This is a genomic window from Reyranella sp. (assembly GCF_004297405.1).
GTDB lineage: Bacteria > Pseudomonadota > Alphaproteobacteria > Reyranellales > Reyranellaceae > Reyranella.
In genome coordinates this window covers 1-57,671 of the sequence record NZ_SCVC01000002.1, presented here as the reverse complement: position 1 = coordinate 57,671, position 57,671 = coordinate 1, and the positions used below count along the sequence as shown (strand labels likewise).

The following is a 57,671-nucleotide window of genomic DNA, read 5'->3' as shown; positions in this document are numbered from 1 at the left end:
CATCCGCGTACTGGCAGGCGACCGCGTCACTGTCGAAATGACGCCCTATGACCTGACCAAGGGCCGTATCACTTTCCGTTTCAAGTAGGCGTTGCGCGCCTCGCCGCTTCCTGCGCTCGTCCTGGCCTCCGCCTCGCCGCGCCGGCTCGACCTGCTGCGACAGGTTGGACGAGAGCCTGCCGAGATAGATCCCGCCGACATCGACGAGAGCCCGCTGGCCCGCGAGCTGCCGCGCGCCTATGCGCTGCGCATGGCGACGGCCAAGCTCGCCGCCGTGATGCCGCGCCATCCCGGCGCGATCGTGCTGGCGGCGGATAGCGCGGTCGTGTGCGGTCGGCGCATCCTGCCCAAGACCGAGACGATCGATGAGGCGCGGACCTGCCTCGGCCTGCTCTCCGGCCGGCGCCATCGCGTTCTCGGCGGACTTGCTGTCGCTGGTCCTGATGCCAAGGTGAAGTCGCGGCTGGTCGAGACGATCGTGCGCTTCAAACGGCTCGAGACGGCCGAGATCGACGCCTATCTCGAAAGCGGCGAATGGCGGGGCAAGGCCGGTGGCTATGCCATCCAGGGCCGTGCGGCGGCCTTCGTGGCCTTCCTCTCCGGCTCCTACAGTAACGTGGTCGGCTTGCCCCTGTTCGAGACCGAACAGCTCCTGAAGGCCGCAGCGTCATGAGCCGCATCGACCGTCTGATCTGCCACGTTCTTCCCAACGCCTATCTGATGGCGCTGGTCACCCATGGCCGGCTGGCCGAACTGCAGATCGTCCGCCGCGACAAGCCTTCACGGGTCGAGAGCGTCTTTCTCGGCCGGCTCGAGCGGGTGATGCCCGAGCTCGACGCCGCCTTTGTCGATATCGGCATCGGTCGCTCCGGCTTCTTGCGGGCGGAGGATCGTGCCGGCATCGATGGCTGGCCGCCGCCCGGCGCGCCGGTGCTGGCGCAGGTGCGCAACGATGGCGAAGGTGACAAAGGCCCGCGGCTTTCGATGAACATCGCCGTCACCGGCCGCTATCTCGTCTATCACCCGGTCGGGGCAGGCGTGAACTTCTCGCGGCGCATCGAGGGCGAGTCGGAACGCGAGCGGTTGCGGGGCCATGTCGAAGGCCTGCTGGATGGCGGCATCGTGCTGCGCACCGCCGCCGGGGGCGCCGCTTCCGACCTGCTGAAAGCCGATGCGACGCAGCTCACCGAGCGGTGGGAAAAGATTCGCCGCCTGGCCTTGGACATCGAGCCGCCGGCCGACCTCTCGGCGCGCATGCCGGGCGAGCACGATCCCATTGCCCGTCTGCTGCGCGACTTCGGCTCGACGCTCGAGGAGGTGATCCTCGATGATCGCGCCATGGCGCGTAAGCTGCAGGACGAGATGGACCGGCTGGGCGAGAAGATCCGCGTGCGCTGGCACAACGGGCCGATGCCGGCTTTCGAGATCGACGATGTCGCGGGGCAGATCGACACGGCGCTCGCCGGCCGCATTGTGCTGGAGAGCGGCGTCGAGGTGTTGTTCGAACCGGGCGAGACGTTGTGCGCCATCGACGTCGACAGCGCTGCTGCTGCCAGCCGTCAGGGCCGCGCGCCGCGCCGGCCCGTCGAGATCAACCTGGAAGCGGCACCGGCGATCGCCCAGCAGCTTCGCCTGCGCAATATCGCGGGGGCGGTGGTCGTCGATTTCGTCAACATGCGCAGCGCCTATGATCGCGACAAGGTGCAGGCCTGCCTGGCCGAGGCCCTGGCCGAAGATTCGGTGCCGACCCAGATCTACGGCTTCACGCGCCTCGGCCACTTCGAGTTGACCCGCGCCCGGCGCGGACCGACGCTGGCGGCTCAGCTCGAGGCGCTGGAGAAGAGTGATGACTGATCGTTCGAGCCCGCCGCTGCGCGCGGTGCGCATCGCCGCCAAATGTCCGATCTGCTCGAAGCCTGCAGAAGGGCAGTATCAACCCTTCTGCTCCAAACGCTGCGCCGACATCGACCTCGGCCGCTGGCTGAAGGAAGGCTATCGCGTGGAAACGGAGGAGGGGCCGGGCGAGGAGGAGCCGGGGCGCGGAACATCCCAAGACGGGGCCGACCGACCGTCTGGACAGCGAGGCTAGCGCGTCCTATAAGCGCCGCCGCCCCTGAAACGGCGCGCCCAGGTAGCTCAGTTGGTAGAGCATGCGACTGAAAATCGCAGTGTCGGTGGTTCGATTCCGCCCCTGGGCACCATTGCCTTAAGTTCAAGCGGGCCAACGTTTTGGGACCCTCCCGTCAGCGACTTCTTGGCCCGCGAAATCGCGTTTTTTCCAAGATTGATCGCAGGTTTTTCCAAAATTTCGTTCTGTTCCTGTTCATGGGGGCCGAACAGGTCACTTTTGGGCCAGTGTGCGTCAGCCCAGGTCGGTCGCGTTGAGGTGCTCGATGCAACAGGTGCGCCGGAGGTGAAGCTTGAGGGCACCATCCCCGGTGGCAAGATCGTTGATACGGCCGTTCAAGGCGCGCTCACCATGCCGCTGACTGGCGCGACTTCCATGCCGGCGCTTATTGCTGGCGCTATGGGCGGCGCGGCTTCAGAGGCTGCAGGTCAGGCGACGGAAGGCTTACGAAATCCCGGCGCGTGTCGCTGGTGGTGTTGCGGGCGGCGCTGCCGGCATCGGCGGACCATGCTGGACGGAAAGACGGCGAAGGCCGCGAAAGCAACGGTGACGCCGTTCACCGAGTCCGGCCGTGATCGTCTTGTCGGCGAGACACTACGCAACCGCGCGGCCGATCCTGACACCACCATCAAGAGCATCGATGACTACACGATCGCGAGCGAGACGTTCCCGACGCAAACGCCGGACTTCCGCCTGCCGACCGGCAAGGCGTCCTGAGATCCCGGCCTGATGGCCGTGCAGGAAGTAGCGGAGGCCAAGGTTCCCGGCATGCGGGCGACCTACAACGACAACAACGCAGCGCTGACTGAATCGTTGGACCGGCTGGATGCCGGGATGGACCCCAAGGCTTTCGTGGCCGAGTTGGGTAAGCAGGATGCCGGCGCGGCCATGCGCACTCAGGCGGCGTTGATGGGCTTCCTCCGGGAGCTGACGCAGCGACGGCCGGCGAGGCCGTACAGGACACGCTTCGCAGGCGATACGAGGGCCTGGAGGCCGCGCGCTCGCGGGCCACACGGCCTCTCTATGACGAGGCGCGGTCGTTCCCAGATGACATCAGAATCATCCCGCTTTGGCAGCATGTGAATGAGGTCATCTCGACGACCAAGGGCGACGTGCAGGCAGCGGCGACCAAGGCTCGTGGTTTGTTGGTGAATGCCAAAGGAACCCGATTGGTCGGTCCCCGGTATGATGAACGCGAGGGATGCGCTGAATGACACGATCGGCTCCGCTCCGCAGGGCTCGCGACAGCAATCGGTGCTGATGGGTATCCGTGACCGTATCGACGACTCACTGTCAGCGGTTCCCGCAGAACGGCAGGCACGGCAGACCTACGCCGAGATGAACCGGCCGCTGGATGCGTTTAAGTCAGATATGGGCGCGCCGTTCGTCGAAGGCGTGGTGGAGAAGGACCGCTTTGGCGGCAAATTCATGCTGCCGACGAGCGGGTGCCCAGCCAGTTCTTCCGTTCAGGCGATGCAGGCGTGGCCACGATGAAGGAATTCCTGGCAGCCAACGACCCAACCAGAGTGCCATTGATGCCATGCGTAGCTTCGTCTCGGGCAAGGCGCGCGACGCCAAGGACATCAAGTCGTTTCTGCAGCAGAACCGCCCGGCCATCGAGGCGCTGGACCCCGCGCTCGCGTGCCAGATCGAGGCGGCGGCGACAACCAAGGGCAAGAGCGCTGGGTTCAAGGCGTCTCCCGCCGGCCGCTTTGTCGAGGGCGATCTGGGCGCGGCGGTGCGCAGCACGCTTGGGGCACCAGATAGTGCGAAGCGACTTCAGGCGCTCAGGATGAGCGTCGGCAGCAATCCCGAGGCCGTGAAGGACCTGCAAAAGGCGATCATCGACGATTTCCGCGCCAGCGCTCTTTCCAAGAGCGCCCAGGAGGCATCGGAAAATGCGCGCTTCAACACCGATAGCGCGGCCCGCTGGCTGGAGAGTAACCGCGGCGCCGCCGCCAATGTACTGACGCCGGATCAGGTGTCCGGCCTCGACGCTATCGTGAAAGCCTTCAAGGATCAGGCGCAGAGCATTCCGGGCCGCACGGGTTCGCCGACATTCGACCGGCTCGCCACTGAAAGCATCCTTGGCGCGCTGCTGTCGCCTCGCTTCACAGATGCGCCGCTCTTGCATCCGGTCAAGCGGGCGTTGGGGCTGGTCTACAGCGGGGCGGACAATGCGGTGAGCGACCGGCTATTCGAGGTCCTGCAGGACCTGCAATTGACCGCCGCCCTGATGAAGAAGGCGACGGACGAAGATTGCGGAGCCGCTGTTACGCCGCCTCGTGCGCAGCGCCGTGCCGGGAGTTACTTCAGCCGAGAGGGGGTCACAGTGACGCCACAACCGACCTTCCAGCGCGCATACAACCAGGTCCCGAGCCAACCGGAGAAGAACGCCGCGGCCACATACACCATGGCCGGCGCGGACGATCTGTTCTCGAAAATCAGGAATGTGACGGCGATGCCCAGCAGAGCCGAGACGGTTTGGACGAGCAGCCCCATAGGCGGATCATATCATGGCTGACATCACCCAATCCAACTGGGCGGAAGCCGACGACGACAACAACCAGCCGGCCTCGGACGGGGCGCCCGAGGGCATGCCGCTGGCCGGTCTTAACAATACACTCCGCATGGTCATGGGCGCGATCAAGCGCTGGTTCGGCTGGTCAATTCCCAAGATCACTACCGGGACCGGCACGGCCTATATCCTTAGCTATCCGGTGCCCGCCGCCGCCTTGATCGATGGGGAAGCCCGGCTGGTGCAGTTCCACACGGCCAATGGCGCTCCTGCGACGCTGAACGGAAACAGCCGCGGCGCTAAGCCTCTGCATTACTATGCCAACGGTGCATGGGGGGCGATCCCGGCGAACCTGCTCACCGCCGGCATGGTTGGCCACGTGTCCTACAATCAGGCCGACGGCGCCTATCGCATCATCAGTACATCGCGGTCCTGGTTGGATATTCTGACGACTCGCGGCGACCTCCTGACGCGCGATGCCAGTGGCTATGTTCGGCTGCCGTTGGGCGCGGCCGGCAAAGCCCTGGTGTCGAACGGCACAGACATCGTCTGGGGTGGCTTCGATACTGGCGACGTGAAGATTGCCTATCGATCGACAGAGCCCGCCGGCTCGCTGTTCATGAACGGCAAGACCATCGGCAACGCCAGCTCGGGCGCCACGGTGCGCGCAAATGCGGACACCGAGGAGCGGTTTACGCACCTCTGGAACGAAGATGCGACCAACACGCTGCTTGTGATCCAGACCGGCGCTGGAGCACCGACAACGCGCGGTCTCAATGCGGTGGCCGACTTCGCGGCCAACAAGCGCATGCCTCTGCCCGATCCCGAGGGCTGCACGTTCGCCGTTGCCGACAACATGGGCGGCGGTGCAACGGCCCGTCTGGGTTCGGGCGCGACTGGCGGATTCGGCGGAACGGTCACGCTCGGCAAGATCGGTGGCGAGAAGAGCCATCAGCTCACGGTTGCCGAAATGCCGGCGCATCGCCACTCACAGGTTCCTGGCGCCAATGGGCTCGGTTCTTCGGGTGACCCGGCGGCCTCGGCCGGCGGTAGTCTCATCCTCGGCGCCCCCACTGATTGGACGGGCGGCGACGGCACTCACAACAACGTCCAGCCGACCTTCGTCATCCACGCGTCCATCAAACTGTAAGTGAACCAATGACTGACATCTGCAACGTCAATGCGGTAACGCCCGAGTTCATCTCGCAGCTCAACGAGAACTTTTCGGCCATTGATGCCGAACTCGATGCGCTACTGAATCCCGTTCGGGATGTGGCGCACGGCGGGACGGGCGTTACTGGCTTTGGCATCGTGTCCACGAAAACCGTCAGTGGGACACTGATCGCTGCCCAGAGCTACCAGACTTTCACAAACGAGGGTGCTTCAGGGGCGGTGACACTCACGCTTCCCACGCCAATTGCTGGCCTCGAGTTTGGATTCGTCGTTGTGGTCGCTCAGTCTTTGGTCATCGACGTCGGCGGCTCGGTCGTCATTGCCTTGGGTGAAATCACCTCCAGCGCAGGCGGCAACGTATCCTCCAGTTCTCCCTATTCGGCACTCACATTGAAGGCCGTTTCTTCAACGCTTTGGGTTTCCGCTTCTCAGATTGGTTCATGGGCTCCAGCATGAAAATGATCTACATCGCCTCGCGCTTTCTCATCGCCTTTGGTCTGGCAATTCCCGTCGCGCATGCACAGACCGCATCAAGCTACTACACGGCTCCGTCGATTGCGGCGCTGAAGGGGCTGACCACTCGCCCTGCGGTGGTCGAGGTCGTGGGGGCGAATCCCGGAACCTTCAACTGGTCGACGTCGCCCTGTGGCGCGGCCGATGATATTTTTCAGGTAACGCCGACCTCCGGTCCGACCGGCTGCTACACCCGCATGGGGACGCCTTATGCGTTGGGCAAGAGCGGGACGGCAAATGGCGTGGCCGTCACCAATGGATCGGGCGTTCCGTCAATCTCTACGACGCTGCCGGCCATCACTGCCAACGCACCCCTTGTAACAGCGACCGGCACGACGACCCCGCGCAGCCTCGCGGATCGATTCAGCGAGATAATATCGCCGCTCGATTTCGGGTGTGTTGGTGATGGGACTACTGACGACTCGGCCTGCATGCAGGCAACGCTCAATGCGGCAGCAAATAAGAAAATTGCGCTAGGGCCGCGCCTCTACCGGATCTCAATGCCTCTCGCGACTTCCAACACCGTGACGATCGTCGGAAGCCAGGGGCCGGCGGGTATCTACTCTAGCTCTTGCGCAACCGGGCTCAAGGCCGGCGCAACGAACATGACGCTGCTGACGTTGACCGGCTGGAACAGTTCGGTGTCAAATGTTTGCTTCCAGATGGGTTCGGCCTTTAACGCCAACACTTCGGGTGCCGCGATGAAGTTTGGTGTCGGCGGTCAGTTCATAGCTGCCAACAACCAGATCAACTACCCGTTCGTGGGCATTGACGTGACGGGCAACGGCCCCAACCAAAATGTCGAAACGCTGCTGCAGGCCAACACTGTCTTCGCGCCCTCGGACGGCGGAAGCGCCTTTAGGATAGGAAACGACAGTACAAACGGGAACACCGTCAACACGCGCCTGTTCGATAACGCGTACGTGGGGGGAGGGACGAACACTGCTACAGGTGTGTTGTTCCTAGACGCCGGTGGTCCGTTCATGGCGACCAACGCGCCGTTCATAATGGGGACAGGTGTCAAGGTATTCCCCGGCTCTGGGCAGGTGGTCGGCTATCTTCTGGCCAGAGATATCATCGGCGACACCTCGTACGAGAATGAACTCCTGATTGATTCAAATGGCGGGGTAGTTAGGCAGCTTGATTTCGTCGGCGCATGGATGAGCGGTAACGGCGGTAGCTCGAACAAGACTGTACGTATCCTGAATAGCGCGAGCAGCAGCGGAGGGGTCGTCGAAAACATCGGCTTCACTGGTTCGCGATTCATCATCGGCTATGCCGCGGCTACCGTAAGTGTTGAGGGAGGTAGATACATTTCCTTCAATAGCAATCTGTTCTGCACCCCGTACAATGCCGGCGACACTCTCCTGACTCTCGGCGGCACGGCTCAATATATCACTGTAAACGGTAACCGCTTCACTAACTGTGAGAGCGGGCGGCATTTCACCGACATTAGGGTGAACGGCGCAAACATCGTCGATATCACGGCGAATATGTTCTCGGGTGCGGTTCCCATCCAGAGGAACTCTGGTGGAAGCACCATGATCCTTGCCAACAACATGGGGCTCGACAACTTAGCCCCGACTGTTGCCTCGGCCTCATCTATCACGCTTCCGTTCAACTCGGCGGTCATCATCACTGGGACCACGACAATTACCTCTATCGCGAACACTTGGAGCGAGCGAGTGGTCACAGTAACTGCCCTTACCTCTGGCGGCTTTTCGATCACTAATGGCGCGAACTCTACCTGCACTGCTGTGACCCTGTCGCAGTATCAATCGGCTATCCTTAAGTGGAATGCCGTTTTGACCTGCTGGCTCGTGATCGGGAAGACATAGGGTGCGCCCGTGAGCGAGGAGACGAAGAACAGTCTGGGCGTACAGGCTTACCGCTGGTGGATGGCCGTTGGCGTGGCCGCGACAGCTACGCTTGCCGGGCTGATCCTGAAGACCGTCAAGGAGACGGCCACGGACGTGACTGCGCTCAAGTCGGGCTTCGCCGCACTGACCACGACCCAGATCCACTAGGGCGCCTGGATGGATGCGACCGACCGCCGGAACGACCAGCAGGACGAGAAGATCGGTGACCTACAGCGGCTGCTCTATCGCATGACGCCGAGTGCCCCCAGCGCCAGCGAGGAACAAGAGCGCCAGCAGTGGCAGAGACGGTAGGAGCAGATGGAACCGCGAATTCTCCACTACGACGTGATGCGTTCGATGCAGTCGCTGGACGGCCGGGCCGGTATCAAATCCGATGACCGGGCGCTGGTGATGCTCATGGCGATTGCCGGTCAGGAGAGTGTTTGGGCGCATCGGCGCCAGATAGGCGGCCTGGCGCGCAGCTACTGGCAGTTTGAACGGGGCGGCGGCGTGACTGGCGTGCTGGGCCATCCTGCCACCAAGGACGCCATCGCGGCCATCTGCAAGCAACTCGATATCTCGTGCGACACAGCGACGGTCTACGAGGCCATGGCCTGGAACGACACGCTGGCGGCCTGCATGGCGCGTTTGCTGCTCTATAGCGATCCGCGAGCCCTTTCGGCGGTCGGCGATCAAAGGGGCGCCTGGGACTAGTACATTCGCAATTGGCGCCGCGGCAAACCGCATCCCCAGACTTGGCCGGCGCGTTACGCCACGGCCATGGAGATGGTCGGCCCAAAAACGGCAGCAAAGGCGGTGGCGTGATGCCCATTCCTCTCGTCGCTGCCGGTCTGGCTGGCGTCCTTGTCGAATCGCTGCCCTCAATCGCCTCGTGGATCTTTGGCAATAAAACCGGGAAGGCCGTCGAGGTCGTCACGGGAGCCGCCAAACAGGTGTTCGGGGCTGACGATCCGGCCGCCCTGGAGAAAGCGCTCGCGGCCGACCCAGCCAAGGCACTGGAATTCAAGCGCATCGTGATCGAGGCGGAGGGGCGCGAGCGTCAGCAGGCTATTGAAGAGCTGACGGTCAGGCTGCACGACGTGCAGAGCGCGCGCAGTCAGACCATCGAACTCGCAAGGGCCAATTCGCCGATCGCTTGGGGCTCCCCAGTGGTGTCCGTGTCGGCAATCCTGGTGTTCGCGGGCTTCGTGGCAATGCTGTTCTTCCGGGTGGTGCCAGAAGGGATGAAGGAAGCATTGTGTTGCTCGGCGGCTCTGCGGCGACTGGGTACGGTATGGTGCTGTCGTACTGGCTTGGCAGTTCTGCTGGGTCAGCAGCGAAGGACAATGCTTGCGGCAGATTGCCGGTAAGTGATGGCAAACCAAGTATTACCGCTGAATACATGTTCGCGATGCATGTGCGACCTTCTGGGACGAGCCTCACGTTAGGTGGAAGCTCAGTCGCGCCGTAGCACGTCCTGGCAGAATTCCAAAATGATACGAGCGACCGAATCCCAAGCATCGGAGCTGATGTTGAATTCGTGTTCAGCGTGCAGCAAGTGAACCCGCAGCGATGGCGAAAGGGCATAATCGCCAAAGATGTTTCGGCCGCCGTATTCGTCTTGGAGCCCTTGACAGATCAGCGTCGGCACGCGCAACTCGGCCAAGTGCAGGTAGCGTTCGGGCTGCGGCCCTTGCGCCGGATTGCGGAATGGATAGCCGAGACATACGATTGCGCTCACAGGATGCCGACTGGCATATAGCGTCGCGAGCCGGGCGCCCGACGATCGTCCCATCAAGATGAAGCTCCCGGCGTGCTCCTGCGCCGCCAGGTAAGCTTCGAGGTGCTCGGTGCGCCGCGAGAAGTCGTCCATGCGAAACGACTCGTGCGTCGGGTGATAAATTTCCTTCTGACCTATCCACTTTGAGAAAGAAGGGGAGAGGCGCCTTTGCAGTTCTCGATCGACATGGGCATCAGTCGGATAGCCGTCGCCAGACAGAAAGTAGATTGGACCGAACATGCACACCGCTTGGTAAGGTTACCGACATCCGGTCGCGCCATGCGCGTGAACAGCACCGTGGCGATCGAGAATTTGAACGCCTGCGCCTACTGCCTATCGAAGAGCGACACTGATGGATTGAGAAATTTCAACAGGCGTCGCCCTTGCCGGGCTAACAATGCATCTCGTTCGGCAAGAAGCGCGTCACGTTGAGCCGCGAGCGCATCCAACTCTTTGGCAAGGGCCTGATGCTCCGAAGCGACGGTGTCGTGCCGACCTAGCAAGGCGTCGCGTTCAACCGCCAGGACTTCACACTGGAATGCACGCGCGTCCCGCTCTTCGGCAATCGCCTGGCGTTCCGCGGCAACAGTATCTTTCTGACTTGCCAAGGTGTCGCGCGCAGCGATCAGAAGATCTCGTTGAGCGATAAGCGCGTCCCGCTCTTCAGCAAGAGTCTGTCGTTCCGCGGCCACTGCTTCGTGCTGCCCCGCCAAGGTATCACGTTCGGCAAGCAGCGCGTCACGTTGTGTGATAAGCGCATCCCGCTCTTCAGCAAGAGTCTGTCGTTCCGTGGCCACTGCTTCGTGCTGCCTCGCCAAGGTATCACGTTCGGCAAGCAGCGCGTCACGTTGTGCGATAAGCGCATCCCGCTCTTCGGCAAGAGTCTGTCGTTCCGCGGCCACTGCTTCGTGCTGCCCCGCCAAAGACTGGTGTTGAGCCTGCAGGGCGTCACTCTGAGCCACACGTGCGTCTCGTTCTTCAGCAAGAGCCTGGCGTTCTGAGGCGACGGCCTCGTGTTTACCTGCCAGGATGTCGTGCTCAACCACCAAGGCATCCCGCTGAGTTACAAGTGCGTCCTGCTGAGCTACAAGCGCGTCGCGCTCTTCGACAAGTTTCTGGTGTTCTGCGGAGAGGGTTTCGTATTCTCGCTCTTTGATGCGGCGACGCTGCACACGCTGCGCGTATCTATCCTTGAAGAGTGCCGTGAGATATCGGCCCTTCAGACCATACATCGACGCTATCTCATTGGCAGCGTAGTCGTAAAACTCTTCGACCGGATGAAAGAGCCACTCGCCCCACGGAGCGTCTTTCGAGGTAAACATCATCTCTTCGTCGAACTTCACGACCTTCAATCCAGGAACCTCATCCCTGATGGTATCGAATAGATCGGTCACGAAGCTATTGATCCTGGAAATGCTGGGCTCATGAATTTCGCTGAAGCCGTCGGCGCTAATAGTCAGTGAGCATGCACGACGTTGAAGAAACAGAACGTCGGCTCGCTTGACAAAGTCCAGGGAGAGCATCTGCTTCAGGCCGGCGATATAGATCTCTGTGTATCGAGGGCTAAGCGGACTCAGCCGAGACCATTCCGCGATCGGGAACTCGGGCGGCCATTCGATTTTCCCCTGGGTAACCATCCCCGATGCGAAGTCTGGGATGATACAGCCGTCCTTCTCGTAATAGTCCAACGGAAGGTCACTGGTAGGATCGATCATTATGATATCTGGCGCAAACTGGGCACTTATTTGAAGTGCCTGCTTCGTCAGTTCGTAATTCAATCGCTCGCTGACTTCGAATGAATCGGACTTGTACAGGCTGCGCCCGATGGCCGGTTGCGCGACCAAGCCCGGCACCGTGACGCGCCAAAGATGCTTATGCTCAGCAAGATTACCGAAGGCTTTGCAGATGTCATGAGTGAGACATCCGCCGAGGCTCAAGATTCGTGGTTTTCTGTGATCCGCCAGCCGCCGGCCGGGCAGTAGCCTCCCCGCACGGGAAATGGCAGACAATGCGATCTCGTTGCTCAAGAGAACTTGGTGTTGCAATTCACTAGACATCGTCTCGCACGTATTGGGCAGAGTGCAGTCAAACTGTATTGTTGCGTTTTCCCAACAGCAACTGTGAATTGTTCCATTTTAGATGTTCGCTCGCAGTGCGATCCTGGTGCCCGAGCGAGCAATACTAGAGTTCAGGCCGATGTGCCGGCGGCCCGAGCTCCTCACCGACGGGGTGAAGCCTTCCGGCGCGTCGAAAACGATCTCGCTCCGGCGCTTGCAAGTATCGCATCGGAAGGGGCAGGCTCGTACTTGCGATCGAGATCCTTGGCTGCCCATCGTCGCAGCGAGATAGAGCACTGACGGGTGACTAGCGACGATCTCCTTGTTCTTGAGAAGATCCCAGCCGGTACGCGGGCTGGAGGGCGTCACTCATGGCGGCAACCTAGGCAATCAGCAGCGCGGAGACTTCGCTAGATATCGCCTAATGACTATCCCGATTTGACCAACCGTCCGCCGCTGTCAGTGCTGTCTATGCCACAGGTTGCGCGCTTGTATTGTGTGTTGTGTCTTCACCCGCGGGACTTCGTGCTCCGGCGATCTTGCGTGTGTCCCTCAAGAAAGCTGTAGCAGGGCCCTTACCCAGATGGAGGATGGGCCCTGCTTTAGCTATTTCAATATAAGACCTACATGCACTCGAGCTGGACCTTCATCACGGTCTCAACACCCTTCATGACCTTCGGTGTCATCGTCGACGGGTCGGCTTGGGTGCCCTTAGCGAGCGCGGCGTTCGTCTTGTTCATCGCCTCAATTGCATTGGCGCGGTCTCCCCCGGAAACCTTGTCTGACATGCACTTGCAGATCTTTGCCGAGTCCGGGCCAGGCGTTCCGGCCTGGCATTCCTTAATGAAGTCATCCGCAGATGCGGTGAAGGACAAGCTCATCGCACAAGCAAGCGCAGCGAGGCCCGGAAGGCCCCTTGAAAACAAAGTCATTGATGCCCCAAAACTGCCCCGAATTGGTTCGGGGCGCGGCTGTCATAGAGCCATTATCTGGTCAGCGCCTTGTTTTTCTTCCTGCCAAGCCGCGTGTCGGCGCACCGTCGTGACGCGGTTAGTGCGAAGGGCTTCTGAGGCGGTGGCTTCTAACATTCAGCCCTGCCTCATCCCGAATCGACCGACCACCTGCTTGCAGTGCTGGCAACGCTAGGCCTTGGCTGCGCTGTTCGCGCGGAGCACCTAGGCTTCATCAGGCTTGCGTCGTAATTTGCCATCCACAGGCTGAATCGAGGTCTTTTTTCCAACTGCCGATGGGCTAAGCCCTTGTGAGCATGCGAGTAGAGAGCTTATGAAAATCGCAGTGTCGATGGTTCGATCCGGCCCCCGGGCACCATTCTCCTCGAACGTCTAGCGGCGGCGCCATTTCTGCCGGGGGGGCAGGCCAGCGGTTATGTCGACGTGAGCGGCTCCGCTGCCGTTGGCCAATCGTTTTCCACTGAAGCGCAGCGCGAGCGATAAACCGCCTTCGGTCTGCAAGACGAGGTCGGTGCGCCCGAAGGCGAGGTCGAGCGCCTCGGGGGGCATCTGCAATTCGCCGGAGCCTACGACTTCCTTGGTGTGAGAGACAAAGCCATCGATGTCATAGTCGACATGGCCGAAGCTCTGGCCGTCACTGCCGACCAGAGTGCCTTCGCCGCGCAGGGCTCCGAGATACTGCATTTCACTGTGCCTCAAGCAAGCGGTGGACGTCGCGAAAGCGCACCAGCCTGCCTGTGGCTTCGTCCCACAGGGTGAGCGACGGCGCACGCAGGCCCGCCATCAGGCTCAACGGACGCAACGGGTGAAGTGCCCGCACCGCGTCGTGGGCGGCTTGCAGTCGATAGCTCGGCACGCGCGGATTGAGATGGTGCACATGGTGAAATCCGATGTTGCCGGTCAGCCAGTGCAGGACACGCGGCAAGCCGAACCAGGACGAACCCTGCAGTGCGGCATCGACGAAGCTCCAGTTGTTCTTGGCCGTCCAGCGCGCCGTTTCGAAGCGGTGCTGCACCGAGAACAGCCAAACGCCTAGGATCGAGGCCACGATCATGATCGGCAAATGCACGACCAGCACCCGCTGCCAACCGAACGACACGGCGAGCGCGGTGAAGAGCAGGATCAGCGCAACGTTGGTGAAATGCACCGACCAGCGTTCACGCACCCAGGCGCGCGGCGTGTCGAACGGCACGCGGTAAAGCAGCACGAAGACCAGCGGCGGCAGCAGTACGTTGGCGATCAGGGGGTGACGCGGCACGCGGTAGAGCAGGCGCTGCCAGCGCGTCAGCGCGCGGTACTCGCGAACGGTCATGCACGCGGAGTAGATGTCGCTGCCACCGCCCTTGCCGCGGTCGAGATTGTTCCAATCGGCGTGATGCAGGCGATGCTGGCGCTGCCAGTTGGCGAACGGAGTCATCGTTATCAGGCTGCACAGCCTGCCGACCAGCGCGTTGGCCCGGTTCGACGAGAAGAACGAGCCGTGGCCGCAATCGTGCTGGACGATGAAGATGCGAATGAGCAGGGCACCTGCCGGCACGGCAAGTGCGAGAGTGAGCAGGTAGGAGATCGGGAAGACGAGATACATTGCCGCACAAGCAGCGACGAACGGACCGAATGACGTCACGAGTTGTAACGCCCCAGATCTGGTGGCTGGTTGTGCAAAGGCCGCCACCGCCTGTCGCACCTCGGTGCCCAGACGGGTCGATACCCGTTCGGCGGTCATAGAAGAGGGGCGTCCTTTTAAGAGAGGGGTGTCCTATGGATATGGTCCCCCAGGTGGCGTTCGACAATGGCCCTTGCAATCGGGGGGGGAAGCGCCCATATGAGCCGGGTCGATAGAAGGACAACATTATTGGCGATGCTCCAGACGAACGTCTGCGCCCCGCCGGCGACTTGCTCCCGAAACAAATGCGAATTCGACGGTCTGCCTCACTTTGGCGGGCCAGCATGACTATGCAGTGAAAGGGTTTTCCCATGTCTACGGGAACCGTGAAGTGGTTTAACGCAACCAAGGGCTTTGGCTTCATCCAGCCCGACGACGGCGGCAAGGATGCCTTCGTCCATATCAGCGCCGTCGAGCGCGCCGGCATCGGCAACCTGGCCGAAGGCCAGAAGGTCGAATTCGAGCTCGTCTCCGACCGCCGCAGCGGCAAGGTGTCGGCCGACAATCTCAAGCTGGTCGACTAATCGACTCCGCCGCCGGTAACGGCTGGCATTTCTTCGAACGTCAGGCCACGGATGTACTGGTAGGCGTAGAAGAAGGAGGGAGGCCCCGTGGCGAGAGCTGGCGGGGCCTTTGCTTTTTTAGGGATCGACGCCCAACAGGCCCGCGAGTCTGTCGGCCGTGTCGGACCAGGCGGGAAGGGGCGTTGCGGCTAGCCCCCCTATGATCCTTGCTCGCGCTCGCTCGAGGGCATCGCCATCGTTGGCCAGGGTGCGGATGGCGGCCGCAAGCGCGTCTGTATCGCCGCTTTCGACATAGTCAACGAGGTCCAGCCCGGCTTCCGGGATGCCGCCTACTCTTGCGGCAATGCAGGGTGTGCGGTGGGCCAGGCTTTCCTGAACGGCCAGACCCCATCCTTCGTCGAAGCTCGGCACGACGGTGAATCGAGCGCTTCGGTACAAGGCTGCGAGGTCGCCATCGGGAGCATCCTTGATCCATTTGACGCGGCTGGCGAGCCAAGGATCGTCCTTGAGGCGCTGGCGGATGGTTTCCGAACGCCAGCCGTCACGGCCAACCAGCACGCAAGGCAGCGCGCTTACGGCTTCCTCGGACCGCAGGCGACCGAGTGCATCGAACAATCCATCGAGATTCTTGCGTGGTTCGACGGTGCCGACATGCATCAGGAAGCGCTGTCGCTCCAACCCGTGTTTGGCAAGCACGCTATCGTCGTCCTGGATCGGCAATGGCTCCGGCCATCCCATCGGCATGGTGTCGATCGGACGACCGGACAGCCCTTGCTGGTCGAGGTAGCCAGCCAACTGGCCGCCGACATAGGTCGATGTCACTAGCCAATGATCGACGGCAGGCGCCAGGCTGCCGAACTGATCGAGGAACTGCTTGCCGTAGTGCGGGTGCGTCCACTGCGGATTCACGGCCGCAATGAGATCGTGGACGAGATGGATCAGCTTGGCGCCGCTGCGGCGCTTCAAGGTGATCAGCGCCGGCACATGGCCGCCATGACACCAGAAGTCGCCGAGGCCGACCAAGGCATCGTAGGCGTCATCGGGGGCAATCGTTCTCAGCTTAGACGCGCGGGCGGTCCAGCGTCCGGCACAGCGGCTCTCCCAGAAGCGCTCGGTGAAGCTGAAGCCCAGTGCGATGTAGGGCACATGGATCGAGTGCATCTCGTGCAGGAGGCGCATCGGCTCGGCGAGGCGCATGCTCTCGGCGAACAGGCCGCGCAAGCGGGCGATTGAAGCGCGACGCGTCGCGCGCGTGACCAGCCCCGCGATGATGTCCGGTTCGACGATATAGAACGTGTCCGATCCGATCGCGCGTGAAACCAGGGTCACGGCCGGGTTTCGGAGCAGCGCGGGTTGGCTGAGGATGCTCTCCATCACGCGCTGGATGCCCGACGGATTCGACAGGTAGGCGTACCACTGAACCAGTCCGGAGACATCGAACAGCGCGCGCCGCATGACGCCTAGTGTCCCTTCTTGGGCGTCCGCGCGAAGGGAATCGCGCGCACCAGATAACCGGCGATCAGCGCCTTGCCGGCGGTCGGCAAGAGCACGAGTTGCATCAGCCACTGAGCGACGACATCGCCCACGAAGGCAAGATTGATCGGCCTACCGAGTTGCCGTGCTGCCAGAGCCGCACCGATGGTGCGCAACACCACCAACAGCGCGACCGTGGCGACCCATCCCAGCGCGACGATGAGCGCCCATTCCGGCGCGACCAGCCAGCACACAGCGGCGATCGCCAGGATGGCAACCAGCACAACGGCAGCGCTCGAATAGAACAAGGTCAGGAAGGTGAAGGCAGTGGCCTGTGGCCAGCGCATGCTGTGCAGGAGTGTCCACGGCAGTTTGCGGAAAACCTGCGCCGTCCCCGTGCTCCATCTTTGCCGCTGCAATGCCAGCGCTTCGAAGTTGTCGGGCAGTTCACCTGCCGCCGAGACGTCGAGCAGCAGGCGACAGCGCCAGCCCAGTGCGAAGGAGCGGAAGCTCAGGTCCTGGTCCTCGGCCACGGAATCGCCGCGCCAGCCACCGGCCTGCTCGATCGCTTCGCGCCGCCACACGCCGCACGTGCCGTTGAACGGCATCGGCATGCCGGCCCAGTTGCGAGCCGCCTGCTCGAAACCCATCAGTGTGTCGAGTTCCATTGCCTGGGCGCGTGTCAACGCATTGCGCTCGCGGTTGCGGTAGCCCAGCCGCGCCTGCACGAAGGCCAGCCCGGGATCGGCCAGGAGAGCGGCCATTGTCTGGCGCAAGAAGGAAGGCAGGGGCCGATAGTCAGCGTCGAAGATCGCGAAGTATTGGGCTTCGCTTTGCTGCTGACCGGCCGCGAGCGCACCTGCTTTGAAGCTGTCGCGGTTGGGTCGCACGACATGGCTGATGGCGAAACCCTTGTGCCGCCATTCCTCGACTTTTTGTGCAACGATAGAAGAGGTCTCGTCGGTGCTGTCGTCGAGCACCATGATCTCCAGCCGATCGCGCGGCCAGTCGAGAGCGCAGAGCGAATCGATCGCTGCCCCGACGATCTTCGCTTCGTTGAAGATCGGAAGCTGCACGCAGACTACCGGCTCTTTGCCGCGAATGGCATCGATCTGACTATGCTCAGCCGGCTCCCGCAACGGGCGCCGATGGCTCCCGCGGAGATGGATGGCAATCAGGTAAAGGTCGGCCAAGACGAGCACGCCGATATAGAAGCATAAGATCAGGCCTGCTCCAGCCAGCACGGCGCCTAGCAACCGATCCTCTCATCCGCCAGCGCGGCAACCAGCGTTGCAATTCCCGGCAAAGTCACGTCCATTGGCTTCGAACTGTCTATTTTGAGAATCCAGCGGATGCAAGACTTACAGGCTTGGTTGGCAAAGATCGAAGCGGGTAATGCCGACTTTCGCCGCAAGATTGGTCCGGTGAAAGTCGGCCTGTTCCGGCTGGCCGCCTTCCTGCTGGCGGGGCCGCGTCTCACGGTCGCTGCCCTGTCGGGCCGCCTGCAAGCGACACGGCCCGGCGCCTTCCAATGGCCATGGGTGCCTCGTTGGCCGGGGCTTACGGCAAAGCCCATCCATGTCGATCGGGACCATGCCTGGACTCAGCGGGTCCGCGCCGCCCGGCACGAGATCCTGGCAGAAATGGACAGCGTACACGCCGGCTTCGCCCGTGCCCGCTACGACTCCGATGAGAATCCCAAGGAATGGAACACCTACTACTTCTTTCTCCAAGGTAAGCCGATCGATGAGCATCTGGAGGCCTGTCCGCGCACGGCAGCGATCTTGCGCACGTTGCCGCACAATGGCTTGCACGTGTGTTTCTCCGCGATCCAGCCTGGCGGCTCGCTCCAGCCTCACACCGGCCCGACAAACGCCAGCCTGACCGCCCATCTCGGCCTCAGGAACTGCGCCGGCACCAAGTTATGGGTTGGCGAGCAGGTGGCGGAGTATCGCGATGGTGAAGTGCTGGTCTTCGATGACAGCTTCGTGCACTGGGTCGAGAACAACGGCACTGCCGTTCGCTACACGTTGATGATCACCTTCTGGCATCCCAGCCTCACCTGGATCGAGCGCCTGTTCCTCTCGCATGTGCTGCGGTTGAACGCAGGCTGATCGCGTTCGCGCGCCTGCCCCATCTCGACGAGTCTCCTCGCAAAGGCGCGAGCAATTCTTCTCTACAGGTCAACCTGCATATTCGCAGACGTAACCTTTTAGAATAATTGCACGCTCTCGGCGTGGACAATAAATTTCCACCGAGCGGCTCACCTTGGTCACAGCTTAGTCACGCTAGCGCAATGGACCGTACGCTTCCGATCCTTCTAGTAGGGCGGGCGCTTGGTTGGACACCTTACGCATTTCTGCAGTGATGAGGTGAATCTCCGAAGGGAGTTTCTCCTCAGTCTCATACAGAAAACGCGTCCACCGGGCAGTTTACTTGGCTGATAGAGCCAAGCTCATCGCGTTCGTTGCATCTTAATTCAAGTCGGCGAGGCTAATGACTGTTTTCAATTCGGAATGCCGGCTGGGCGCAAGCTCGAGCCAGCAGTATCAAGTGTTGTGCAACTTTCAGACAGGGCGCGGTTCCGACCGGCATTGTCGTAGCATCGAGACTCTCGACGTCGTGGGAGGTTCGCTGTGACCGAACTTTCCACACTGCTCCAGGACGCATTCTCCAATGGCCGCGTGGTCACTGGGACTGATCGGACCTACACGGTCTCTGCGCCGATCGTCATCAATGTCACGAGCGACATGCAAGGGCCGGTGGGTATCGACCTCGGCGGGGCGATCATCACGTCCAACATCACGGATGGATCGCCCGTCATCCAGATCAACGTCGCTGCCGGCGTCGATCTATCCAATCTCAATCTGTCCAATTTCTTCCTCTACGGAAGCGGCAGCGACGGTGACGGCATCAAGATCGTCGTCGATGGCACGGACCGCAGCTTGAGCAATTGGCTTGTTAACGAAGTTACGATCCAGCATGTGGGCGGCGCCGGCCTCAACATGGTCGGCAATGTCAAGAACGGCACTGTGTTCAACAGCTGGATGCACGACAACGGCAATGGCGGTGCGCGCTTCGACAACGGTACCCAAGGCGGTGTCGTAAGCGACGTCGAATGGTCGGGCGGCGGCTTCCGCAAGAACGAGGTGGGCGGCCTCGTCCTCGATCATGGTGCGCAAGACGTATCGGTCGGCGGCGCCTACTTCGTCGAGAATCTAGCGCCGGGCATCGTTGCGCCTTCGGGAATCACCGCCGTCACCGCCAGTGGCTTCGAGAACAACGGCGGCACGGCCATAGAATTCAATGGCCATGGTGATTTCTGGGCCAACACGTTCTCTTCGCACGGTCCCCAAACGATGGGCATCAGCGGCACATTGTCGGGCTCTGCGAGCGTGCTGGGCAATATCAGCGAGTACTACGGTTCAGGCTCGGGCGGCGTGTCGCTCGCCGCTCTGCAAGGAAGTGGCAACGTTGCCGATGTCGGCGGCGGCATCTCTGCCGGCGGCAATGTCGATATCAACGGTCTCGGCACCGTGCCTAGCCAGGTCGTTATCGAGAAGCACGACTTCCAGATGCCGTCGGTAGAGCCGGTGACCGCAGCCATGTCGGCGCCGGTCGCGGACAGCCACAGCGGTCAAGAACTCGAAACCGTGCTCAGGGATGCCCTGGTTGGCAACCATATCGCCAACCTGGCGCCGAAGACGTATGTCGTGACGTCGCCAATCGTGATCAATCTCAACGATAGCTCGGCAAGCCCCAAGGGTATCGACTTGGGTGGCGCGACGATCGTCTCGCAGATCACCAACGGGGAACCGGTCATTCAGATCAATGTCGGACCAGACGTCGATCTGCGTTACCTGACGCTGTCGAACTTCACCATCCAGGGCAACGGCCAGGAAGGCGATGGCATCCAGATCGTGGCCGCCGGTCCTGACCGTTGGCTGTACAACTGGACCGTCAATGACGTGACTGTCAAAGACGTCGGCGGCATCGGTCTCGATGTCATCGGTAGCGTGTTCGAAGGCATGGTCTCCAATTCTTGGATGATCGGTAATGCCGAAGGGGGCGCACGGTTTGCACACAGCGCTGAGGAGGGCCAGGCAAGTGCGCTGCGCTGGTATGGTGGCGGTGCCCAAGACAACGGGGTGGCCGGCATCGTCTTGGCCAACGCTGCGCGCGATCTCACGGTCGATGGCGCCGACATATCCGGGAACCATGGTCCCGGCATCATGGCGCCATATGGCATCACCGCCGTCATGGACAGTCGATTCAGTGACAACCAAGGCGTTGGTGTGGTGTTCCAGAACTACGGGAACTTCATCAACAACGAGTTCACCACCTCTGGATCTCAGACCTACGGTCTCCAAGCCTGGCTGGACAACCCGGCGACGCTCATCAACAACACCAGCACCTATACGGGCGCTGGTGCGGATCCGACGGCGCTTGCAAATCTGCAGGGTATCGGCCAGCTCGGCATCTACGGCAACGAGAAGGTCATCGCCGGTCCATCAGTCGAGGTGATCGGGCTGAACGGCGCGATCACTCCGCATGCAGCCGGCTATCAGCCTGGCGGCTCCGTAGTGCAGCCGCCGGTGGTGCAGCCACCCGTCGTGGAGCCTCCGGTGGTTCAGCCGCCCGTGGTGGAGCCACCCGTCGTGGAGCCTCCAGTGGTGGTTCAGCCGCCTGTGGTGGAGCCGCCCGTCGTGGAGCCTCCGGTGGTGGTGCAGCCGCCTGTGGTGGAGCCGCCCGTCGTGGAGCCTCCGGTGGTGGTTCAGCCGCCCGTGGAGCCGCCCGTCGTGGAGCCTCCGGTGGTGGTGCAGCCGCCAGTGGTGCAGCCGCCAGTGGTGCAGCCGCCTGGTGATGGCGGGACAGATGTCGGTTCCGGTGGTGAAACCCCCGGCAATCACATCAATCTCGGATCGGGTGACGAAGTCCTGCAAGATTCGTTGGCGGACCTGGACGGCAGCATCATCTCCGGTTTCGGGCATGGCGACACGATCGACATTCTCGGTGCACTGGTCGGCCGCGACAATATCGGTGTCACCAAGGTGACCGATGGTGTCGTGATCAATGCGGGTGACTCGAGCTTTCAGCTCAATGGTGATTTCTCCAACGGCGATTTCATGTCCGTTGCGCGAGGCACCGAGGCGAACGCTCATACGCTTGTCACCTTCGAGAACTACCTGCCTGGCCTCCAGGAAGGTGTCGGTGTCGACCCGGCCTCGATCAACGGCGTCGGCAACGAAGCCTTCCTGACGGGCGATGGCGCCGTCCGGTTCAGCCTGGAGTTGAAGGGAACCGCTTCGAGCTACACCAACACGCTCGGAACCTACAAGATGGCCGAAGACGGGACGATCTCCGACGTGAATATCGTCTTTGCCAATACACAAGGCGTGACGCCGGGAACGACCGTCGACTTGGGCGTGGCATCCAGTAACGAGAAGATCGGCTTCTTCTTGATCCAGGATGGCTACGACACCTACGGGAACTTGCCTGACAATCTGTCGTTCGTGACGCCCGCCGGCGGCTCAGCGCCGGTGCTCCAGAGCGCCACTCTGGGGCAACTGAACGGTGCGACGGTGTTTCACTCGTTCTCGAACCTGAATCCTGCACAGGCCGAGTATGTCCTGACAGGTACCTCACCGGGTGGCCGGGAGTTGCTGATGGGCTTCGAGGATCAGCAGCACACGGTCGGAGATCACGACTTCCAGGATATCGTGATCAGCATCAAGACTGACAAGGACGGCCTGTTGCTCGTCTAAGCAGGCCGGTCGATGACATGCCCCTCGGAGGTCCTCGAAAGAGGATTTCCGAAGGGTAGAGGCCGGATATGGACGGCAGGGCTCTCCCTGCCGTCAGCGGCCAGCGACCACGTTGATGAACGATGGCGCCTTGCGGATTTCTGGCAGCTCCTCGGCGATCGCATCGAGCACACCGTCGATATGCTCCGAGGTATGGCGGCTGGTGATGAAGAACCTGAGCCGCGACTGGTTCTCGGCGACGCCCGGGAAAATAATCGGAATGACGTTGTAACCGCGCGCCAGCAGGCGGTGGGACAGGATCACGGCATTCGGTGAATTGCCTACGATGATGGGCACGACCGAAGCGCCGATGCTGAGCCCGACATCGAGGCCGCGCGCCTTCGCGCCTGCCACAAAGGCCTGGCCGTTCTGCCGCAACTTCTCCAGGCGCCACGGCTCGCGGCGCATCACTTCGATGGCCGCGCTTGCTGCCGCCGCGACGGAGGGGCAGCCGCCGACACTGTAGACGAAGCCCGGCGAGGTGTATTTCAGCAGCTCGATCAGCTTGCGGCTGCCGGCGACATAGCCCCCGGTCGAAGCCAGCGCCTTGCTGAGCGTGCCCATCCAGATATCGACATCGGCGGGATCGACGCCCTGCTCTTCGGCGATGCCGCGGCCGGTGGTGCCCAGCACGCCCACCGAATGCGCTTCGTCGACCATTAGCCACGCATCGTAGCGCCGCTTCAGGCGTACCAGCGCGGCGAGATCGGGCATGTCGCCGTCCATGCTGTAGAGGCCTTCGACGATGATCAGGGCGCGACGGTGCCGCCGCCGGTTGAGCCGCAGCGCCCGCTCGATCGCTTCGACATCGCCGTGTGAGCAGAGGATCCGCTTGGCGCCCGACAGCTTGGCACCTTCCACGACGCTGTTGTGAATGAGGGTATCGCTGACCAGGAGATCGTCGGGGCCGAGGAGGCCGCCGATCACCGAAACGTTGGTCGCATGGCCACTGACGAAGGAGAGCGCATCCTCGACGCCGTGCAGTTCGGCCAGCAGCGCCTCGAGGTCGCGATGCACCTGCCGCTCGCCCGCCGTCAGCCGGCTCGCGCCAACCGATGTCCCGAACTTGTCGATCGCGGCCTTTGCCGCGGCGCCGACATCGGGGTGGCCGTTCAAGCCGAGGTAATCGTAGGAGGAGAAGTTGATGACTTCGCGGCCTTCCACAGACGTCGTCTCGGCCGCCCGCCCGTCATGGAGGCGATAGAAGGGGTTCTCGATGCCGGCGATCTCGCCCGCGGCCTTCTGCAGCTTCAGGACTTCGTATTCCGGCAGCGTGCCGAAATCGAACCGCCGCCGCTCCTCTGCCGCGGCCACCTGCGTGGGACGCAGCGGTGCGCGCTCGGCGCCAGCCGACGGCTGGGCCAGCGCCTGACGGACCCGGGTCACGACGTCGAGAGCTTCGTCGGAAGAGCGGACGCCTTCGGTCATCAGAGTCCTTCCAGATTACGCGAGCGATCGAGTACGGCGCGGACGGCGGCCTGCCGGTCGGCAGCGTCCGTCGACTCTGCCTCGGCAGCGACATGGCTTGCCGACAGAGCCGCGAGCTGGCCCGGCATCGTTTCCTTGGGGCCGTCGCCGGCGATCAGGGTAGCGATCCGGCGGGCGACGTCTACCGGCGTAATCCCGTTGGCCAGCGACATGATGGGCAGGTCGACCTGCAGCGACTCTTCGACGGTGGTCCTGAGCTCCAGCATCATCAACGAGTCCATGCCGATTTCGGCCAGGGCGCGGTGCCGGTCGATCTCCTTGGGCGGCAGACGCAGCACGCGGGCAATTTCCTCGACGATGATTTCGAGGAGCACTTCACTTGCCTGGTCGACCGACATGCCGCGCAGCTTCTCTAGTGTCGCTGCGGAATCCGTCGTCTGGCGCGTACCGGCCGCCGGAACCACGGCGCCGAACATGGGCGCCCGTGTCACCGCCAGTTCACGCTTGGCCATGCCCCAGTCGATCCGGCCGATCGAGAGGAACGCCATCGCCGGCCGGCCCTCGGCATCGAACGCGAGATCGAGTGCGTCGAGTGCAGGGCGCGACGCGATCAGGCTCGAGGCAAAGCGCTTCTTCAGGCTCGTATTTGCCGAGATATTGCGGGCGAGATAGCCGGTATCTTCAATGCCGCCCCAGGCGACCGCCAGCGCAGGCAATCCATGCCGCTGGGCCCGGCGGGCCAGCCCCTCGAGGAAGCCGTTGGCCGCGACGTAGTTGAACTGACCGGGATTGCCCAGAAGGGTTGTTGCCGATGAATAGAGCAACAGGTAGTCGAGCTTCTGCCCCGACGCCTCAAGCTCGGAGGCCAGCCCCTCGAGGTTGAGCGCGCCACCCATCTTCGGCTGCAGCACCTTGGTGATCGCTTCCTGATCCATGCCGTCGATCAGGCGATCGTCGAGCACCATCGCGGCATGGACGATTCCCTTGAGCGATCGGCGGCCTGCGAGGTTCTTGACGCTGCGCTGCAGGACGCCGGCGTCGGTGACGTCGAGAGCCACTGCCTTGATTTCGACGCCGCTACGCCGCAGCGCTTCGACGCGGGCGGAGGCTCCCTCGGCCAGCTGGCCGGACCGGCTCGCCAGCACGAGGTGGCGTGCGCCGCGGTCAACCAGCCATTCGGCCGTCGCCAGACCGAAGCCGCTTGTTCCGCCGATCACGAGATGAACGCCTTCCGGATCGACCGGGAAGGCGCCCTCCACGCGCGTGTCTTCGCTGGCCTGCCGGGCCGGTGTCACGACGATCTTGCCGATATGTCCGGCCCGCTGCATCAGTCGGAAGGCATCGCCCAACCGCTCCCCACCGTATACCCGGTGCGGTAGGGGCTGGAATTCGCCGGTCGCGAACAACTCGATCAGCTCGCTGAACAGCCTCTGCGTCAGATCACGGTGCTCGATGATGAGCTGGTCGACGTCGACGCCGAAGTAGCTGAGGTTGCGGCGGAAGGGCCGCAAGCCGACATGCGTGTTGGCATAGAAGTCGCGCTTGCCCAGTTCGATGAACCGGCCGAAGGGCCTCAGGCAATCCATCGAGCGGATCATCGCCTCGCCGGCCAGCGAGTTCAGCACGATGTCGACGCCACGGCCATCGGTATGGGCCGAGACCTCGTCGGCGAAGGCGAGCGAGCGCGAATTCAGCACGACGTCAGCGCCGAGGTCGCGCAGCAGTGCCCGCTTCTCCTCGCTGCCGGCCGTCGCGATGACCTTGGCACCGCAGAAACGCGCGACCTGCAAGGCAGCCAGGCCGACCGCGCCGGCGCCACCGTGGACCAGCACGGTCTCGCCTTGCTTGAGGCCGGCGAGATGAACGAGCGAATAATAAGCAGTGAGGAAGGCGACGGGTATGGTCGCCGCGGCCTCGAAGGTCAGGTTGCCGGGTAGGGGGCTCACGGAGAAGGCCGGCGTCACGACATGGCTTGCGAAGCCGCCGGAGACGAAAGCGACGACACGGTCGCCGACTTCGTATTCCAGGGTCTCCGGACCGACCGCGGTAACCGTGCCAGCGCACTCCATGCCGAGAGCAGGGCCGGCATAGCCGTCCTCCAGCGCCTCTTCCGGGAGCAGGCCGAGATTCCACATCACGTCACGGAAGTTCAATCCGGTTGCCGCCACCTCGATCTCGACCTCGCCCGGGCCAGGCACTTGTCGTGGCGTTGCAGACCAAGCGAGCGCGCCGCGGTTCGAGCTGGAGCGCGGCACCAGCTTGAGCGCGACATCGTCGCTACGCTCCAGCGGCTGGGCGGGAGGCGCTGCGCCGCGCGTGAGGCGGAAGACCAAGCGCTCGTTGCCACGGAAAAAGACCTCACGCTCGTCGGTCGGTGTGGCCATCTCTTCGGCGGCGCGCCGCAAGGTGACGGAGGCCGGCGCACCGGCCAGGCCGAGGCAATGGATCTCGAGGGCAGCGTACTCGTTTTGCGCGACGCGCATCGCGGCGGTGAGAGCGCACCAGAACGGGCTTTCGAGCGGCGATCCCGGCGGGCTTTCGCCGAAGTCGACCAACATCCAGAGCCGTGCCGGGGCCGCGCCCAGATGCCGGCAGCGATCGGCTACGCGTGACAACAACGCACTCATCTGGGGCACTGTCGCGCCAGCACGGCCGGCATCGAGGATCCAGGCGATATCAGTCGTCGTTGTCGTCTCGGAAGTGCCTGCGCCGGCGTTCGGCAGCGCCGCCTGCAATGCCTTGCGGTTGGGCGTCTCGTCACCTTCCCAGGCGAACACCGGCTGATCCGACACTGGGTCGGTCGCCGCGTCGGAGGCGCCAGCAGCCCCGTGGATAAGGACGCCGATGCTCTCGTCGCCGAGGATCGGCTTATCCGAGACCGTGTCGAAGCCCGCGCTCGCGAGTTCGTCCGTCCATTCGCGCGCCGTCAACAGGGCGCCGACAGGGAATGAGGAATTGGCCGAGCGTGCCCACCACTTCGGACGGATGCCGCGCACGATATCCCAGAAGAGACTGGGCGCCGGTTCTCCGGCCAGCAGCGGCGCACGAGGGCGCAGCACGCGCTGCAGGCGGTCGAGCCCGTCGCCCGATGCTGCGATCTCACTCAGCGCATCGACTGCGGCGGCGAGGTCGAAAGTGCCGGATGGCCAGGACTCGAGGTCGGTCCAGGGAACGCAGCGAATGTGCTGGGCGTCATCGTCCAGGGCCGCCCGCGCTTGATCGAGACGATCCGGATCGAGGTCGGTGATGACGATGTCGAGTCCGGGGACACCGCTCAGCAACTCGGCGGCGAGCACCGCATGCTCGGCGCCGATCAACAGCAACCGCAGCAGTCGGCCTTCCGGTCGCGCCGCGACAGCCTGGAAGACCTCGTCGAACACGGCGCGGCGCAGCAACGAGATCTGTCGCGATGCCGCATCGAGCTGACGCCAGTGCGGCGATTGCAGTTCGGCTTGCACCGAGGCGTCGCCGGCGACCACTCGCTCCATGATGTCGCTGAGCCGCGACAGGCTGGCTGCTTCCGTGGCCATCGTGGGATGACGGGCGAGCAGCGTACGTACGAGCGAGTCGACAGTTGGCAGATCGCAGGTCTCGGCCAGTGCCGGTGCACCCTGCTGTTCGAGCACCAGATTCTTCGTCTCGAGGTGCCAGAGGAGTGCCGAGCAAAGATAGGCCGCCCAATCGGCATCGCCGTCTGGTGCAGTTGGTAGTTCACGCAGATCTTGCGCCGCTGGGCCGTTGCGGAACGCGCTCCAGACCAATCTCAGACAGCCGGCATCGAGCAACAGCAGTGCCTCGCTGAGCGCAGCCGGGTCCATCATCCCTTCGCGCTCTGCGGCGACATTGTTGCTGCGGAAGTGCGCAGTGGAGGGCTTGCCGGCGCGCTCCAAGGACCAGACAGTCGCCTGGTAAGTGAACGATCGCGGATCTGCGCCTTGGCCGACGGGCGCCTCGATCAGCCGCACCTCTTCGGCAGCGGCGATGACTTTGCCGGCCTCGTCCAGCAAGTCGATGTCGACCAGCATCGACGTCAATGACTGACGCAGCGTGCGGGCGATCGCGCGCATTGCCGTGGCGCCGGGCTCGAAGACGCGTACTCGGCCGAAGCGCACCGGCAACATGCGCTTCATCGGCATGTCGGCGACGCCGGCCTCCTCCGACGCGAACAGCGCGTGGAACGCTGCATCCAGCGCCGTGAGGTCGATCACCCGTCCGCCGAGTGCCGTCGCATCCTCGGGCTCCAGGGCGGCTACGGCGAGCTTGGGCTCGGGAAAGGAGACATGCCGGATGCGTTGGAATGTCGGGCCATAGTCGAAGCCCAGTCCGCGCGACACGTCGTAGACCTTGGCTTTCGGCACGACCACAGTGCCCATCGAGCCGGCCTTGGCCGGCGCGTTCGCGTGGCTCGCCGGCGATCGGCCGATGATGCCGCGGGCATTCATCGCCCAGTCGACGGCAGCGTTGCGCGGGCGCGACAGGAACTCAGCGATGCCAGTTTCACGGTCAAATGTGACCGAGGTCTCGAACGATGCCGCACCGTCGAACACTAGCGGACGCACGATGTCGAAGTCGCGCAGTTCGATGGCGCCTTCAGGATAGAGCTCCCGCGCCACAGCCAGCATTACTTCGACATAGCCGGCAGCCGGGAAGACCGAGAGCCCGCCGACTTTGTGGTCGGCCATCCAGGGGAACAGGGCAGGGTCTATGGTAGAGAACCATGCCGACCCGTCCTGGCGCAGCCGCGACCCGAGCAGTGCATGTGACGGTCCTGCGAAGGTATTGGCCGCCTCGGAGGTCGACCGCACTTTGAATTGCGAATGCCGCCAAGGATAGGCGGGCAGGGGCAGCGCCGTCACTGGCGGTGGCCCGAAGAAGCGTTGCGCATCGACCTGACCGCCCAGCAGCACCAGGCGAGAGACCGCCCGCTCGACGGGATCGCTGCCGTCTTGTTCCAGTGATTCGGTCAGCGACTCTACGACGGCGCCTCGGACATTGGCCTCGCGCATCGTGTCGCGAATGTAGCTTGCCAGGATCGGTTTGGGCCCGATCTCCACGAACAGGCGCAGTCCTTCCTTCAGCAGGCAGTTCAAGCCGGCCTCGAAGTGCACCGGCTCGCGCACGTTCAGCCACCAGTGATCGGCGCCGAGCATGCCGTGGTCGGCGAACGCGCCGGTCACCGTCGAGACGAAGCGGCGGCGCGCATTGAGCGGCTTCAACCCCTTGAGTTCGCGCAGGAGTGGCCCGCGCACAGGGTCGACCAATGAGCTGTGGAAGGGATAGTCGAGATCGAGTCGCCGGGCGCCAATGCGCAGGTCGGCCGCGGCCGTCAGCATCAAGTCTATCTGCTTGACCGGACCCGAGACCGTAACGCTGCGCCAGCTGTTGATCGCGGCAATGTCGACGCCGGGTACCTTGGTGGAGGCAAGGAAACGGCGGGCATCACGCTCGCCCAGCATGAGGGCAGCCATGGCGCCGCTGTGCCTCACCGACTCCTGGTGGCGGCTGCGGGCGACAACCACATCGATCGCTTGGTCGAGGCTGAGTGCACCGGCGCACCAGGCGGCGGCGATTTCGCCGACGCTATGCCCCATCGTCGCGACAGGCGCGATCCCCAGTGCTTCGAAGCTGCGCACGGTCGCGATCTGCAGCGCGAGCAACAGCGGCTGCGCATAGGTCGCCTGACGCAGCTTTTGTGCGAGATCGTCGGCGAACAGGAGATCGATGAGCGATTCCTTCTGCCGCCGGGAGAATTGGACGTCGACTTCCTTGAGGGCGTCACGGAAACGCGGATTGGCGTGCCACGCCGTCCGGCCCATGCCGACCCACTGTGAGCCGTTGCCGGAGAAGATGTAGGCGATCGGCAGGTTCGTTCCGAGCGCTTGGCCGCTCAGCGTCGCAGGCGATGGCTCGCCCTGAGCGAATTGCTCGAGATGGTGTTTCGTCTCTTCGGTCGTCTTGCCACGCACGATGAGTCGGTGCGGCAGCGGATCGCGCAGATGTGCTGCGGCGCCGATGAAGTCGCTGCTTAGCCGTTTGTCGGACGGCCATTGCTCGATGAAGGAACGCGCCAGCTCGGGCAGCGCCTCGGCCGAATGTGCCGACAACAGCAGCGGCGGCGGTCCGGCCTCGGTCCTCGGGTGAGCAACGCTTACCGACGTGTCTTCGCCGCGCAGGATGACGTGCGCGTTGGTACCACCGAAGCCGAACGAATTCACGCCGGCCAGGGATGGCCCACGGCGCTCCGGCAACGACCAGTTCTGGCCGATCACCTTGAGGTTCAACTCGTCCAGCGGGATGTTTTCGTTCGGCGAGACTTGGTGCAGGGTTCCCGGCAGGGTGCCGCGGTTCAGCGCCAGGATCGATTTCAGCACACCGGCCAAACCGGAGGCAGGCTCGAGATGGCCGATGTTCGATTTCACTGAGCCGATTGGCAGGGGCTGCGAGCGCCGCTGCGCGAGGCCTTTGCCCAGCGCATCGGCTTCCAACGGGTCACCCGCTTGCGTGCCGGTTCCATGTGCCTCGACGAAAGCGAGTTCGCTGGGATCGACGCCGAAGTCGCCATAGACCTGTTCCAACAGGCGTCGCTGGGATTCCGCCGAGGGGAGGGAGAGACCGGTCGTGCGGCCATCCTGTCCCACGGCCGAGCCGACGATCGTCGCATGAACGCGGTTGCGCGCCTTGCGAGCGGTGGCGACCGACTGCAGCACCAGCACGACGGCGCCCTCGGCTCGCACGTAACCGTCGGCGGCGGCATCGAAAGGCCGGCAGCGCCCGGTGGGCGAGAGCATTGACGCGCGCGAGAAGCCCACGAACGAGAAGGGCGAGAGCAGGAGGTTGACGCCGCCGACGATGGCCGTTTCGACCGTGCCATTGCGGATCGCATCGGCTGCCAGCGACAGCGCTACCAGTGAGGAGGAGCAGGCAGTGTCGACGGTGAAGCTGGGACCGTGCAGGTCGAGACTGTAGGAAAGCCGATTGGAGACGATGCTGAGCGTATTGCCCGTCATCATGTGCACGTCGGCTGCCGACGGATCGGCGAAGAAGCGCGCGCCGTAGTCGACTGACGAGGCGCCGACATAGACGCCGGTATGGCTGCCGGCGAGCTTCGACGGGCGGATGCCGGCGTGAGCCAGTGCATCGTGTGTCACTTCCAGCAGGTGACGCTGTTGTGGATCGACCTGTTCGGCTTCGCGCGGGCTCATGCCGAAAGCCGAGGCATCGAAGCCCCAGACATCGTCGATCAGGCCGGCAGCGAAGGTGTAGGCGCGGCCCGGTTGGTCGGTCGAGGGATGGTAGAAGGCCGCCGTCGGAAAACGGTCGGGGGTAATCCAGCTTATCGCAGAGCGGTTGTCGCGCAACAGACGCCAGAAACCTTCGGCATTTTTGGCGCCGGGCAGACGGCCGGCATAGCCAACGATCGCGACTTCGTCATGCACAGTCATCGACGTTCAATGCCCCCCAACCGAACGCCAGTCGCCCCCTCTCCACCATGAGTCGGCACTCGCGAACGACGTGTTGATCAATCTTTATCTTCAATCAATTTAGTTCAGCCGCGGGCTGGCATTCACCATACTGGGCGTGGCAATATCCTGCAACTGTTGCACTGCACAATGAGCGATCCAGAAACGAAGTCCGCGAGTGCAGACGGTGTGCAGCGCATTGCCCTCTGCCATCTGGAAAGTCTGACCTGCCTACCGGCGCTGAACCTAATCTTCGAGACATGCGGTGATCGTATTGGGCTGGTCCTGGTCTCGCGCCGATTCGACACTGCCCACGGTGGCTTCTTCGATCAGTTGACCGCCAGCGTCCGGAAATCGGGCGTCCGCATGACCTTCTGGCTGGGATTCGATTTGATCTCGGCGCAAGTGGTGGCTGTCGTGTCTCGGTTGCTGCGTTTCGCTGGTCGGCCCAAACTTGAAACACTACCGGCGCTCGTCTCGCGCCACGGTGCGGTGCTGGTCGAGACCGGCGACATCAATGCAGATGTCACCTTGGACCGGCTACGCGCCTATGCGCCCGACGTGCTGCTGGCCATGAATTTCGATCAGATCCTGAAGCCACCGGCCATCGCAGTGCCTCGGCTCGGTGCGATCAACATCCACCCTTCGCTCTTACCCGCCCTGCGTGGCCCTTGTCCGGTCTTCTGGGCTCTGGTCGAGGGCGGCGCGGTGAGTGGCGCGACGGTGCATCGGATCGAAGATGCTCGTATCGATGCCGGTGCGATTCTCCGGCAGGTCACGCGACCGATTGATCGCAGCCGGTCTGTAGCGGAGATCAATACAGAACTCTTCCTGGCGGGAGCCGGGGCTCTGGGTGAGGCGCTGGAGGATCTTTCGTCCGGGCGCGCGGCCAACACGCCGGCGGCGGGCCAGTATCGGGGCTTTCCCACCGCTCTGGAGGTCACTGAAGCACGACGTGCTGGTGTGCGCCTGTGTGGTCTCTGGTATGCGATTCGCTTGATCGCCGCCGCCGTATTGCCAGCCTATCGGCGCAGCGACAGCGGCCGGTTTCGCCAGTAGGTCCGCCGACGCGGCAGCAGAGCCGCCAGCCAGAGGACCGGCGCCAGCAGTTCGCGTGCGGCCCAAGCCGCAGGAAACGCCCGCCCGGTCGGCCAGCCAGCCAGCCGCAGGAAAATCCATTCCGCACCCAGGAATATAACCGCCGTTGCACTGGCCCCGCTCGCGAAGCCGAGCCCCAGCGAGCCGGCCGCTGCCCCGCCCGCCAGGACGGCCACGGGTGCCGAGGCGATCAGCTCGAGGCCGAACAGCAGCGGCGCATATTGCCGTCGGCAGGTCGCCCAGCGGAGATGACGGTGCCAGACCTCGCCAAAGTCGCGCCGGCCGATCGGTTGGCGCACCGGCTCGGCCGTGAGCGCGACCTTCTGACCGGACCGTACGAGTTGGCGCTGCACCACGGCGTCCTCGCACATCGTATTGCCCGAGGGCGCGAAACCGCCGCTGGCCAGCAGGTCCCGCCGCGACACCAGCATTGACTTGCCGGTGCTGAAGGAGAGGCCGACAGCGTCACCGGCGCACTGCAGGCGGGCGAACTGCCCGTTCATGAAAGCAGCGTCGACCTCACCCCAGAACGACTCCGCCGCCTCGCCCAACGCGCAGGCCGAGACCAGACCATGGCCCGCCGCGCGGACGGCGAGATGCTCGGCAATGCGCTGCGAGGAGGAGACGACATTGTCGTCGCTGAGCAGCAGTAAGTCGTGGGCCGCCAGCGGCACGGCGGCGGCCAGCAGGGCAGATTTTGGATTGCCAAGGGCGACCGGCGCGACGGCCCGGCTCTTCAGCGTAGGGTGTCGCTGCACAGCCGCCTCAATGGCAGTCGCGGCCGCTCGATCCGCCTCGTCGCAGCACAGGATGATTTCTAACGCCGGATAATCGAGAGCTGCCAGCGATGTCGCGCACTGGGACAGGGCAGGTGCTGGTGAACTTACCGGCACGATGAGGGAGACAGGCAGGGCAGGCGATGGTGAAGGGATCCTGTTCAGCCGCAAACGCTTCAGAGGTTGCGACAGGGCCGCTCCCAAGGTGCCGAGAAGCCATCCGGTCGCGAGAACCCACAGGGCGATGCTTGCCAGCGTCATGATCGGGAAAGGGTCTGGCAAGGTCCTGTCTTCTGTTGGTTCGCGAGAGGCGGGCGCCCCAGGATGGATGTTTAAGCGGACATTTGACCCAATGCCGCGTCTGCGACAACTTCGCCGGATTCACAGGCCTCTGCCTAGGAACTTCGCAGATATTCGCCTAACGTCCGGCCCGTGATGGCATTGGACAGAAACGCATCGGGCCTCGGGGCATCGGCGATAGTATCGGGGCACGCAGTTTACGCGCGTGTCCTTCGCAAGGGCGTAGGCTTGGTCGTATCAGCGTCCATGGCGGTGACGTCATTGACATCCTGCTCCGGCCTGCCGGGCGCCGGCCCGACCGCGGGCGAGGTCACCGCGGCCTCGAAGCCCACGTCGACGGGCGAAACCCGCTTTGCCCTGATCGATGTCGATCCCAATGTCGTCGCCAAGATGGAGAGTTGGTCGGCCGTTTCCCTGCAGGGGACTTTCGGCAAGCAGGGAGCGGTGGCCACCCAGGCGATCGGCCAGGGCGACTATGTCCAGGTGACGATCTGGGAGGCGGCATCCGGCGGGCTGTTCTCTGCTCCTACTAATGCCCAGATGACCGGGTCGGGCTCGCGCACGGCGACGATCCCCGAGCAGGTGGTAGGGCCGGATGGTGCGATTACCGTTCCCTATGCCGGCCGTGTCCAGGTCAGGGGCCGCACGCCGCAGCAGGTCGAACAGGCTGTTGTTACGGCCCTGACGGGCAAGGCCATCGAGCCGCAGGCGTTAGTGACCGTGACCAAGAACATTGCCAACACCGTCACTGTGGTGGGTGAGGTGACGGGCGGTGCGCGTGTGCCGCTTACAACCCGTGGCGATCGCATCCTCGACGTGGTGGCGAGTGCAGGTGGCACTAGGGCGGCGGCGCACGAGACGTTCGTGACCTTGGTACGTGGTCCCCAGTCTGTGCGGATACCCATGCAGGCGCTTCTCATCAGCCCGGCGGAAAATGTCTTCGTACGGCCGGGCGATGTCATCAGTGTTGCCAAGGAGCCGCAGACTTTCACCTCTGCAGGTGCGACAGGGCAGAACTCTGTGGTGCCGTTCGACTCGATCGGAATCACGCTCGACCAGGCCATCGCCCGGGCCGGCGGTCTCAGTGACACACGTGCTGATCCGGGTGGAGTTTTCGTCATTCGCTACGAACGACCGGAAGAGTATGATCAGCTCGGCTTCCGTCGCCCCGACCCGGGGGGGCTTCCTCAGGTGCCAGTGATCTATCGCGTCAACATGCGCGACCCCAACGGCTTCTTCATGGCGCGACGCTTCCCAATTCGCAATAAGGACATCCTTTTCGTCTCCACCGCGCCGGCGGCGGAGATGCAGAAGGTGATCAACGTGCTGATCGGCTTCGTCGGCGCGGCTGCGACGGTGGTGGCGGTGGCGGCGGTGGCGCGGTAGCCAATGGAAGGGGCCGGCTTGCAACGCGACCGTCTCGACGACTCGTTCGCGCCGCTGGTTATTGCCGGCTCGGATCCACGGCTGCAATCCGAATACGGCACGCGCGATAAGAACCTACTGCGTATCTCTGGGATACCCGACCACGGGCGCCGGATTCTTTTTGGGCCACACATTTCGCTGCCACCGGGCCTCTTCCGCTTCGAGTTGTCTTTCGACCTGGAGGCCCGCGGCTCGGGCATGGTGACCGTCGACCTCACGCGGGCGGGCGGTCATCGCGATTTCTACCTGCGCCGGTGCTTCGAGTGGGAATTGCAGCGCGGCCTGATCCGAATTTCTCACCATTTGCTGCAGGCGACCGACCGATTTGAACTGCGCCTCTATGCTGGGGTGGGCTTGGGGATGGCCGTGAAGCAACTGACGGTGTTTCGCCTCGACGAGGTGAAGTAGGCGACAGGCCTCGGGGAGGGCGGGAGGCTATGCCTTCGACGCGCCGAGTTTGAGCGACTTTTGCAGCCGTGCGCCGAGAGAGAGCGCTGCGGACGGCGGAGGCTCGGAGGGGCGCTCGAGGGCCTTCAGCCTCTGGACGCGATCGACGAAGACGGAGGCCTTCGGATCCAGGGCCAGCGCCTCCTCGGAGACCGCGATGACCTTCGCTTTCCCAGTAGTGCATCTGGGCGGGTTCCGTGGAGGTAGAAGGGGGTGGACGATTCTGACAAGGACGCAGGCGCTCGATAAGCGTAGGCTCGACGCCTCCATAGGCGACGGCAACTCCCGCGTCGAAAGCGGGCGAGGCGCAATAAGCCTTTGTCGCGATGCCGTCCGAACCGATACTACACGCGATGCCATCGGAGAGCCCGCGCGCGGTATGAAGATTTTCCTTTTGAGCAACGGGGCGGCGGGGGCGTGGGCGCACGCCTTTCTTGACAAGATCTCGGCCGCCTCGGCGGCAAAGCCGGAGATCGTCGTCGTGGACGGAGGGACGCCACGCGATGTCCTCGCAGCGCTCGCCGTCGCGCCGACAGACGTCCTCGTCCTGGCGCCGCAGGCACCCTTTGCGAACGAAGGCGCACGGGCCGATGTATCTATCGATGCCGTGCGCCACGAGGCGCAGAAGGCCATCCTGGCCCTTGAACTGGCGCGTCGCATCCCACGGACGTTACTCTTGCGCCCGGCAGAAACGGCAGAATGGCCTCGGCTGGTGGCCGAGATACTTGGAGAGCCCTCCTCTGACCTCCTGGCGCTCGCCGAGCCGGTTCCGGCCGAGGCTGCCGCGCCCTCGGCACCACCGCCGTCACCATCGCTTCTGCGGACCTACCTCGCGCCGCTCCTCGCCGCGGCCGGACCTCCGACCTTGATCGTGGTGGCATGGTCGCGCGACTGCTTCCTCTACGGCGATGCGCCGGGCGAATTCCTGCCGGCGGCAGTGGAGGTTGCCGGAAGAGGGCGCATCCTCGCTTATGGGCCCTACATGCCACTGCCCAGCGGCCGCTGGCGGGCGACGGCCTATCTCGGCTTTAGCGCGGATATCGGCAGCATGCCTTTCATCCTGGAGGCCGACACCGATGCCGGTATCACCCGCGGCTTCTTCGAGGTGAAACAGGGCGGCATCTTCACCCTTGATCTCGCGTTCGAGGTGACCGATCCCTTCCATCCCGTGGAATTTCGCCTGGTCAGCCAAGATTCGGCCCTGGAGGGGCTGGTGTCGTTGATCGAGATCCGGCTGGAGCAATCGTCGTCGACTGGGGAATGAACGGAACGCTCGTCCGCGACGTCGTTTACAAAGCCCCGTAGATGCGTTCGGCCAGCGAGAGGTCCCTCAGCACCCGCCCCCGGCCGCCCTTCAAGATTAGGGCGCTCTGGCAAAATTCCTTGATCGTGCCCGCATCGTGCACGGCCATGATCATGCCGCAGGCACTGCGCTTGCTGAATAGCTCGTCACGGCACTTCAGCTGGAAGCGCCGATCGCCGACCAGGATGACCTCGTCGATCAGATAGCATTCGAAGTTCATCGCCAAGGACAGCGCAAAAGCCAGCCGCATGCGCATGCCGTCGGAGTAGAACCGCACCGGCATGTACATGTGTCGGCCCAGTTCCGAGAAATCGGCGACATAGTCGAACGTCTCGCGGAACGGCAGGCCATAGAGCCGGGCGAGGAATCGCACATTGTCGTAGCCGGTGAGCTCACCCTCGAAGCCGCCGCCCAGCGCCAGCGGCCAAGACAGGCTAAGGCCACGCCGGACCTCGCCCGAGGTCGGCTGCAGCACGCCGGCCAGGATGCGGATCAAGGTCGACTTGCCCGAACCGTTGGCACCGAGGATTCCGATCCGCTCGCCGGCGCCGACGCGGAACGAGATGCCGTTCAGGGCGCGCACGATACCGTGATCGCCCTCGAAAACCTTCACGATGTCGACGGCTTCGACATACCGGTCGGCACTGCCCGTGTCGGCCAAGCCGCCATGGGCGCGCTTGCGGTCGGGCGCCGCAGTGTTAAGGCTTTGCATGGTCCGCGGCATCCTTGACCAGGATGCGCCACATCCGCCAAGTCATGTAGCCGGCAACCAAGGTGACGAGGCACCAGACAACGCGCCAAGGGTAGGTAGGATAGTCCTGCCGCGCCGGGGTGGCGACCTTCTCCAGATAGACTTGCTGGCGCTGCGCCTCGATCTTTGCCGTTTCCAGGGCCGTCATCGCGGCGATCAGCGCCTTGGCCGCGAACTCGCGCTCCAGCATCAGCCGCTCGTATTCGGCGATCCGCGGCGCAATGGCCTGCGCGTCGCCGGCCAGACGATGGCGTTCGGTGGCAATCTGCGCCTCGATCGCGCCGCGGCGGCTGCGCAGCGGCGCGATCTGCGGGCTGTTGCGCGAGGTCTTCTCCAGTTCCGCGATCTGCACGCTGAGGGTGGCCGCCTCGACCGAGAGTCGGGCGATGGTTTCCAGTACGGCGAGCGTCACCTGGCTCGGATCGACCAGGCGTTCCCGCTCGCGGAAAGCCGTCAACGCCGCCTGCGCGGCCAGCGCCCGCGCCTTCATGCGCTCCACCTCGCTGTCGGCTACCTTGATCGCGTCCTGTCGTGCCCGCTCGTTGAGGCGGTTGACCAGGCCTTCGGCGGAGACCAGCAGCGCCGCCGCCAGCCGTTGTGCCGCTTCCGGAGCGAAAGCCTGCATTTTCAGGGTGCTGACGCCGGTGGTATTGTCGAACTCAGCCGACATCATGCGCTGATAGTGCCAGTAGAGGCCCTCTTCCGTCCTCGACGTGAAGAAGTTGGGGAATTTCCAGAGGAAGTCGTGACCGCCGGCAGCATAGGCAGCCTTCAGGTCGGCGTTCTTCTCCAACACCTCCAGGGCGTCGCGCGACTGCAGGAACTCCTGCACGATGTAGCCGTCGTCGCTGGCCCGGGCGATGCCGGCGGCCTGGAGGAGATTGGGCAGCTGGGCGGAGATGGTACGGCCAGGCGAGCGGAGAATGAAGCGAGCCTCCGATTCGTAGCGATCGGCAGCAAAAAAGGCGAAGTAGGTGACGGCCAGGCAGGTCGGTAAGGCAACCAGCAGCAGGAAGGAGACGATGCCTTCGAGCTTTAACCGCCGCCTGGGCCGCGTCGCCGGGTTCGGTGTTTCGACGGCAAGGGTGGTCGGCGCCAACTGGACGTCGGAGACCGGCGTCAGGCGCAGCAGGCGAGCATAGGTAGCAAATTCCGTCGCGTCGGGCATGAGGAGGGCGGAAGGGGACCTGTTCAGGAAAGATATGGCTCAGGACGCCTCGGAAGTCGATGGCCGAAGTTGGGGCCGGGCACGCGCAAACCGACCGCAGGGCGACCCTGTATCGCGGCTGGCCCGTATCGCGACGGAAAGGGCCCGATTATAGTGCCCCGGCATGCTGTCCCGATTTCCCTCGCCTACCGGCGCCGGTCCACTCACGGAGACTGCAGGCCAAACCCTCGGCAAGATCCGGCGTCGGCTCTCGCAGGCCGCGTTGCCTCCATGGGTGCGGCGGCGAGCTTGGCTCGTTCTGTTCCTGCCAACCCTGCTGTCGGTCATCTACTTCTTCTTCATGGCCTCGGATCAGTACGAATCGGAGGCCAAGTTCGTGGTCCGCTCGGCCCAGCGCCCGGACAGCCTGGGCGGCCTGTCGTTTCTGGTGCAGCTCGGCCTGCAGCGATCCCAGGACGATTCCTTCATCGTCGAGGATTTCATGCTGTCGCGCGACGCCGTGCGCGACCTTCAGAAGCACCTGCCATTGCGCGACATGTTCAGGACCGACCCGCTTGATTTCATCGCCGGCTATCCGTCGCTGCTCTATGGCCTGCGCGAGGAACGATTTTACAAGTACTTCCAGACCATGGTGTCGGTCGTGCACACCGACAAGACGGGGATATCGACGCTGAAAGTGCGGGCTTTCTCGGCGGAGAACGCCAAGAAGATCGCCGACACGCTCCTGCAGGCGGGCGAGGGGCTGGTCAATCGCCTCAACGAGCGGCTTCTGCGCGACGCCGTGGGGCGGGCCGAAGCGGAAGTGATGGAGGCGCAGAACCGGGTCATCGCCGCGCAGGCCACCTTGACGGCCTTCAGAAACAAGGAACTCCTGATCGATCCGACGAGCAATGCCGTGGCCCTGGCCGAACTCATCGCGAAACTGTCAGGAGAGCTGGCCTCGACCCGTGCCCAGATCGCCGAAGCACGGATGAATGCGTCGACCGGGCCGCAGATTCCGATTCTGGAGCGCAAGGCGATCGCGCTCGACGAGCAGATCGCCTCTGAGCGCGCGCGGGTGGCGCGCAGCTCGGATGGCCTGGCCGACCGGATCGCCACTTACGAGCGCCTCGTGCTCGAGCGCGAATTCGCCAACAAAATGTTGGGCACCAACGAGGCCGATCTGGTGCGCGCGAAGGCGGAAGCCGCCAAGCAGCTTCTGTACCTCGAGAGCATCGTCGAACCGAATCTGGCCGACTATTCGACCCAGCCGAAGCGGTTGCGCAGTGTCTTGACTGTCTTGGGGGCCAATTTGCTCCTGGTCTTGATTGCCTGGCTGGTCTTTACGGGGATCCGCGAGCATGGCGCCAGACACTAGTCGGTCGTCGAGCGGCTGGCGCATTCAGGGGCGCACGATGCATGCACTACTCGTGCGCGACCTCATGATGCGCTATGGCCGTGACAATATCGGCTTTGTCTGGGTCATTCTGGAGCCGATGATCTTGTGTGTCGGCGTCATGTTCATCTGGTCGATCCTCGGCGGTCACGGCAAGGAAGGTATCAAGGTCGTCGAGCTTGTGCTGACAGGCTACATGCCGCTTACGCTCTGGCGGCATCTTACCGGACCGGTCATAGGGATGTTTCGCAACAACGTCAGCATGATCTATCACCGTCGCGTGAGCCTTCTCGATCTCGTGCTTTCGCGACAATCTCTGGAGATCGTCGGCACCACTGCGGCTTTGTTGGTCATTTACCTGTTTCTCGTCACGTCAGGCTTGGCCGGTGGCCTTAAACGTCTGGACCTCGTCATCCTCGGCTGGCTTATGATGGCCTGGATTGGCGTTGCCTTCGGCGCGCTACTCGCCTGCTGGACGGAGCGCCACGAAGTGGCCGAGCGATTCGTGCAGCCCCTCCAGTATCTGAACATTCCGATCTCGGGGGCATTCTTTCTCGTCGACTGGCTTCCGCATTGGGCACAGAACGTGATCATGTACCACCCGCTGGTGCATTGTTATGAAGTTTTCCGGGCTGGATACTTCGGCGACGCGATCGTCAGTCACTACAGCCTCGGCTATTTTACGGTATGTGCTTTCGGACTGTCGTTTTGGGCGCTGCGCTCGGTTCAGCGTATTCGTGCTCATGTTCGACTAAACTAAGGCGAAGTCCATCAAACATGTTCAATGAAGGATTGCTTTACAATCTCTTGCTTGCAAGTATCGCCCTACCCCAATACCTCGACAGATGACTTCGGGGGGGACACGGGCCACAATGAGGTGTCCGTGGAACGGAGCCTTGTTCAGCATTACTTGTGGCAGCGACGCCAGGCCGTCGTCGAAGTCATTCCGCATGTCAGGTGCACCGCTTGCCGGCCAAGTCCACACCCGCGGTGACAACTTTATCACTGGCTAAGCGCTATGGTACTTCGTTGTTTAGCAGAAGTATAGCAATGCTCTCATCGCGATTCGACCACACCTTTCCGAACAACAAACGAAGTGTCTCGCTGCGGCTTGTGTGAAGACCCATCGTGAATTGGTGCGTATCGGGGCAGCGCCGACAATGGTTACTTCACCAACCAGCAATTCAATCCGGCTGACTAGGTCAGGATCACCGATTGATATTTAGGGTTGAGCTTCTGGCGGGGAACTTGTCGGGCGGCGTCCCGGTGCGCGCGGGGCTGTGGCGCACAAGGCTGAGGCTTCACTGGCTTTTCGCGTGCTTCGATGGCGGTGGCGTCGCACGCGATAGGGCCAACCAGCCGATTGACATGACTACGCTCGATCAGCGCTTAGTGCACCCGAACTGGTAGTTGGCCGGTGGCAAACTCGGCAAAGGAATGCGAGCAGGTCGCTTTGTTTGGCATCTTGCTCCGCTGCTCCTTACCGCACGGCCGGCGCAGCGTCAGATCGACGGCAAGCCACGCGACAAGTATCTTGGTTCTGCGAGAGACCGTGTATGCTCTCGGCAACAAAGGGGTGCGCCAGCGCATGACGATTCGACAGCGGCAGCCTCGATCCGTCCGACTTCCAATACCATGATCAGCCGGCGACGGCTGTCCCGCGACGGGCCGACTTCTTGCTTGAGCCACAGAAAAAAGATCGCCTTGAAGGCGACCCCACAGGTTGGGTAGCATCTGCCGCAGAAGCATCTTCGTCCTCATTCTGCTTGGCGTTGGTTGCAAAATCACCATGACAGAACTAGACGGAGTTACCTCCTCCATGTCCTACATTCGGAAGTAATTTAGCGTGCCGAACCCTTTTGCATTCGGCTCTAGAAAATGGGGAATAAATAAAATGGCGACTGTGAAAGAAACCCTTCTTGTCGAAGCAAGAAAAATTATGGACGCGCGAAAGGCTGCCTACGAAAAGATATCTGCGGAAAGTCCTTTTGTAGCAGGGGGAGGACAAATATATCCCTACGACACGCTTGGTTCCAATCTGGATCTTATGTTTTCGTTATTTCAAAAGTCGGGATTCATTTCAGACCTAGAAAGCAATGCCATCAAGACCGTCTGTGATATCGGATGCGCTAACGGTGAGCTGGCTTTAACGTTCGCAGCCAGCGGATTTGATACTACTGCGATCGACTACACCTTCAAGCATGACCGTGCGCCGTACGTTGCAAAACGCTTCTCTGAAGAGCTGGGCTTGCGCGTGGCGGTAGCCGATCTTTCAGTTGATAAACCGTTCACTATTGGTGATGTGAAAGATTCTTTGATCACAGATGTTTCAACCGACTTTTCGAATGAGTTTCGTTTCGATTTAGTCATTTGTTTTGGTCTGCTCTATCATCTTAAAAACCCCTATAGCTTTGTTGAAAGTCTAGCTCGCATTTCTAAACGAGTGCTGTTGGGCACCTGGGTCATTACCCATCTCCCCGACCTCCGAGTGAAAGTAGATGCTGATCCTGTTGCGTGGCTCTTGGATGCACAAGACAATAGTGATCCAACTAATTATTGGTTTCTGACGGAAGCTGCTTTTCATAGAATTGTACGTCGGTGCGGCTTTGATATTGAGGCGAGTTTCAACATCCCCAATCCCAACAACCCTCTAGAGGTTGCTGTCCCTAATAGAGCTGACCTTGGAATTCGTAGTTTTGTGGCGTTGCGGACTAGTTCCTGAAGAGCCGATGGCAAAACTCCAGAGGAAGAGCAGCCTGGTTAGCGGAGAGGTCGGTATGACGACGCGGGGCGACGCGCCGCTCGTCTTCTGCTGGAGTCATGTGCGTCGCAAGTTCTACGAGCTGGCAACGCCGGGCTCCCCGCCGTTCGCTGCCGTGGATTGCCGAGCTCCTATCGGATCGAGGCGGTTTGGCCGAGGAGCGCCACGTGGTGCGCCAGTGGTGCAGCTTGCCGCTTAAGCGTCTTGACCTGCTCCCTGTATCTCTTGCATCAGCAGCTTGAGTCTGTTCCGCTTTTGCTCTCGTTAGTGGTGCGACGGGGCGGGGCGCGAAGCCCCTGGATCGAGCGCAACGTCCTGCTCCGTCGCTCTGGAGGGGCTGCGCGTAGCGCCGAACACCGCCAGAGGCAACCTGCCCAACCGACCGTACGGCCTTATCGTATTGTAGTCGATGCGCCAGGCTTCGACGACCCACCGAGCGTCGGCCAGGGTGGTGAAGACATGCTCGTTGAGGCATTCGTCATGCTGGCGGCCGTTGAAGCTTTCGACGAACGCGTTCTGCTTGGGGTGGCCGAGCGCGATGTAGTGCCATTCGATCCAATGATCGGCCGCCCGGCGAAGAACAGCATTGCAAGTCAGTTCGGTGCCATTGTCCGACACGATCATTGCCGGCTTGCCGCGCCAGGCCATGATGGCCTTGAGCTCCCAGATGACGCGCAGCCCCAACAGACAGAGGTCGGGAACGGTCGCCAGGCACCCACTGTTGAAGCCATCGATCACGTTGAGCAGGCGGAACTGGCGACTATTGGCGAGCTGATCGCTCACGAAGTCCAAGGGCCAGCGCTGGTTCAACGCTTGCGGCGCGGCGATCGGCGTACGAGCGCCGATGTTGCGGCATCGGCTGCGCCGCCGCTTCACCGACAGGCCTTCCTTTCGGTACAGCCGATAGACCTTCTTCTTTAGGCTTATCTTCGCGCTCCAGCAGCCACCCCAAACGCCGATAGCCGAACCGTCGGCGGAGTCCAGCCAAGGCTCGTAGCCGTTCGCGTAAGAGGCCATCGTCGGCCTGGCGCGAGCGGTACCGGTAGTGGCTCACATCCATCCCAATTAGCCCCCGCAAGCCCGGCGCTGGCTCAATCGGTAGACCCGTTGCACGTGATCCACTGACCGACGCCGAAACGCGGGCCTCAGAACCTTCCCGAGGCGATATCCTTCAACGCCGTATTGTTAAGCATCGCCTCAGCCCGCAGCTTCTTCAGCTTGCGATTCTCTTCTTCCAGGGACCGCAGGCGCTTAGCGCCCGACACCTGCAGGCCGCCATAACGGCGGCATCAATTGTAAAGCGTCGCGCCGCAAATCCCATGCTGCAGCACAGATCCGCTGGCTTCGCTCCCGCCTCGTGCTGCCGCAGGATCCTGATGATCTGCTCGTCTCTAAACCGATTCCGCTTCATGTCCGTTCTCCTCGAACGGACTCAACCTTACTACGTCAGAGTTTTTCGGGAGCAGGTCAATTGGAGAAAATCAATTCACCCAAACGATGTACGATCGCAAGAGAAACTATTGTAACCGACGCAAAGTCACCCCCAAGAACGTCATCGTTCCATTGAATGGGCGACCACGCGTCAACATTCGAAATTCAAAAAAAGAAGTATGGGACTTACTCGTGAAAGGTACCTTTATCATCTCAGTTCTGAGAGCTTTTGCCCCTTCCCTTCCCAGCAGTTCAACCGAAGCAATTGCAATAGCTGTTTCGGCCACCTCCAAGGCCAATGACGAACTGAGACTTTCTTCTGACAATCCCTCTGTTTTGATATGAAAACAGGCTTCGTATACCCCTGGCGGTATGTGAATGTAGGGCCCATAAATCACGTAGGCATCGGTGACTGAGAAATCGGTAACTATCTGGATCGGATTCGTTCGCCCGAGTAGCGTGTTAAAATCCGCCGCTGGATAAACAGTCGAGCCCAAAAACCATGTCGGTCCCTGGATTTTCTGTAGCACCAGCTCGATTTCAAAGCATCCACTAGGCTCTTCATCCTGTTTGCGTGTGTAGTCATAGCCGGTATCGTTATCTTTGAAATGACGAATGCGATAAGTATTTGGCTCAAACGCCGCTTCTACTTCCTGCAATAAACTAGCAGGCGTGTAGTAGCGCTTGTGATCGTAGTTGAAGCGTGGAGGCAGCTTGAGTTTTTTCTCATACAAAAATTGATGCGGTACGGCGATCACGAGATATCCGCCTGACTTTAGAACACGAAACCACTCTCGAAGCGCACCAATAGAGTCTTCGATATGCTCCAGTGTATGGCTCGAATAGACAGCATCCTGCGATTCATCATTGAATGGAAGGCGTACGCCATCGTAGTTTGGATAGTCGACATCGATACCGATCGCTTGCTGGACGATGGGTACTACATCTCCATAGTATCCTTTAAACCCAACTTCCAGGATCGACCCTCCAGAGAGGTATTGGTCGATGAAGCCACTCCGAAGCTTTTCAGCGTAGCTCTTTCTCGATTCCGTTCCGACCGGTCGATTGGGATCTAGCATTTCTCTCCTCGGCATTGGCGCTATTTCTCAAGTTGGATTGACGCTCTCGGCTCTGGACCTTGTCCTTGCTTAGAGTTTTTCCGTGGATCAGCCGGAACCTGCACGTCCAGGCGACAAATCTGTCCTAGGTCGTATTCGTACTACCGTCGAATCTTTAGCCTACAGCCTTCACTAGAACACTGTTGCCAATCACGCTACTCGGCCGCTCGCGTGCTTCAGGTATCAGGCCTGCGATGTTCGAAGGATCTAATTGGTGGTGCCAGGCGATTAACGGGGAGAGGGGCAGAACGAGCGATAGTTGCCACTGAAGATGGCAAGCATTTCCCACATTTTGAGGCAACTGGTCCATTGAAGAATAGAATGCGAGAAGAGGGGGCTTCTTCTCGGAGCGGAATGTGAACGCTTCCTCTGCTGCCTCCAGTGCAGCAGCCCGCGACTGACGGAGACGGAGATTCGTAGATGCCGACATCTCAAAAGATCAAGCTGTAGATTAAGAATCCTAGGCATGATCACTCCAACCGTCAAATCTACCCATTCGATACCCAAAGATTCTTAGTCATTTATCGCCAGCGCTTGGGTGATCGCGAGAAGTCGCTTAGCCGAACGCTTCCAGCTATTTTCACTCAACCATTCCGAAGTGCGTTGCTGCTGTTCAGCTCTTCGCGCTGAGTCGCGTAATAGATCGATGATGCTGCTTGCTATTTCATCTGCGCCATGGCTAGCGAATCGCGATACTGCCCTACCAACATCATCGAAAATTCCAATAGGCGTAACCATCACCGGAACACGACTTGCGATTGCTACTCGCACTGCTCCACTCGCTGACTCTTTAGTTTCCTTATAGGGAAGAATTATCGCGTCGCATGCGGATAGAAGGTGTAGCGAATTTTCGTCTTCCAGAAAATCGGTATGCCATTCGACAGAGTCGGCGACGCCCAAACCGTCCGCAAGGTCCTTGCATCTTTGAATCTCGTCAGCCGAAGCCGTTGATGGGAATTGTGCTGTGACGAACCGCAGACGTGCGTGCGGCCATTGTCTTTTCACTTGAGCAAATGCCCGCAACAAGATGTCAAAACCCTTGTGGGCAAAAAAGAATCCGTAGGTTCCGAGAAGTGGGGCGCTGTCTTTTGCCAGTGTTCTCGGCACCGGAACTGTCCGTTCGTGCCCTGTCGCACCGACAGGCAGCAAGGTAACGTTGTTCACAAGACCCATCTGCTTCATGAGATTGAGATCATGAATACTGTGCACAAGGAGCCTCGAGGCTTCTGCAAGCCCCTTGATAACGTCCGCTCGTCGCGAATCCCCCCATTCAATCAGTTCGCGAACGTTATGAAGCTCAACGACTGTGTTGCGCCGTGAAACACGGCGATCCCTGAGAAGATCCACAAGACTATCGTACCCTATGAGACCGGGATGATGTTGGATGACGACTACATCAACTTGTAAGGCCTCTATCTCACGTGCCCAGTTCTCGACATTCGCAGGATCGTAGATCCTCCACGTTGCACGTGCACTGGGCATGTTCGCGGTTCGAAAATCCTTTGGCTCGGTCCGGTCATCGCAAAGAATTTCGATTCTAGAATGGGCTTCTGGCACGTGCTCGAGCATAAGGTGCGAGTGGGTGGCAATTCCGCAACGAACTCTCCATGTGGAAATCCACGCAATCTTTGGCGCCTCGACGACGTCGCGAAGAGCTACGTCCAGTGCGCCTTCGATGATGCGCGGCGCTGTTGGATTCCCTTCAACCAGCCCCTTGGCGGTCTCTCTCCCGTTGGCAATCCGAGTCCTGCTAGCCGGCGAATTCCGCGCGCCAAAGGTTTCTCGCATCGCCTGCCGCAAGTCGTCGACACTCGGTTCCGCCCACACTGACCATGGTGCGCTGACATGCGCATCTGACTTCGCGAGAGAGAAGTCAATCAGACGCGCATTGCTCGCGTTCGCGAAGTCGAGATGCGCGCCCCATCCCGTCACGATCAGTGCTAGCCCTGCAGCAAGCGCCTCGGCAGCGCCCAAGTTGAAACCTTCTCCGCGTGCCGGCAACACCATGGCGTCGCTGTTCATGTAGAGACGCGCCAGTGCAGGAAAGGCAAGATCTTCGTTGACAAGCTGAATTTCCGCCATCTCTGGCTTGGAAGCGCGCAAGCCAGCAATTTGCTCCTCAACATTGTTATGTGGGTTAGGGAACGTCTTGATGATCAACCTTACGTTATCGGAAGCCGAAAATTCTTCCGCGTATGCTTTTAGCAGAACATCCACGCCCTTTCTTGGAAAGCAAGATGAGACATGGAGGAAGGTAAACGCGTCTCTTGATTGACTGCCCGTAGGCCTTCTAACTTCACGCTCGTCGCCTATCTTGAAGAAGGGCTCAAGATTGAGTGGCATGCCAATGCACTTGACGGGAATCACAACGCCCGAATCAATCAGAGCCTTTTCAACAAAGGTGGTATGGACAAACACGCAATCGAATTGCTCGTTCAACGTCTGGACTAGACCATCCGGGACGAGACTTTCCTCCCAAGGCACGACGGCGATCTTCAAATCAGCCGAATTGTCTGGGATCCAATATGGCCAGTGTTGTGAAATGACGATCTCACGTTTGCCTCGCCTAGGACGGCGTGCTGCGAGCGCAACGATGTTCGCTCTTTCAGCCGTTGGGATACCTACCAGCTGCCGAACCGGCTTTTCGTCTTCCACTTGTAGGATACGCACCGCGCCAGGCAGTGCCTTGTCTATCGAAAGCGCAAGCTGCCGATTGACTGCAGCAAGGCTGTAACTGCCCTTAATGTGACCCGCGATAACAAACCGAAAGTCCCGAGTAACAAGATTTCGAGTAACTTCGATATCGTCGCCTGCATCGCCTTTAAATGCCAGAGCTTCAGCCAGCGCCAGTCTAGCTTCCTGAGTATCACTTGCGACGTAGGCCACCCCTTGGAGCTCGATGTTCGGCGTACCTCTCTGGCGTTCAACGAAATGCCTTGAGGCACTCGTCGCTTTGTCTACGAGCAAATCGAGTTCAACTACTCCGCCTTCACCAACAGTACAGTGGGGTATCCGCAGTGCCAAAGTTGCTCCGCTCGCCAGCGCAACCTCCCTCGACATAACACCACATGTCGATCGAATTTGGACGAGAGCATCATACCGACTGGATGCATTGTGGATCTTCGCGGCTAAACTTGCTTTAGCACCTTGCTGCAAGCGCGTTCTAAGGCAGAATCTTCCCTCGGAATCGACAACCCACGTCGCTCCTTGATTAATTGTACGCCAGCCGCATCCCAAAGCGACATGCTTCCTCGATAGGGTAAAGTCTAGGGCGCTCTGGCCAAGCTCGCACCGGTTGGCGGCGAATCTTGGATCGACACTGGACACACCTACGAGCTCCGACTGTTCCACCGCTAATCGCTCGTCATCGATTGCGCGATAGATCAGCTGTATCAGGCTGACATAAATCGAACGGGATTCTCCCCACCAAGGTTTGGCAAGATGTCCACCGAGTTTCAATGAAAGCGCGATGTATCCTCTTTCATCGGCCCGGCAATCCAGCGAAACGAGGAACTTCTTGCAGATGATTTCGCGATGACGACCAGGTGGCCACGTTGACTCGGTAAAGTTGTTTCCTGGCACAACAATCGTCGTCTCAGCACCGCACGACGAGCGGACAGTTAACGTATTATGCTCTATCCAGGGGGTTGGCCAAAACTGTAGAACCACGCGGAAAGTCTGGCGGTGAGAGGTATCGACGCGGAGCCGAATGTCGGCGCTCTGGCCATCGATCCACGCTCCCCAGTCTTCCGGCTCACACCACCCACGAGCAAGCATCAAGTTGCTCGCAGTTGATTCTGCCTGCAGCTCGAACGGTGGAAGTGCGTCTCCCCAAGACCATTCTCGCTCACGAACTTGTGGCCGAAGTGCCCTGTTCGCTGGCGCATAGAGTTGCTTCGGCTCGTCAGCTTGTTCGAGCGTGGCGATGCTCCGTAAGAAGTCAGCTGCGAAATCACTCAATGATCGTGGCTTAAATGACTCTCGTATCTTCTGCTCTCGCCGACGTACTTCATCGCGGTCGAGGATCAACCGCCGTAGAGTTTCCGCTGTTGAGCGCACGCTGCAGGGATCAATATAAATTACGAAGTCCGTGCCGACCTGTGCCATCGACGTCGTTTCCGAGGCGACGCAGAATTTCCCTCTCGATAGACTTTCGCCTACTGGTAGTGCCCATCCTTCGGCATGGGAGGGAAATATAGTGAAGAGACAACTATCATAGAGACCGTCAATCTCTTCGGCGGACGGTTCCTCAGCAATAAGAACATGGCCATTTAAATCGTCGGTTTGGCGAAGAAGCCGCATCATTCGATCTATGTCGTGACCTTTGCGACCAGCTAACACGAGAACCGGGACGTCGACGCCAGTGTCAAGGAGAGTCCGCCATACATTGACGAGAAGCTCCTGGTTCTTTTGCGCGCATATTGAACCAACGCATAGGACAAACTCGCGTCCCTCTAGCGTATCGAGGGTTTCGCTGGCTTTCTCGTGAGCCGACGAAACTGGATACTTGAATGAATGGGCGAGAGGAACTGCTCGAATTGGAATGTCTGGAAAGTTCCCTCTCCGACGGAGTCGTTTGGTTTCCGCTGCCGTGTGATCGGAGTTGGCTATGACAAAATCAACTTGAGCAAATGCCTCTGCGGTCGCCGATGCAAATTGCATTGTGAACGCGGGGTCGTTTAGTTCCTGATGGGTAAGTGGAACAAAGTCATGCGCAAGAATACCCAATCGCACGCCCGATTGCTTTAATCGGTCGAAGAAAACGCCGGGCTTGGGGATTTGATGTAGAGATCCTGTCGCAACATAGATGTCGCCCGCGCGGGGAAGCGAAAGAATTGAGCTCTCTCGCGTAGAATTCACCACGCGTCGCTGATAGTCGAGATCCCCATTTCCATCGACAAAGACTTTTACCAGCGTCAGCAACCCATCTTTCGGCAAGGTCCAAAGAAGTTCGTGTCGTCGAAAAGTTGCCCTTGGGAGGGGGGGCGATCCGCTCTGTCGGGTTAATAGCTCCAAAATTCCCACTTGAATTTGTGGAATGTCAGAGATCTCTGTCGCCTCCGTCATAGCATCGAGCAAATCGCTAACGTCGATATATAGACACGGACTTTCCAGAGTAGGCGCTCGTACTAGTTCGTCCAGCTTCTCGTATGGCGAAAGACGACGCAATTCATCAGCAGACCCTAGCGCTGACCTTAAAATAAAGGATCGGCGATAAGCGTCAGCTGCTTCACGTAGACGATCCTGAAGTTTGAGAACATGTCCCAGTTGCAAGTGAAGATCGGAATCTTCCGGGACTATTTGGAGAGCCTTTCGATAGGCTTTCTCGCCACCGATCAGGTCACCGCTCTCCTTTAAGCAATGACCGAATTGGACCCAAATCCCGGCGTCCTTCGGCTTCGACTGAAGATAACCCTTATAGTAAGCTCCAGCTTGTCTCCAGGCCTTGCCGTCGCGCGCCTTGTCGCCAAGTCGGCGAAGCTCTGCGGGTTTTCTACCTGCAACAAGAGCGTCGTCGATCTCGGCGCGACCGTTCGTTGCCTTGGGCTCCCTCCAGTGAACTCGGATGGCCTCAAACTCTAACACGGCGTGTGCGTTCTTGGGATTAAGCACGAGCGCCCGATGGTAGGAAGAAGCTGCTAGCGAAAAGTTCCCTAGCAGCTTGTGCAAATGCCCAATTTGAAGATGAAGATCGTCGTCTGTTGGCGTGATTTCTTCGACAGCCCTATATGCAATGCTGGCGGCTTCGTAGCTTCCCATTTCCTTGTATGCATGGCCGAGCTGTACGGCGGCACCAACCTCGGTGGGGAAAAGGTCTACAATCTGTCGATACTTGGTGGCCGCGCTCGGCCAGTCTTTTCGATCACGCGCTGCGTCCGCTTCTGCAAACAGGACCGACAACTTGTCGCGTGAACGCTGACGCCTGCGCCAAAGCGCGAGTAGACCAGAGCCCTTCTTCGTCAATCGAATGTCAGTCATTGAAACCAAGTCCTTTGTCAACTCTTAACGATCCCTGTCTCTGCGAGCTCGTCAATTACGCATGAAGTGGATCCTAGCATTGGGGTTACGGGAGCGGTTCGGCAGATGGAAGCCGTAGGGCCTGCTCTTCCTAAAAAGCCAAAAGTTTAGTCGGTTGGAGTCCCTTTAGCGTTACTATAAGTGGCGAAGCTATGAGGAGATAGAGCCAGAAAAGACTGGAGTCACAGCAGTGCAGCTAGATGATCTTCGCTTCCCTAATAAACTTCCACAGGTCACCACCCTTGAAGAGGTGAGCCTTCAGGCCTGCTCCTCGTCCTGCTTCCACATCAGATAGCTTGTCTCCGATAATGTGACTCTTAGGAACGTCCACATTCCACGATTTACAGAGATCCAAGATCATGCCGCTGGCCGGCTTGCGCCAATTCGAGTTGCTTCGATAGGCGTCGATTCTACCCTGCGGATGAAAAGGGCAATAGCGAATATCATCGAGATGGGCGCCGTGCTTTCTCAGTTCCTCTTGCATCCATCCATGCAATTCGGCGACTGCGGCTTCAGAATAGTAGCCGTGTGCTACGCCGGCTTGATTCGTTACAAGGAAAACGAAGTAGCCCGCATCATTGAGCGCGCGCACAGCTTCTTTGGCGCCAGGCATCCATCGAAAACGCTCAACCTGCCCAACATAGCCGTCGTCGAAATTGAGTACGCCGTCGCGATCCAAGAATACAGCAGGTCGGCACATTTGAAGGGGAACTTGTCTCTGCGCAAATTCGTAGGAGGTCGGAATACCGATATCGATGAAAAAGCCAGAGTGGATCGTCGCGGCGACAGTATGCGTCTGGCAAAGTGCCGGTAAGATGTCCGCTTCGAGAGAGCATTTCTCCGAGAGCTGCGAGAAGATCTCATGTCGAAAAAAATACACACCGGCACTTATCAGAGCCTGCTTCGCGTTCGGCGAACGCTCCGCAAAAGAGATAATCCTTCCGTTTTCGACGAGTACAGTTCCATAACGATTTGGATTCTCCAGATGGCGCAGCGCCAGTGAGGCGATTGCTTCGGGCTTTGTACTTGCGATAGTTGCGGCGACCAGCAGATTCATATCGATCCACGAGTCGCCGTTTATCAGAAGAAAGTTTTCCGCTGCGATATGCCGAGCGTTATAGAGGCCTCCTCCGGTCCCCGCTGGTTCTCTTTCGACAACGACAGAGAGCTTCAGTCCAAATCGCTTTGCGACGGGATTGTCGCGAACATAATCCGCGACCTGATCGGCCTGAAACGACGCTAGTAGAACAACATCCTTAAAGCCATGACGGCCCAGTTCGAATAGCAGTACGTCCAAGAAAGGGCGTGAACCCACTTTCAACAAAGGTTTCGGCGTCGCCGCCGTCAGGGAGCCAAGGCGCGTACCCAAGCCGCCACAGAGAATCATTGCCTGCGTGAGCATTTGTTTCGTGCCTCAGCCAATCTAACCCAATCCAATCGCGCCGCGTCTTCTCCCGCTAACCCTCGCGTCTTGCATGCCAGGTTTCGCAACCCATATCTGTTAGCTTGACGGGGCTTGCTTGCGCTCCTGCTTGGTTCAATGCTGTGACAAGGCGATATCGCTCCTCAGGTGGCACGATGAACATCATGTAGCCACCGCCACCGGCACCGGATACCTTGCCGCCCAATGCGCCAGATGTACGGCCAATCTCGTAGAGCGAGTCGAGGTGCGCATTCGTTACAGCGCTGGCAGTGGCCTTCTTTGAGATCCACGAACGATTGAGAATTGTCGCCATCTCGTCGACTTTGCCTTGCAGGAGCGCCCGCTTCATTTCAATAGCATCGGCTTTCAACTGGTGGAGTGCATCGATCGTTCGAGGCGTACCTGACTTCATCCCTGCCGTCTGATTGTCGATAATGGTCGCTGATTCTCTAGATTGGCCCGAAAAGCATACGACAATGGAGGTCTCGATCTCATTCAGGATCGTATCCGGCATTCGGAGCGGATTCACGATCACCCGATCTCCTGCCAAGAATTCAATGAAATTCACACCACCGAAGGCCGCGGCGTATTGGTCTTGTTTTCCGCCTGCAAAACCAAGGTCGATGCGTTCTATGACGAAAGCCAAGTGCGCAACATCATAAGGGCCGAGCGGCACTTTCAGGTATGCGCGTAGGACGTCGACAAGTGCGACAACCAGAGCTGAAGACGAACCTAGTCCTGAACCGGCGGGGGCGTCCACGTTCGTCGTGATGGTCGCCGGAAAAGGAATCCCGTTGCAGAATTCATACACGAAGTGGCGATAGACCCCAGCATGAAGCGCAAGCTTGCTGTTAGCGACGGCACCAACAGGAAAAGTTTCCTCGATGCCCAAATCAACTGCACGGAAGACGACGTTGCTGTCATCGCGGCCCGAGATGAAAGCATAGGCATATTTGTCGATCGTGCAGTTAAGCACGGCGCCACCATAGTCCTCGCAATAAGGGGAAAGATCCGTGCCGCCACCTGCCAACCCTAAACGCAGCGGCGCGCGAGCACGAAATGTAGTGCGCAAAGCATCATGGCCGTTTAGTTGTGCCATTGCACGTCTCTCTTCAATTCTTCATCTATCATGCTGTTGGCCCGGTTGGTGAGCGTAGCCTTGCCGAAACGACTCCAATCGGTCGTCTGCTTCCTAAACTGCTGCGCTTTGATGAGCACGCCAGTCGTATGGCCGATAACCTCGTGAACCAACGGAGTGTCAGGAGTAAAAACCGATGACCCCTGGATGCAGCGGTCGCCGATTGCAGCAAAGGTTTCTCGTGTCATTAGGTCTTTGAACGCGCTGCATAAAAGAACGTGCGCTTCTCATCAGTCCCTGCTGGGTGCTCGTCAACATTCTGAACCCCTTCGGACATTGACCTGCCATCTGACCTCAATCAGAGGGCGACGCAGTTTCGTAGCGAAGTCGACCAAAAACTTCTAGCGCAACCTTTCGTAGAGTTGGTTGAGCCGCGCTTCATATGGATCCGGAGAGAATTGTTGGGCCTGAACGCGGCCGCGTTGCTGCAATTCATTTCGAAGATCGGCATCGGCCTCTATGGCAATGATGCCGCGCATGATGTCATCGATCGAGTAGGGATCGACAATCAATGCCGATTCACCTGCCACTTCAGGCAATGAGGATGCATTTGAAGTGAGGACAGGTGTCCCCAATGCCATCGCCTCGATCACCGGCAGGCCAAACCCTTCGTAGATTGATGGAAAGAGAAGAGCCCGCGCACCCCGGATGAGAGTCACAAGCTGATCGTGCGGTAGAAACTCGAGCCGCCGCACTTGCCGCTCGCGGCGCACAACGTTGCCGTCGATGCGGAAGTTGGTGAAGCGCTCGTCGCGGATCTTGCGCAGGTCGGCGCGGTTCTGCCAGCCGCTGCCGCCGGCGATGATCAGGGGCAGCTTGCTGCCCGAGGCGGCATAGGCGTCGACCAGGCGCGAGACGTTCTTCTTGGGCTCGATGGCGCCGTAGAAGAGGAAGTAGCCGCCGAAGTCGAGGCCGAACAGCTTGGCGAGATCGTCGGCCACTTCCCCGTCGGTGCGGTCCAGCAGATGGGTCGGGATGTCGACCGCCTGATAGGTGTTGGTCACGCGGTTTTCGTCGATGCCGAGAAACTCGACGATGTCGCGACGGGAATGCTCCGACACTGTTACGATGTGGTCGGCGGTGCGGGCGAGGGAGGTCAGCAGGCGGTAGAAGTATTTCTTGTTGTCGAGCGTGGTGTAGGGCAGCCGCAGCGGCACCAGGTCATGGATGGTGTAGACGTTGGGGCAGCCGCGCACGGCGAGCGGCACAGGGTGCGTCGCATGGAAGATCGATGGCCGCTCCGGCACTTTGACGGAGGCCGCCCGACCATAGAGTTTGAAATGCATCATGCTGACGTCGATCAGCCGTGTCGAGGCATAGGCGCGCCGGAAGGGGCGCAGGGCGTCGGCGATCGGGCCAGTTACTAGGCCACTGCGCGGCAGCTCGACCGGCCGCATACCGCCCAGGGCATTGAACGGGTAGTTGAGCGTGCGCCAGGCGACCTGGAAGGGCGAGAGCCATTCGTTGTCGTCGATGGCGTCGAAGGCCAGGATCTCGTTCAGGGCGTCCTGGCCGCGCGATAGGCCGCGCTCGACGCCGAACAGGCCGTCGACCGCGTAGCCCAGGCGGCCGGCGGCCTGGGCCAGCGCGCGGGCATACGTGGCGATTCCGGTGCCGCCTTTGAAGGTGAGATTGTGCGCCTCGTAGAGGATTGTGCCGCGCGTTGCGTCGGCTGCCTTGGATGCAGTTTTATCGGCACCGGAGGCGGCAAGAGGTGGGATATTGGACCGGGCAAGCAGATCGGTCATTCGAACACCAACAGCCGGTCCTCGTAGGTAGTCCGATCGAGTACTGAGATGCGGTCGAGGGGGACAACGTCGCCGTGGAGGTTGAGTTCCCGAGCGTCTCCATAATGGGCCAGCAGGCTGTCGAGGAAAGCCTCCGGCTCGGCATAACGGGCGGCGTTGAACTCGAGCACGATGAGTGGCCGGTCGCGGGCGATGAGCTGCTGCATGCCGGCGACGATGCCCTGCTCGCCGCCCTCGGCATCGATCTTCACCAGATCGACCTTGGGATAGCCGAGCGCCACCTCGTCGAGGGTGACGGTGGCTACCTCGACGGTCGTGCCGCCGGGCAGGTCCGGCTGGCCAACCAGGCTGGCGTTCTTGGGCTCTCCGTGAGGAGCGTAGAGCCAGGCGCGGCCGGCGCTGGCGCCGAGCGCGTGAGGCACCAGCCGGGTCCGCGCGCCGTGGCCGGACAGGTTCACCGATTCCTGCAACAGGGACGCCGCCTCCGGGTTCGGTTCCACGGCGAGGACGCGGCCAGTGGCACCGACCGCCTCGCCCATCAGCAGCGTGTAGTAGCCGAAGTTGGCGCCGACATCGATCACGGTCATGCCGGGTTGCACGCGGGTCGCCAGGAACTGCGTCAACCACATCTCCCAGTAGCCATCGAGCATGACGTGGCAGGCGAAGCCGCGGTCGGCGCTGCGCAGGAACATCTTGTGCCGGCCCAGCACGCGGGCAAGCACCACGCCATCGCCGAGATAGGCGGTCTGGACGCGCCTGCGGATGGCGGATTCCAGAGTCATGCGGGACCAGGTGGCGAGATGGTGGGGGTGCAAATCCAGAAGCATACGATCAACAACCTGCGCCGGCTGCCGAAACTGGGCCGCCGGGATTTATGTGAGAGAAGAAAGAGGGCGAACTCCTCCCATCAATCGTGGCCTGTATAGGCTGCGAAAAAGATGAATGCCACTTTCGCCGGACATCCTCCTTTTTGACGCGTGCGAAGGAGCGATAGGGTTTGCTCTAGGGGAGTGGAAGGATTTACTTGAGGGAGGCAATTCCCAGCCAAATTTGAGTAAAATGAGGCATCTCTGTGTGGCCTCGATGCCACACAACCTTACAGAGATGATTTCCTGTGCAGCAAAGGGCTAAACAAAGGCAGGAAAATCCTTATTATCGATCCCGAGTTCAGCCGCTCCATTACGCCGTACGTCAATCGGGAGATACAACCGTGAAAATGACCAAGGTTTTCCTGGCCGCCGCGTCGCTCGCCGCACTGCCCGTGGCAGCCCAGGCGCAGATCAACGCCCAGCCGGGCATCTATGTCGGCGCCGGTGGCGGCCTTGCTTGGGGCATCGGCTCCAACAGCAACGCCTCGACCTCGACCGGTTTCGCCCTCGGCGGCCAGATCGGCTATGACTTCGTCGGCCCGCGCGTTGAAGTCGAAGTGGGCTACGGCCAGCTGCCGACCAACGTCAACATCCCCGGCACCGCGATCACCGGCAAGGTCGGCCAGCTCTCCGCGATGGCCAACGTGCTGTATGACTTCATGCCGACCTCGACCATCACGCCGTTCGTCGGCGTCGGTGCCGGTGTCGCTTTCGTCGACAGCAATGCCTCGCTGGGCAGCACCCAGTTCGCCTACCAGGCGATCGTCGGCGTCGCCTACAACATCAGCGAGTCGATGCGCTTCCAGGTTCAGGGCCGGTACTTCGGCACGACGAACCCGAGCGTGAACACCCCGTTCGGCAACGTCAGCTACCAGAACCAGAACATCCTGGCGCTGGCCGGCATCACCTGGAAGTTCGGCGTGACCCCGCCGCCGCCGCCGCCGGCCGCTCCGGTCGTTGCGCCGCCGTCGTACATGGTGTTCTTCGACTGGGACCGCTCGAACCTGTCGGCCCAGGCTCTGAACACGATCAAGCAGGCTGCCCAGGCCTTCAAGACCAAGGGCAACGCGCGGATCACGGCGACGGGCCACACCGATACGTCGGGCTCGGAGCAGTACAACATGGCGCTGTCGCTGCGCCGTGCGAACGCTGTGAAGGACGCTCTGGTGCG

Annotated in this window: 45 protein-coding genes, 1 tRNA gene and 1 pseudogene (1 of these 47 running past the window's edge); 27 read left to right on the top strand and 20 right to left on the bottom strand. The window is 61.1% G+C overall.

Features of this window, described 5'->3' with window-relative positions; all coding sequences use genetic code 11:
• The 16 genes from infA to EPO50_RS00280 form a co-directional block, all read left to right on the top strand.
• A protein-coding gene (gene infA / locus EPO50_RS00355; RefSeq protein ID WP_199600557.1) for a translation initiation factor IF-1 crosses the window boundary here: on the top strand, nt 1-88 show its final stretch. The gene continues 131 nt to the left of window position 1, outside the view; the window shows 88 of its 219 coding nt (coding positions 132-219); its start codon lies beyond the left edge, outside the window; the stop codon is at nt 86-88.
• Between the two features lie 3 nt (nt 89-91).
• Entirely contained in the window at nt 92-673 is a 582-nt protein-coding gene (locus EPO50_RS00350) for a Maf family nucleotide pyrophosphatase (RefSeq protein WP_296340653.1), read from the top strand.
• Nucleotides 670-1,854, top strand: coding sequence for a ribonuclease E/G (locus EPO50_RS00345; protein ID WP_296340652.1), 1,185 nt, complete (start codon nt 670-672; stop codon nt 1,852-1,854). The genes EPO50_RS00350 and EPO50_RS00345 overlap by 4 nt, the downstream gene beginning before the upstream one ends.
• Entirely contained in the window at nt 1,847-2,089 is a 243-nt protein-coding gene (locus EPO50_RS00340) for a DNA gyrase inhibitor YacG (RefSeq protein WP_296340651.1), read from the top strand. The genes EPO50_RS00345 and EPO50_RS00340 overlap by 8 nt, the downstream gene beginning before the upstream one ends.
• 36 nt (nt 2,090-2,125) lie before the next feature.
• Nucleotides 2,126-2,201, top strand: a tRNA-Phe gene (locus EPO50_RS00335).
• A 53-nt stretch (nt 2,202-2,254) separates the two neighbouring features.
• A complete protein-coding gene (locus tag EPO50_RS00330; protein WP_296340650.1) occupies nt 2,255-2,845 on the top strand; it encodes a hypothetical protein in 591 nt (196 codons plus the stop codon).
• A gap of 12 nt (nt 2,846-2,857) precedes the next feature.
• Entirely contained in the window at nt 2,858-3,211 is a 354-nt protein-coding gene (locus EPO50_RS00325) for a hypothetical protein (protein ID WP_296340649.1), read from the top strand.
• Nucleotides 3,212-3,280: 69 nt separating this feature from the next.
• Nucleotides 3,281-3,622, top strand: coding sequence for a hypothetical protein (locus EPO50_RS00320; RefSeq protein ID WP_296340648.1), 342 nt, complete (start codon nt 3,281-3,283; stop codon nt 3,620-3,622).
• Nucleotides 3,623-3,668: 46 nt separating this feature from the next.
• Entirely contained in the window at nt 3,669-4,652 is a 984-nt protein-coding gene (locus tag EPO50_RS00315) for a hypothetical protein (RefSeq protein WP_296340647.1), read from the top strand.
• Nucleotides 4,645-5,796: a hypothetical protein gene (locus EPO50_RS00310; RefSeq protein WP_296340646.1), complete on the top strand. Its 1,152-nt coding sequence runs from the start codon at nt 4,645-4,647 to the stop codon at nt 5,794-5,796. Before EPO50_RS00315 ends, EPO50_RS00310 begins: the two co-directional genes overlap by 8 nt.
• An 8-nt stretch (nt 5,797-5,804) precedes the next feature.
• On the top strand, nt 5,805-6,275 hold the full coding sequence (locus EPO50_RS00305) for a hypothetical protein (protein WP_296340645.1): 471 nt from the start codon (nt 5,805-5,807) through the stop codon (nt 6,273-6,275).
• Complete coding sequence (locus EPO50_RS00300; RefSeq protein ID WP_296340644.1) at nt 6,272-8,170, top strand: hypothetical protein; 1,899 nt, start codon at nt 6,272-6,274, stop codon at nt 8,168-8,170. The genes EPO50_RS00305 and EPO50_RS00300 overlap by 4 nt, the downstream gene beginning before the upstream one ends.
• 9 nt (nt 8,171-8,179) lie before the next feature.
• On the top strand, nt 8,180-8,359 hold the full coding sequence (locus EPO50_RS00295; protein ID WP_296340643.1) for a hypothetical protein: 180 nt from the start codon (nt 8,180-8,182) through the stop codon (nt 8,357-8,359).
• Between the two features lie 9 nt (nt 8,360-8,368).
• Nucleotides 8,369-8,503, top strand: a complete 135-nt coding sequence (locus tag EPO50_RS00290) for a hypothetical protein (RefSeq protein WP_296340642.1) — start codon at nt 8,369-8,371, stop codon at nt 8,501-8,503.
• A gap of 6 nt (nt 8,504-8,509) precedes the next feature.
• Nucleotides 8,510-8,905, top strand: a complete 396-nt coding sequence (locus EPO50_RS00285; RefSeq protein ID WP_296340641.1) for a hypothetical protein — start codon at nt 8,510-8,512, stop codon at nt 8,903-8,905.
• 110 nt (nt 8,906-9,015) lie between these two features.
• Nucleotides 9,016-9,561 carry a hypothetical protein gene (locus EPO50_RS00280; RefSeq protein WP_296340640.1) on the top strand — a complete coding sequence of 182 codons (546 nt, stop codon included), beginning with the start codon at nt 9,016-9,018 and terminating at the stop codon, nt 9,559-9,561.
• A gap of 86 nt (nt 9,562-9,647) precedes the next feature.
• Here EPO50_RS00280 and EPO50_RS00275 read toward each other — a convergent pair whose 3' ends face one another.
• From EPO50_RS00275 to EPO50_RS00255, 5 genes are all read right to left on the bottom strand, one after another.
• On the bottom strand, nt 9,648-10,211 hold the full coding sequence (locus EPO50_RS00275) for an alpha/beta family hydrolase (protein WP_296340639.1): 564 nt from the start codon (nt 10,209-10,211) through the stop codon (nt 9,648-9,650).
• An 86-nt stretch (nt 10,212-10,297) separates the two neighbouring features.
• Entirely contained in the window at nt 10,298-11,998 is a 1,701-nt protein-coding gene (locus tag EPO50_RS00270) for a hypothetical protein (protein WP_296340638.1), read from the bottom strand.
• A gap of 653 nt (nt 11,999-12,651) precedes the next feature.
• On the bottom strand, nt 12,652-12,909 hold the full coding sequence (locus EPO50_RS00265) for a hypothetical protein (protein WP_296340637.1): 258 nt from the start codon (nt 12,907-12,909) through the stop codon (nt 12,652-12,654).
• A gap of 462 nt (nt 12,910-13,371) precedes the next feature.
• Nucleotides 13,372-13,683: a hypothetical protein gene (locus EPO50_RS00260; protein ID WP_296340636.1), complete on the bottom strand. Its 312-nt coding sequence runs from the start codon at nt 13,681-13,683 to the stop codon at nt 13,372-13,374.
• 1 nt (nt 13,684) lies between these two features.
• Complete coding sequence (locus EPO50_RS00255) at nt 13,685-14,722, bottom strand: fatty acid desaturase (protein ID WP_296340635.1); 1,038 nt, start codon at nt 14,720-14,722, stop codon at nt 13,685-13,687.
• A 251-nt stretch (nt 14,723-14,973) separates the two neighbouring features.
• Here EPO50_RS00255 and EPO50_RS00250 point away from each other — a divergent pair, with 251 nt between their 5' ends.
• Nucleotides 14,974-15,186 carry a cold-shock protein gene (locus EPO50_RS00250; protein WP_296340634.1) on the top strand — a complete coding sequence of 71 codons (213 nt, stop codon included), beginning with the start codon at nt 14,974-14,976 and terminating at the stop codon, nt 15,184-15,186.
• A gap of 117 nt (nt 15,187-15,303) precedes the next feature.
• Here the strand turns inward: EPO50_RS00250 and EPO50_RS00245 are convergent, their stop codons facing one another.
• Complete coding sequence (locus tag EPO50_RS00245; protein ID WP_296340633.1) at nt 15,304-16,641, bottom strand: glycosyltransferase family 1 protein; 1,338 nt, start codon at nt 16,639-16,641, stop codon at nt 15,304-15,306.
• A gap of 5 nt (nt 16,642-16,646) precedes the next feature.
• Complete coding sequence (locus EPO50_RS00240; RefSeq protein WP_296340632.1) at nt 16,647-17,903, bottom strand: glycosyltransferase family 2 protein; 1,257 nt, start codon at nt 17,901-17,903, stop codon at nt 16,647-16,649.
• A 108-nt stretch (nt 17,904-18,011) separates the two neighbouring features.
• On the opposite strand from EPO50_RS00240, the gene EPO50_RS00235 reads away from it, so the two are divergent.
• Nucleotides 18,012-18,773, top strand: a complete 762-nt coding sequence (locus tag EPO50_RS00235; protein ID WP_296340631.1) for an aspartyl/asparaginyl beta-hydroxylase domain-containing protein — start codon at nt 18,012-18,014, stop codon at nt 18,771-18,773.
• Nucleotides 18,774-19,295: 522 nt separating this feature from the next.
• Nucleotides 19,296-22,424, top strand: a complete 3,129-nt coding sequence (locus EPO50_RS00230; protein WP_296340630.1) for a right-handed parallel beta-helix repeat-containing protein — start codon at nt 19,296-19,298, stop codon at nt 22,422-22,424.
• 93 nt (nt 22,425-22,517) lie between these two features.
• Here the strand turns inward: EPO50_RS00230 and EPO50_RS00225 are convergent, their stop codons facing one another.
• Both EPO50_RS00225 and EPO50_RS00220 read right to left on the bottom strand, forming a co-directional pair.
• Nucleotides 22,518-23,891, bottom strand: a complete 1,374-nt coding sequence (locus EPO50_RS00225; protein ID WP_296340629.1) for an aminotransferase class I/II-fold pyridoxal phosphate-dependent enzyme — start codon at nt 23,889-23,891, stop codon at nt 22,518-22,520.
• Nucleotides 23,891-31,333: a type I polyketide synthase gene (locus EPO50_RS00220; protein WP_296340628.1), complete on the bottom strand. Its 7,443-nt coding sequence runs from the start codon at nt 31,331-31,333 to the stop codon at nt 23,891-23,893. Before EPO50_RS00220 ends, EPO50_RS00225 begins: the two co-directional genes overlap by 1 nt.
• Nucleotides 31,334-31,501: 168 nt before the next feature.
• On the opposite strand from EPO50_RS00220, the gene EPO50_RS00215 reads away from it, so the two are divergent.
• Entirely contained in the window at nt 31,502-32,410 is a 909-nt protein-coding gene (locus tag EPO50_RS00215; protein ID WP_296340627.1) for a formyltransferase family protein, read from the top strand.
• Here EPO50_RS00215 and EPO50_RS00210 read toward each other — a convergent pair.
• Nucleotides 32,374-33,486 carry a glycosyltransferase gene (locus tag EPO50_RS00210; protein ID WP_296340626.1) on the bottom strand — a complete coding sequence of 371 codons (1,113 nt, stop codon included), beginning with the start codon at nt 33,484-33,486 and terminating at the stop codon, nt 32,374-32,376. The two genes, EPO50_RS00215 and EPO50_RS00210, sit on opposite strands and share 37 nt — an antisense overlap.
• 285 nt (nt 33,487-33,771) lie before the next feature.
• Here EPO50_RS00210 and EPO50_RS00205 point away from each other — a divergent pair, with 285 nt between their 5' ends.
• From EPO50_RS00205 to EPO50_RS00195, 3 genes are all read left to right on the top strand, one after another.
• Nucleotides 33,772-34,911 (top strand): polysaccharide biosynthesis/export family protein, encoded by a 1,140-nt coding sequence (locus tag EPO50_RS00205; RefSeq protein WP_296340625.1) that lies wholly within the window; start codon nt 33,772-33,774, stop codon nt 34,909-34,911.
• An 18-nt stretch (nt 34,912-34,929) separates the two neighbouring features.
• Nucleotides 34,930-35,358: a hypothetical protein gene (locus EPO50_RS00200; RefSeq protein ID WP_296340624.1), complete on the top strand. Its 429-nt coding sequence runs from the start codon at nt 34,930-34,932 to the stop codon at nt 35,356-35,358.
• A gap of 196 nt (nt 35,359-35,554) precedes the next feature.
• Nucleotides 35,555-36,661 (top strand): hypothetical protein, encoded by a 1,107-nt coding sequence (locus EPO50_RS00195; protein WP_296340623.1) that lies wholly within the window; start codon nt 35,555-35,557, stop codon nt 36,659-36,661.
• A 25-nt stretch (nt 36,662-36,686) separates the two neighbouring features.
• Here EPO50_RS00195 and EPO50_RS00190 read toward each other — a convergent pair whose 3' ends face one another.
• Together EPO50_RS00190 and EPO50_RS00185 are read right to left on the bottom strand one after the other, a co-directional pair.
• On the bottom strand, nt 36,687-37,412 hold the full coding sequence (locus EPO50_RS00190; RefSeq protein ID WP_296340622.1) for an ABC transporter ATP-binding protein: 726 nt from the start codon (nt 37,410-37,412) through the stop codon (nt 36,687-36,689).
• A complete protein-coding gene (locus EPO50_RS00185) occupies nt 37,399-38,619 on the bottom strand; it encodes a capsule biosynthesis protein (RefSeq protein WP_296340621.1) in 1,221 nt (406 codons plus the stop codon). Before EPO50_RS00185 ends, EPO50_RS00190 begins: the two co-directional genes overlap by 14 nt.
• 376 nt (nt 38,620-38,995) lie before the next feature.
• Here EPO50_RS00185 and EPO50_RS00180 point away from each other — a divergent pair, with 376 nt between their 5' ends.
• The 3 genes from EPO50_RS00180 to EPO50_RS00170 all read left to right on the top strand — a co-directional run bounded on the left by EPO50_RS00180 (nt 38,996) and on the right by EPO50_RS00170 (nt 42,716).
• Complete coding sequence (locus EPO50_RS00180) at nt 38,996-39,976, top strand: capsule biosynthesis protein (protein WP_296340620.1); 981 nt, start codon at nt 38,996-38,998, stop codon at nt 39,974-39,976.
• Nucleotides 39,960-40,754: an ABC transporter permease gene (locus tag EPO50_RS00175; protein ID WP_296340619.1), complete on the top strand. Its 795-nt coding sequence runs from the start codon at nt 39,960-39,962 to the stop codon at nt 40,752-40,754. Before EPO50_RS00180 ends, EPO50_RS00175 begins: the two co-directional genes overlap by 17 nt.
• Before the next feature lie 1,134 nt (nt 40,755-41,888).
• The gene (locus EPO50_RS00170) at nt 41,889-42,716 is read left to right on the top strand and encodes a methyltransferase domain-containing protein (protein ID WP_296340618.1); all 828 of its coding nucleotides are present in this window, start codon (nt 41,889-41,891) and stop codon (nt 42,714-42,716) included.
• Between the two features lie 303 nt (nt 42,717-43,019).
• On the opposite strand, the pseudogene EPO50_RS00165 reads toward EPO50_RS00170, so the two are convergent.
• From EPO50_RS00165 to EPO50_RS00130, 8 genes and pseudogenes are all read right to left on the bottom strand, one after another.
• A pseudogene (locus tag EPO50_RS00165) lies at nt 43,020-44,166 on the bottom strand (IS3 family transposase).
• Between the two features lie 106 nt (nt 44,167-44,272).
• Nucleotides 44,273-45,265, bottom strand: coding sequence for a class I SAM-dependent methyltransferase (locus EPO50_RS00160; protein ID WP_296340617.1), 993 nt, complete (start codon nt 45,263-45,265; stop codon nt 44,273-44,275).
• A gap of 552 nt (nt 45,266-45,817) precedes the next feature.
• Nucleotides 45,818-51,283, bottom strand: coding sequence for a glycosyltransferase (locus EPO50_RS00155; RefSeq protein ID WP_296340616.1), 5,466 nt, complete (start codon nt 51,281-51,283; stop codon nt 45,818-45,820).
• A 235-nt stretch (nt 51,284-51,518) separates the two neighbouring features.
• A complete protein-coding gene (locus EPO50_RS00150; protein WP_296340615.1) occupies nt 51,519-52,724 on the bottom strand; it encodes an HAD-IIIA family hydrolase in 1,206 nt (401 codons plus the stop codon).
• A gap of 55 nt (nt 52,725-52,779) precedes the next feature.
• Complete coding sequence (locus EPO50_RS00145; protein WP_296340614.1) at nt 52,780-53,844, bottom strand: GHMP kinase; 1,065 nt, start codon at nt 53,842-53,844, stop codon at nt 52,780-52,782.
• Nucleotides 53,832-54,071, bottom strand: coding sequence for a hypothetical protein (locus EPO50_RS00140; RefSeq protein ID WP_296340613.1), 240 nt, complete (start codon nt 54,069-54,071; stop codon nt 53,832-53,834). The genes EPO50_RS00145 and EPO50_RS00140 overlap by 13 nt, the downstream gene beginning before the upstream one ends.
• 153 nt (nt 54,072-54,224) lie before the next feature.
• Complete coding sequence (locus EPO50_RS00135; RefSeq protein ID WP_296340612.1) at nt 54,225-55,631, bottom strand: glycosyltransferase family 1 protein; 1,407 nt, start codon at nt 55,629-55,631, stop codon at nt 54,225-54,227.
• The gene (locus tag EPO50_RS00130) at nt 55,628-56,413 is read right to left on the bottom strand and encodes an FkbM family methyltransferase (protein WP_296340611.1); all 786 of its coding nucleotides are present in this window, start codon (nt 56,411-56,413) and stop codon (nt 55,628-55,630) included. Before EPO50_RS00130 ends, EPO50_RS00135 begins: the two co-directional genes overlap by 4 nt.
• Before the next feature lie 434 nt (nt 56,414-56,847).
• On the opposite strand from EPO50_RS00130, the gene EPO50_RS00125 reads away from it, so the two are divergent.
• A partial coding sequence (locus tag EPO50_RS00125; RefSeq protein ID WP_296340610.1) for an OmpA family protein occupies nt 56,848-57,671 on the top strand: 824 nt, incomplete at its 3' end.

Excerpts from the sequence above, each read along its gene's own strand:
- EPO50_RS00345 (WP_296340652.1), top strand. The coding sequence starts at position 670 with ATGAGCCGCATCGACCGTCTGATCTGCCACGTTCTTCCCAACGCCTAT.
- EPO50_RS00340 (WP_296340651.1), top strand. The coding sequence starts at position 1,847 with ATGACTGATCGTTCGAGCCCGCCGCTGCGCGCGGTGCGCATCGCCGCC.
- EPO50_RS00325 (WP_296340649.1), top strand. The coding sequence starts at position 2,858 with ATGGCCGTGCAGGAAGTAGCGGAGGCCAAGGTTCCCGGCATGCGGGCG.
- EPO50_RS00320 (WP_296340648.1), top strand. The coding sequence starts at position 3,281 with ATGCCAAAGGAACCCGATTGGTCGGTCCCCGGTATGATGAACGCGAGG.
- EPO50_RS00315 (WP_296340647.1), top strand. The coding sequence starts at position 3,669 with ATGCGTAGCTTCGTCTCGGGCAAGGCGCGCGACGCCAAGGACATCAAG.
- EPO50_RS00310 (WP_296340646.1), top strand. The coding sequence starts at position 4,645 with ATGGCTGACATCACCCAATCCAACTGGGCGGAAGCCGACGACGACAAC.
- EPO50_RS00305 (WP_296340645.1), top strand. The coding sequence starts at position 5,805 with ATGACTGACATCTGCAACGTCAATGCGGTAACGCCCGAGTTCATCTCG.
- EPO50_RS00300 (WP_296340644.1), top strand. The coding sequence starts at position 6,272 with ATGAAAATGATCTACATCGCCTCGCGCTTTCTCATCGCCTTTGGTCTG.
- EPO50_RS00290 (WP_296340642.1), top strand. The coding sequence starts at position 8,369 with ATGGATGCGACCGACCGCCGGAACGACCAGCAGGACGAGAAGATCGGT.
- EPO50_RS00285 (WP_296340641.1), top strand. The coding sequence starts at position 8,510 with ATGGAACCGCGAATTCTCCACTACGACGTGATGCGTTCGATGCAGTCG.
- EPO50_RS00280 (WP_296340640.1), top strand. The coding sequence starts at position 9,016 with ATGCCCATTCCTCTCGTCGCTGCCGGTCTGGCTGGCGTCCTTGTCGAA.
- EPO50_RS00275 (WP_296340639.1), bottom strand. The coding sequence starts at position 10,211 with ATGTTCGGTCCAATCTACTTTCTGTCTGGCGACGGCTATCCGACTGAT.
- EPO50_RS00265 (WP_296340637.1), bottom strand. The coding sequence starts at position 12,909 with ATGAGCTTGTCCTTCACCGCATCTGCGGATGACTTCATTAAGGAATGC.
- EPO50_RS00260 (WP_296340636.1), bottom strand. The coding sequence starts at position 13,683 with ATGCAGTATCTCGGAGCCCTGCGCGGCGAAGGCACTCTGGTCGGCAGT.
- EPO50_RS00255 (WP_296340635.1), bottom strand. The coding sequence starts at position 14,722 with ATGACCGCCGAACGGGTATCGACCCGTCTGGGCACCGAGGTGCGACAG.
- EPO50_RS00250 (WP_296340634.1), top strand. The coding sequence starts at position 14,974 with ATGTCTACGGGAACCGTGAAGTGGTTTAACGCAACCAAGGGCTTTGGC.
- EPO50_RS00245 (WP_296340633.1), bottom strand. The coding sequence starts at position 16,641 with ATGCGGCGCGCGCTGTTCGATGTCTCCGGACTGGTTCAGTGGTACGCC.
- EPO50_RS00235 (WP_296340631.1), top strand. The coding sequence starts at position 18,012 with ATGCAAGACTTACAGGCTTGGTTGGCAAAGATCGAAGCGGGTAATGCC.
- EPO50_RS00225 (WP_296340629.1), bottom strand. The coding sequence starts at position 23,891 with ATGACCGAAGGCGTCCGCTCTTCCGACGAAGCTCTCGACGTCGTGACC.
- EPO50_RS00220 (WP_296340628.1), bottom strand. The coding sequence starts at position 31,333 with ATGACTGTGCATGACGAAGTCGCGATCGTTGGCTATGCCGGCCGTCTG.
- EPO50_RS00215 (WP_296340627.1), top strand. The coding sequence starts at position 31,502 with ATGAGCGATCCAGAAACGAAGTCCGCGAGTGCAGACGGTGTGCAGCGC.
- EPO50_RS00210 (WP_296340626.1), bottom strand. The coding sequence starts at position 33,486 with ATGACGCTGGCAAGCATCGCCCTGTGGGTTCTCGCGACCGGATGGCTT.
- EPO50_RS00205 (WP_296340625.1), top strand. The coding sequence starts at position 33,772 with ATGGCGGTGACGTCATTGACATCCTGCTCCGGCCTGCCGGGCGCCGGC.
- EPO50_RS00195 (WP_296340623.1), top strand. The coding sequence starts at position 35,555 with ATGACCTTCGCTTTCCCAGTAGTGCATCTGGGCGGGTTCCGTGGAGGT.
- EPO50_RS00190 (WP_296340622.1), bottom strand. The coding sequence starts at position 37,412 with ATGCAAAGCCTTAACACTGCGGCGCCCGACCGCAAGCGCGCCCATGGC.
- EPO50_RS00185 (WP_296340621.1), bottom strand. The coding sequence starts at position 38,619 with ATGCCCGACGCGACGGAATTTGCTACCTATGCTCGCCTGCTGCGCCTG.
- EPO50_RS00175 (WP_296340619.1), top strand. The coding sequence starts at position 39,960 with ATGGCGCCAGACACTAGTCGGTCGTCGAGCGGCTGGCGCATTCAGGGG.
- EPO50_RS00170 (WP_296340618.1), top strand. The coding sequence starts at position 41,889 with ATGGCGACTGTGAAAGAAACCCTTCTTGTCGAAGCAAGAAAAATTATG.
- EPO50_RS00160 (WP_296340617.1), bottom strand. The coding sequence starts at position 45,265 with ATGCTAGATCCCAATCGACCGGTCGGAACGGAATCGAGAAAGAGCTAC.
- EPO50_RS00155 (WP_296340616.1), bottom strand. The coding sequence starts at position 51,283 with ATGACTGACATTCGATTGACGAAGAAGGGCTCTGGTCTACTCGCGCTT.
- EPO50_RS00150 (WP_296340615.1), bottom strand. The coding sequence starts at position 52,724 with ATGCTCACGCAGGCAATGATTCTCTGTGGCGGCTTGGGTACGCGCCTT.
- EPO50_RS00145 (WP_296340614.1), bottom strand. The coding sequence starts at position 53,844 with ATGGCACAACTAAACGGCCATGATGCTTTGCGCACTACATTTCGTGCT.
- EPO50_RS00140 (WP_296340613.1), bottom strand. The coding sequence starts at position 54,071 with ATGACACGAGAAACCTTTGCTGCAATCGGCGACCGCTGCATCCAGGGG.
- EPO50_RS00135 (WP_296340612.1), bottom strand. The coding sequence starts at position 55,631 with ATGACCGATCTGCTTGCCCGGTCCAATATCCCACCTCTTGCCGCCTCC.
- EPO50_RS00130 (WP_296340611.1), bottom strand. The coding sequence starts at position 56,413 with ATGACTCTGGAATCCGCCATCCGCAGGCGCGTCCAGACCGCCTATCTC.